The sequence below is a fragment of the Thioclava sp. DLFJ5-1 genome, assembly GCF_002020115.1.
GTDB classification, from domain to species: domain Bacteria; phylum Pseudomonadota; class Alphaproteobacteria; order Rhodobacterales; family Rhodobacteraceae; genus Thioclava; species Thioclava sediminum.
Window position 1 is genome coordinate 1 of sequence record NZ_MPZU01000003.1, and the last position, 55,995, is coordinate 55,995.

The window sequence follows — 55,995 nt, forward strand, 5'->3', positions numbered from 1 at the left end:
GATATGCTCCGGTCCGCATCGATCATCGACCAAACCGCCCGCATATCTCTTCAGATATCTATCAATGTCAAAGAGCGCGGAGACAAAATCAACCGGCCTCGCCTCAATCCCTTGGGGCGCCGCCTGCCAACCGTATCTCCAAAATTTCCTTCGCCTTCAGCCCCTTGCGAGCCCTTCCGGCGCCCCGTTGCGGTGTGTGCCGCTTCGGTGAGGCGGTATTTACGGATCACACCCGGGAGTCGCAAGTGCCTTTTTCGAAAAACTGTCACTTTTCTCGAAAGAACTCACCAAACCACTGAAATCTCTACGTTTTCAACGCCACTGCAAATGCACTCAATTCACACCAAACCACCGCAGGGAAGAATCTTGCGCAAATCACCCGCCCCCGCGAAACCTCCTGAGCACCATGCCCCAAGGGCAGCACCCCAAACCAACCGAGTCACCAGCGAAACGTACGGAATCGAACCGCCATCAACGCAACGAAAACACCGAGCCAAGACTAGGCTCAGGGCCTATTGGTCCGCCTGCACCCCCAGTGGCAGCCTCTTCCTGAGAACAGACCACCTGACCCACGGCGCATGACATTTCCATGCCGCGTGGGCCCTTTGGATCAATCGGCCAGCCTGATCGGCCCGCGCTCGGGATAGAGATCGCCGGGACCGGGGTTTGCCGCGGGGCTGCTGCCCCCGAGATGCGTCATGATCCCCCACACCGCATTGAGCGACGTCTGCACCGCACCTTCGACCCAGGCGGGGGTCCAGCTCACACCGTCCCCGGCGAGGAAAACGCCCTTCTGGCTTGCGGCCATACCTTGCTGCATGAAGTGGCCGTAGATGCGGTGGTTGTAGCGATAGTGACCCGGCAGGGCGCCCTTGAAAGCCCCAAGGAAGTTTTCGTCCGCCTCCCAGCTCACGCAGATCGGCTGGCCGCGGATATGCGAGGCGATGTCGACGCCGGGGTAAATTTTGCCCAGCGCCTGCAGCGAAAGCTCCACCCGGCGCTCCGCACTGAGCGGCAGCACCTTGAGCGCGTCGCTCATCCAGGCGTAGCTGAGACAGATCACCCCCGGCCGGTCGGGCCCATTGTCGAAGAAATAGGTGCCCCGCGTCAGCCGGTCGGTGAGCGTCATCGACATCAGCGGCTCGCCGGTTTCCGGGTCGATGTCGTTCCAGAACGGTCGGTCGGTCATGACGAAGGTTTTCGCGGCCTGCATGTAGCGGGTCCGGTCGAGCGCCATCCACATCTTCTGATCGAACAGATCCTCTTCGGTCTCGATGGCCGTCGTCAGCAGGTGCGTCTGGCAGGTCGCGAGCACCGCGGCATAGTCGTCCTCGTTGCCCCATTGGTCGCGAAGCCGGATCATCTCGCCTGCCCGGCTCAGGGCGGTCGCGCGGCTGCGCGTCGCACCGCCATGCAGGCTCGCGAGCGTCGTGCCCTCCGGCCAATGCGCACAGGCAGGCGCTGCGTTCCACAGGCGATGTAGGACAGTCTCCACCCCGCCCACGATGTAGCGCTGATCGTCGTCGAGCCCGAGCAGGTTCACCCGCAGGATTTCCAGCATCGAGTTCGGGAAGTCCGAGTCCCAGCCGCCGGTTCCGAAGCCGACCTGACCGAAAATCTCCCGGTGCGAGAAATCGAGCTTCTGGAACGCGTCGGAATGGGCCACGAAATCGTAGAAGGTGCGCTCGTCCCAGTCTTGGACGAGCGGATCCCAGATCGCCTTGATGGCCTCAATGTCCTTGGCGCGCACCGCGGCTTGCAGGTCGGGAAAAGCCGCCTGACTGCGCAACGCTTCGTCATAGGCCTCTGCGATCTGATGGTATTGCTCGGGCAGATCCTCGAGGCTGCGGGCGAAATGGCGTTGGCCCTCAAGCTCGATGACAGTCGACCCGGCGGCGGGCGTCAGCGGGTTGGGAAAGGGTCGGCTCTCGCATCCGACGAGATCGACATAGTGGTAGAACCCACGCGAGGAGACGGGGAAGCGCATCCCGCCAAGCTCCGCCACGACCCCATCCGTTCCTTCGAAACTCTGCGAGCGCAACCGCCCGCCGAACTGAGAGGACTCGTAGACAACGGGCCGCAGACCGAGCTTCATCAATTCGTAGGCCGCGATCACCCCGGCCGCTCCGGCACCGATGATGGCGACAGGCGCGCCCAGCATGTCTTTGGGAATCGTGCCGAGACCCGCAGGGTGACTGATCCAGTCCTCGTAGGAAAAGGGAAAGTCCGGTCCAAAGGCTGTCAATTGCTGCATAGCTGTCTCCTGCTGCGCCAGTCGTCACCGCGACCCGATGGATGCGGTAAAGAAGACCTCTACGAGAATATCAGGGTCTGCAAGCAGGCATTCCGCCGACGCTCGGGCCGGCGGGTTGACCAGATCGATCCGGCCTTTTCAAGCTCGGGTCACCGCAGCGAAATCCGCGACGGCCCTTACCCGGGAAGTGCCATCGGGCCCGCAGCCTCCGTCGCGGCGATGTATCCTGGCTGCGCTCGCAGCGCCGTCCAATAGGCCGCGACTTTCGGATGATCCGCGAGCAGATCGAACCGCGCCAACAAGGCGATGACATAGGACATCTGGATATCGGCCAGCATCGCCTTGTCGCCGAACAGCAGAGGCCCCGTACCGATCGCCCGTGCGATGAAATTGAGATGGGCATCAAGCGCCGCCTGCGCCTGAGCGGGGACCGGCTTGTCGCGGAAGGCTGGCAAAATCGCCTGCAGCACGACCTCGGCGAAGGAGCTCTCGACGTAATCGAGGAGCTCCTCGTGCTGCCAGAATTCCGGAGTGCCCCGCGGCGGTGTGTGGCTCTCGTCGCCGTATTTCGCGACGAGGTAGCGAAGGATCGTTGCGGACTCCGCGAGTATCCGATTGCCGTCCTCGATCACCGGGGACTTGCCCAAGGGGTGAACCCGGGACAGGGCCTCCGGCGCGCGAAAATTCTCGGTGCGCTGATAATCCACCCGGTGGCAGGGCTCGCCAAGATCGGCGAGCAGCCAGAGCACACGGGTCGCGCGGGAATAGTGCAGAGCGTGGAGGGTAATCATGGCAGGAACACCGCTTTTGCGTTGACGAATTCCTTCATGCCGAAGCCGCCGTGCTCGCGTCCGTAACCCGAGTCCTTAACCCCGCCGAAAGGCATGTTCGGATCGGCGGTCCCGAAAGAGTTGATCCGGACCATCCCGGTATCGAAGTGATCGCGGGCGAGTTTGAGGGCGCGGTCTTCATCCTTGCTGAAGATCCCGCCGCCAAGGCCATAGCGGCTATCATTGGCGATGCGCATCGCATCCTCGTCATCCTTGGCGCGGATCACCGCAGCGACGGGACCGAAGATTTCGTCGTCATAAGCGGGCATGCCGGGGACCACGTCGACCAGCACCGTCGCGGGGTAATAGGCACCGGTGCCGCCCGGGGCCTCGCCGCCGCAAAGCGCCTTTGCACCCTTGGCGAGGCTCTGCTCGACCTGCTCCTTCACCGTCTCGAACTGATCTTCGCTGGAAAGCGGGCCAAGCTGGGTGTCGTCTTTCGTGGGATCGCCCATCTTCACGCCCTTCATCTGCTCGACGAAGGCCTCGACGAAGGCGTCATAAACCTTGTCCGCCACGACAAAGCGTTTCGCCGAGACGCAGGTCTCGCCGTTGTTATAGAGCCGCCCCATCAGCGAGAATTTCACCGCCGTTGCGATATCGGCATCTTCCAACACGAGATAGGCGTCGTTGGAGCCCAGCTCGAGCACGGTCTTCTTCAGCGCCTTCGACGCCACGCTGCCCACATGCCGACCTGCACCGTCGCTCCCGGTCAGGGTCACACCGCGCACGAGCGGATGCTCGATCAGATTGTCGCTGGTCTCGTGGTCGATCAGGATGACCTGGAACAGATCCTCCGGCAGCCCAGCCTCGATGCAGAGTTCCCGCAGGCGCAGCCCGGAGCCGGTGCAGATGCTCGCATGTTTGAGCACGCAGGCGTTGCCCGCCATCAGGTTCGCCGCCAATACGCGCACCGGCTGATAGAGCGGGAAGTTCCACGGCTGGATCGAGTAGATCACGCCGGTCGGCTGATAGGTCACGACACCACGCGATCCGTTCGCGCCGTGGGTGCGTTCCTCGTCAGCGAGCAAGTCGGGCCCGGTCTTCGCGGTATATTCAAAGATCGCGGCGCAGATCTCGACCTCGGCCTTGCCGTCCTTCAGAAGCTTGCCGGTCTCGCGCGTCATCAGCGCGGCCAGCTCCTCCGCATTCTCGCGGAGCTTCGCGGCGATCTTGGTCAGGTAGGGCGCGCGCTCGGAATGGGACAGCTTGCGCCACTCCAGAAAAGCGGACTGCGCGGCCTCGAGTTTCTCGACGGCCTCCTGCTCGGACATCAGCGGATAGGTCTGGATCGTCTCGCCCGTCGCAGGGTTGGTGGTGGTGATCGTGGACATGAGAACTCCTTCGATTTCACCAGGGAAACTTGCACCGCAGTCGAGGAGTTCCAGCGCCAGCGACGGTAACGCGGCGTCTTTCGGCCCGCGAAACGGTCACTGCTGAGCACGAAAACTTGTCCCTAGCCCGGTCTTGTCGCTCTCACCCGGGGCCAAGCATTTGAAGACCCCGGAAAAGACGCAGCGGAACGTAGCCGCGCGCCTTTTCGCTGCACGCTTTGCGGTCGCCTCGGACGCAGGGCGCTCTATCTGGCAATGCAAGCGCGCCCTCGGAAATCTCTGGGCGTGAACCAACCTCTTCCCGACGACATTCAAATCTGGAGATCGACATGGCGACCACTGGCAAGCAACTGTTCACGACGCTGGAGACAGACGGTACGCTCACCGTCGCGATCGAGGACGTGGACTTCCCCGATCCGACCGGCAATCAGGTCCTCGTGAAGATGGAAGCGGCTCCGATCAATCCGTCGGACCTCGCCATCCTCGTCGGCGCGGCGGATATGGAGAACGCGGAATATTCCCCCGGCAAATTCGTGGCCAAGATGCCCGAGCCGTTCAACGCGGGTTCGAAAGCGCGGCACGGCCTCAAGCTGCCCGCGGGCAACGAGGGCGCGGGCACGGTGGTCGCGACCGGTGACAGCGACGCAGCCAAGGCGCTGATGGGACAACGGGTTTCCTGCGTGCCGGGCAACGCCTACAGCCAATATTGCATCGCCGATGCGCAGATGTGCCTGCCGCTGGGCGATCAATCCTCCGAGGAGGGCGCGAGCGCGTTCGTCAATCCGATGACCGCGCTGGGGTTCGCCGAGAACGCCAAGATGGACGGGCAGGACGCGATCCTGCACACGGTCGGGACGTCGAACCTCGGCCAGATGCTGACCCGCATCTGTCAGGAGGACGGGCTCGGTCTCGTCAATATCGTGCGCAAGGACGATCAGGTCGATCTGCTCCAGAAGATCGGCTCCACCCATGTCGTGAACTCGTCGCAGGATGACTTCATGGAGCAGCTCAGCGCCGCGATCGACGACACCGGCGCCTTCTACGGCTTCGATCCGATCGGCGGCGGCCACGCGGTCGACAACGCCTTCAAGGCGATGGAACAGGTCGCGGTGAGCCGGATGACGGAATATTCGCGCTACGGCTCGAACCAGCCCAAGCGGATGTTCATCTACGGTCGGCTCGACACCGGCCCGACGACGCTTTCCCCGAGCTACGGTTTCGGCTGGACGCTCTCGGGCTGGCTGCTGTTCCCGTTCCTGCAAGCGGCGGGGCAAGAAACCGTCGGCCGCATGCGCAAGCGCGTGCGCGACAATCTCACGACCACCTTCGCCAGCCACTACAAGCAGCGCGTCAATCTCGACGAGATGCTGACGAAGGAAGCCGTGACCGACTACCGGAAGATGAAGACCGGAGAGAAATACCTCGTGACCCCCTGGTCCTGATAATGCGTCGGCGAAGCGGCCCGGATCGGATCCGGACCGCTTCGCCGGAAGTCGCGAGAACGGACCTTGGTCAGCTCACGCTCCGCCCGTGTCGGCGCGGCGGAAAAAGTAGCCTGAGGCAGAACGCAGTCTCTGCGAGGATCGTCACCCCATATGCCGGGGCGAAAGCCACCGAGAGGTCGGGGGCGAGAAACCGTATTCCGCTGCCGATCAGATAGACCAGACCGGCCAGCGCAAGCCCCACCCCGAAGGCTTTTGCGAAAACGCCCGAGCGCCAGACCAGCGCGCCCATCATCAGGCTGTTCACACCGAAGAAGACCAGCCCGAGATCGTAGCCATGGCCATGCAGCTCGAGAAAGATCAGCGCCAGCGACCGGGCGTCGTCCAGATCATGTGCGTTTGACAGAAGCAGCCAAGCCGTCTGCAAGGCCATCAGATTTGCCGCGATTAGGACCGCCTGAACCAGCCGAAACACCATCGCCGACAGGGCAAGACCCGGAGCGACGCTGCGGAAAATCAGATAAAGCAAGACGGCGAGCCCCGCATCGCTCAGCGCCATGACCAGATCGGCGACGATCGCCAGCCGGAACTGGCCCGGTGCCGCCAGTATCGCCGCGGCCGTGCCCGCGGCATCTGAAAGGTCGATCAGGGGAGCGCGCAGCCCAAGCTCGGCACCCAGCCCCATGACGATGATGATGAGGTAAAGCAGCCCGGCGAGGCGCGACTGTCGGATCAGGTCGTCGGTCAGGGAAAGTTGGGCCACGCGGAAGTCCTCCGTTGATTGACGCTCACGCCGCTCTCGATTGCGCCACGACCGAAGGTTGGAAGGTGCCCGGCGCACGCGGACGGTTCGCGCGCTGCCCCGCCCAGACCGAGACGAGAACGATAGTCGCGCCGCTCATCTGGAGCAACGACAGGCCCTGCCCCAGCCAGAGCCAGCCCAGACTAACCGCCGAGACCGGGCTCATCATCCCCAGCATCGAGACCGCGCCGGGTTCGAGACGGGCGATTCCCCGGAACCAGATCGCATAGGTCGCGCCCGCCCCGATCAGGCCGAGCCAGATCAGCCCGGACAGGTTCAGCGCGGTCAGCGGCGGCAGGGACGGCTCGACGATCAAAGCCAGCGGCAAAAGGATCAGCCCGCCCGCCGTCAGTTGCCAGCCGGTGAAACTCAGCGCCGAGACAGGCGGCTGCCATTTGCGGCTGAGCACGGTGCCCGCCGCCATCGACGCGGCCCCGCCAATAACTGCGATGATACCCACGGGATCGAGCGCAGCATCCGGCCCCAGCAGCAGGAGCGCGACACCCAGAACGCCCGTCGCCGCAGCGGCAACCGCCCCGGCGCACACCGGCGTACCAAGCCAGCCGCGCGCCATGAGGATGACCATCATCGCCTGCAGCGAACCGAGCGTCGCCGCGACCCCGCCGGGCAGGCGATAGGCCGCCACGAAGAGAAGGCTCCAGAACAGGGCGAAGTTCAGGCTGCCAAGGAGGAAGGTGCGGCCAAGCCATGCACGCGGCGGCAGCGACCGCGTGAGCGCGACCAGCAACAGCCCCGCAGGCAAGGCGCGCAGGGCCGCAAGCGTGATGGGGTAGCCAGCGGGCAGCGCCTCGGTGGTGACGAGATAGGTGCTCCCCCAGATAGCCGGGGCGAGCGCCGTGAGGAAAATATCGGTGGTACGTGACATTGGGTGACTCGTATTGAGGGAAAAGCGAGAGTGAGAAGACGGGGCTCTCGCGGGCGGTATCGGCGGACCGCGTGAAGGTGCCTTTGGCGCCTTCGGTCGGGTCGCTCAGCGGAAGTGGCGCGGCGAGAGACAGGGGCGCTCAGGCCAAGGCTCGAGCCCGATATCGCGCATCAGATGGGGCGAGAGATCGCGCGGCACGCGTCGCGGATGGAAGCGCCGATGCCGGAGACCACGGAAGACAAAACGGATCGTCATCAGGGGCACTCCTCAGGCGACGAGTTTCAGCGAGCTGCGCAGCTGTGCCGCGAGGTCTTCACGCGTCCCGTTCACGAGCCGCGCGCCGGTTTCCCGAACGATCAGCGCCGGAATGGAGCGCACCTGAAGGGCACGGGCGCGTTGACGATCGGCTTCGACAGCCTCCGCCGTGGCCGGATCGTCGAACGCCTCTGCGAAGGCCGCTGCCTCGAACCCGAGGCTTCGCGCGACATCGCGCACGATGACCGGATCTGCGATGTTCCGGGCCTCGGAGAGATGCGCGCGCTGCAACCGGTCGAACATCTCCCAATGGGCGTCCTGCCCGCCCAGCGCCTCTGCGGCCTTGCATCCGAGCGCGGCGGTCATCCCGTGGGGATAGTCGAAATCAGCGACCCGCATGGCCTCGATATCGACAAGCTCCGGTCGGTCGCTGACCTCTCTGCAGACCGCCCAATGCCCGAGGATGGTCTCGCGGGCGGCTTCGGGGGAGCCCCAGCGCGTGGCCATTTCGGCGCGATCTGCCTGCAGGACGAAGGTGCGGTGCCGGATGTCGAGATCGAACTCGGCGGCGAGGCTGCGCATCCGCGACGAGATGTTGAAACACCAGCAGCAGACGACGTCGTGAAAGAAATCGATGGTGAGCTTGGGCATCACGCGGCCTCCTCGTTCAGAGCGGCCCCTGCCAGCCGCGCCGCAATGCGCGCGACATGAGCGCCTTGGAAGCGGGCGCCCGCGAGATCGGTCTCGGTCGGTCTCCGCGACCCGTCCGCCCCGGCGATCGTGCCGGCGCCGTAGGGCGCTCCGCCGACGATCCCGTCGGCCCGCGTCTGATCGGCGAAAGTGTAGGGCATCCCGGCGATGAGCATTCCGAAATGCTGCAGTGGAATCTGCGTGGAAAGCAGCGTCGCCTCGTGCCCGCCATGCTGCGAGCCGGTCGAGGTGAACACGGCGGCGACCTTGCCGACCAACGCATTGCGCGCCCAGAGCCCGCCCGCCTGATCGAGGAAGGACTTCACTTGCCCGGCCATCATCCCGAACAGCGTGGGCGTGCCGAAGATGATCGCATCATAGGCTTCGAGATCGGCGGGGCTGGCGACGGGCGTATCATCCGCGGCGAAGCCAGCCTTCTGCCGGATGTCGTCAGGCAGTGTTTCGGGAACGCGGCGCAGATCGACATGCGTACCGGGCACGCTGCGCGCCCCCTCCGCCTCTGCTTGGGCGAGCGCACGGACATGGCCGTAGCTGGAATAATAGAGAACGAGAACGCGGGTCATTTGATCCTCTCAGGGCATGGGTTTCGTTGCCTGAGAAGATCGCGGATCGCCCGCGTCGGAATAACCGCTCGAGGCGAAAATCACTCTTTACGCCGGTTGAAGAATGTCAGGCTTCCATCGCCGCCCGCAGGTGATCGAGAAACGCCGTCACTTTCGCATCCATGCCCAGCCGCGAGGCGGTCACGGCGAAAATCTCCGGCGCGGGCAGTTCCCACTCGGGCAGGACGCGCACCAGATCGCCGCGCCTCTCTGGCTCGTTCGAGACGAAATCCGGCAAGGTGCCGATGCCTTGCCCCGCGATCAGCAGGTCGCGCAGCACGAGACTGTTGCCCACGCGAATGGCGGGATCGAGATCTAGCGTGGTGGCCCCGGACGGCCCGTGCAGCGCCCATTTCGTCAGATGGTCGGCCAGCAGGAAGCCGATGACCCTATGCCCCGCGATATCCTCCGGTCGCTCGGGACTGCCAGCCCGCGCGAGATAGGCAGGCGCGGCGAAGATGCGCTGCCGCATCGTGCCGATCTTGCGCGCGACCAGAGCCGAGTCCGGCATCGCCGGTCGGATGCGGATCGAGACATCGAAGCCGCCCTCCACCATGTCGACAACTCGGTCATCGAGCGAGAGCGACAGCCGCAGATCAGGATGCGCCTCCAGAAACTGCGGCAGGATCGGGGAAATCACCGTCTGCCCGAAGGAGCTGGAGGCGTTCACTTTCAGATGCCCGCGCACCGCCCCGGCCCCGTCGCGGATACGCGTCTCGACCGAGGTCACCGCGTCGAGAATGCCGCTCGCCTCGTCATAGTAGAGACGCCCGGCATCGGTCAGAGACATCGAGCGCGTCGTGCGTGTCAGCAGCGAGCTCCCGAGGCTTTCTTCCAGCAGCTTGATCTCGCGGCTCAGAAGCGCGGGCGACACCCCGAGATCCTCCGCCGCGCGCGCGAAACTGCCGCGCTCTACGATGCGGCGGAAGGCTTGCATGACGGAAAGCTTGTCCATTTCGGAAGACACTCGGAGCGGTCAGGTAGCGCTCCGAATAGCACGAATTTCGCGCCACGCGAACGCCTTCGCAGAGAGCGGTCGTAAGTGCCGAAGCCGCAGGGTGCATCGCGGGAGACGAAGGCGACCTTCACGACCGCGGCCCAAGGCTGCGACCAGAGGGCCCGCTCACTCGTCGGGCCGCTCCTCCAGATCCAGCCGCATCGTGGCCATGCCCTGCCGCCGCGACAGCTCCTCATAGCCAGCCGAGAGATAGGCGTTGTGGGCTGGCGCGTTGTCGACTTCCACCTTCAAGGTCAGGGTCAGCGCCCCGAGGTCGCGTGCTGCCTGCTCCACATGGCTCGTAAGCTCCGCAGCGGCACCACCGCGTGCCTCTTCGACGAGATAGACATAGGTAAGGTGCCGCACCTCTGGCCCGACACCCTCACGCAGCGCGAAGAAACCCACATCTCGCCCTGCGGCATCCTGCAGGTAGAAGGAAACATCTTCGCGGTCTCCGAGCCACTTCTGATGCCATTCCATCTCGTCGAACGGGACTTTCGCATTGGGATTGAGCAGCGGGATTTCGGCGTCCGACAGCATCGCTGCCAAGGGTGCCAGATCGCGGTCGCGGTTGCGGCGCAGGGTAAGTGCCATATGTCCTTCCTTCGGCTGGGCCCGGCACGTGCGCCGAGGGTCCTCATGAAAGGTCGCGTGCCTGACACAAAAGTCCAGTCCGGGTCAACCGGAGGGGCCCCGCAACTGCGTCCATGTCCACGGTGCGGGCAGGACGAGCGACCGGCCATCAGATAGCGGCGCTCGAATATTCACCATTTCGGAGCTTTGGAGAATAATCGAGCGAGCTTTGTGAGGGGTGTGGGGACGGCACAACAAAGCTCGCTCGATACCCCGCGGCTCAGGTCAGGCGTGTTTGCGGCCGGTGACCATGGCTCTCGCGAGGTGTTCGGGATGGGAGTGGCCCGCGAGGTGCACGCCTCCCAAATGTAGGACACTCAACTCGAGTGTCAGGTGGGCGGTGGCGAATCTCGCCACCAGCCCGCAGTATCCGAAGCGGACGAAAGGGCCTCAGACCCGACTGGCCGCTCCTTCGCTCATCAGTCCAGCTCGGAGCCGATGATCTCGCCCGACACCGGGTCGAGCTTCAGCTCAAGCCGACGACCGTCGCGATCGCGGACCTTGGCTTCATAGCTGTAGCGCTCCATCTCCATCTTGCTGATCTGGTAGCCCTCGGCACGCAGGTCGCTGGCGACCTCGTCCATCTTCTTCCACTGCTCGCGTGCCTGATTCATGTTGCGAACTTCCTCGCGGTAGTTCGACGGCATGCCATATTCGCCCTCGGACTCGCCATTGCGATACGAGTTGCGATATTCGTTCCGGTATTCGTAGGTCTCGCGGTTCTGGGACTTGGTCTGCGTGGCATTCTTCTGCGGCAGCATGACCTGACCGCCCGACTGCCCGCCGCCACCATTCCCATTGCCACCAGGACCCTGCGCCTGTGCGGCACCGAGGCTGAATGCGCCGACAGCGGCACCGAGGGCGGCGGTGAAGAGAAGAGTGCGTTTCATCTTTAACTCCTGTGATCGGATAGGGGCGAGTTGCCCGGATGAGACGACATTGGCAGAATCACTCTGACGCCGTACTGACGGGCTTTGTCAGCGTTCTGTCAGCTTGTTTGCGCTAGGAAAGCCGTATGAAAACGCTCACGACCCTCCTCCTTCTTTCGCTGGCCACGGCCACGCCCGCCCTCGCTGAGCGTGCGGGCGGCGGCGGCGGCTCGGGCCGAGGCGGCTCGGATCACGACCGGGCGCGCAGCGCGGTCGAGCGCGAGGAGATCCTTCCGCTGTCGAAAATCCTCGGCGGCGTGCGCAACCGTTTCGGCGGCCGCGTCATCAAGCTGGATCTCGAATCGGATGACGGTCACTATGTCTACGAACTCAAGCTGATCACCCCGGAAGGCCGGATCATCGAGCTTGAGGTTGACGCGGCGACCGGTTTGCCGATTGGTGGTCCCGAAGACAGCGAGCGCGACGGGGACAAGTAATGCGCGTATTGGCGGTCGAGGACGACCAGAGGATCGCGGCGGATCTCAAGGCTGCGCTCGAGGCGGCGGGATTTCTCGTCGAGACCTGCGCGGACGGGCTTGATGCGTGGTTTCTGGGCGATACCGAAGATTACGACCTCGTCATTCTCGATCTCGGCCTGCCGAAGATGGACGGGCTGAGCATCCTCAAGAAATGGCGCGCCAATGATCGCGAGATGCCGGTGCTGGTGCTGACCGCGCGCGGCGCCTGGACCGAGCGGGTCGAAGGCATCGACGCAGGCGCCGACGACTACCTGCCCAAACCGTTCCGCATGGAAGAGCTGGTGGCGCGGGCGCGTGCCCTGATCCGGCGGTCGGCAGGGCGAGCCTCGTCGAACCAGAGCGTGGGCGAGTTGACGCTCGACGCGAACCGGATGAGCGTGTCGATCCGCGGCGTGCCGATTGCGGCGACGGCGCTGGAATTCCGGCTGCTCTCCTACCTGATGCTGCATCGCGACCGCGTCGTGCCGCCGACCGAACTGCTCGAACATCTCTACGGCGATGACGACTCGCGCGAGGCCAATGCGCTGGAGGCGCTCGTGGCGCGGCTGCGCCGTAAGCTGGGCCCCGGCGTGATCGGCACGCGGCGCGGCTTTGGCTATTTCCTCGAAGGCGGCGGCGCGTGATGCGGTTGTCGCTGCGCCTCCGGCTCGCGCTTGGCGGCGCGCTCGCGGTGGTGCTGGCGCTGGCGATTGCCTCCGCCGCGCTTACGGCGCTGTTTGCCGCCCATGTTCAGCGCCGGGCCGAGGCCGAACTGTCGGTGCAGCTCGATCAGGTCGTGGCGGCGCTCGGACGCGATGCCGACGGGAGGCTGGCGCTGCAGACGCCGCCCGCCGATCCGCGGTTCGACCAGCCTCTGAGCGGGCTTTATTGGCAGATCGACCTCGGCGACACGCTGCTGCGGTCGCGCTCGCTTTGGGATTACGCGCTGCCCCTGCCGCCCGATGAGCTGCCCGACGGACATATCCACGTGCATCGTCTCCCCGACCAGACAGGCGACACCCTTCTGACGCTCGAGCGCAGTGTGACCCTGCCGCCTTCGCTGGGCGGGAGCCAAGTGCGCGCGGCGGTCGCGCTGACGACGACCGATCTGGATCAGGCGCGCAGCGATTTTCTGAAAGAGCTTCTGCCCTATAATGCGATCCTCGCCGCCGCCCTGATCGTCGCCGGATGGGTTCAGCTCTTCTTCGGCCTGCGCCCCCTGTCGGAAGTCGGGCGACGCGTGCTCGCCGTGCGCTCGGGCGAACAGCGCCGGCTCGGCAGCGATTTCCCGAAAGAGGTGCAGCCGCTCGCCAATGAGGTCGACGCGCTGATCGACGCCCGCGAGGCCGAGCTGGACCGCGCGCGCCACCGCGCAGCCGATCTCGCGCATGGGTTCAAGACCCCGCTGCAGGCGCTGATGGGCGAGGCCGACCGGCTGCGCCAGACCGGCCAGACCGAGCCCGCCGCCGCCATCGAGGAAATTGCCGAAGCGATGCGCCGCCATGTCGACCGCGAATTGACCCGGTCGCGCCTCGCGGGGCGCGTGGTGAAAGACAAAGCCACGGTGGCCCCTGTCGTGCAGCAGATCGTCTCGGTGATCCGGCGCACCCCCACGGGCAGCGCGGTGGAGTGGGATATCGCCGTGCCCGAGGATCTGCAGGTGACGCTCGACGCCAGTGATCTTGCCGAAGCCCTCGGGGCGTTGATCGAGAATGCCAGCCGCCACGCCACATCGCAGGTCACGATCCGCGCCAGCCGACGCGACGCGGCGATCGCAATCGACGTGCAGGACGATGGCCCCGGCATCTCGGCGGACCGCATCGAGCATCTTCAGAAACGCGGCGCGCGCGCCGATGAAAGCGGTCACGGTTTGGGACTGTCGATCAGCGCCGAGATCGCGCAGGCCGTCGGCGGTACGCTGAGCATCGCGAATGCCGAGACCGGGCTGCGCGTGACCCTGATCCTTCCGGACGCCCGCGCAGGCGTCCCCGGCACGCGCCGCTCCTGAACACCTGAAACGGGCGTCATCCTCACGCATCGTTTATGAGCGATGTCCTGCCTACATATTCAACTTTTGGAACATGAATCGATCGCGACGCATTTCTCCGGCAATCCCGAGCTGACGGAAATTCGGAGGCAAATGACATGACCATGCGTTTTGAACAGATCCTTGCGGAAGGGATCGCACAGTGCTCCTACCTCTTGGGCGACACCGGCAGCGGCACCGCCGCGGTCGTCGATCCCCGCCCGGATTGCGATATCTATATCGAGCGCGCCAAGGCGCTCGGCCTGACGATCACCCATGTGTTCGAGACCCATATCCATGCCGACTTCCTGTCGGGCGCGCGCGAATTGGTGGACCGGCTGGATGGCACGCCCAAGCTTTGCGTCAGCGTCGAGGGCGGCGCCGAATATGACTTCGCGCATGAGGGCATCCGCGACGGCGACAAGTTCACCTTCGGCGATCTCACGCTCGAGACGCGGCACACGCCGGGGCACACGCCTGAACACGTCTCCTTCCTGCTCTACGAGAAGGACAATGACGACCCGTGGGGCGTGCTGAGCGGGGATTCCTTCTTCGTGGATTCGGTCGGTCGGCCCGACCTCTTGGGTGACGACAAGACCGAGGAACTGACCGAGGCGCTGTTCCGCACCACGCAGGAATTCTACATGCAACTGCCCGAGGGCGTGCTCGTCTATCCCTGTCACGGCGCGGGCTCGGCCTGCGGGCCGAATATCGGCGACCGGATGTCGACCAGCATCGCCTATGAGAAGGCCCATAACAAATATGTCCAGATCACCGATCTGGAGGCCTTCAAGGACGAGATGACGAAGGACGCCCCGCCGGTGCCGACTCATTACCCCCGCCTCAAGAAGGTGAACGCGGCGGGCCCCGAGGTGATGCACGGATTGCCGCGCTGCATCGGCAAGACGCCGGAGGAGTTCGAGGCGCTCATCGCCAATGATGACGTGCAACTCGTCGACCTCCGCGACATGCTCGCCTTCGGCGGCGGCTTTATCGAAGGGTCGCTCAATATCGGGCTGCAGCCGATCCTGTCGGTCTGGGCGGGCTGGATGCTCGATCCCGACAAGCCCATCGCGCTTGTCAGCGAAAAAGCTAGCGACATCGATGAGGCCGTGCTGCGTCTCTGGCGCGTCGGCTTCACGAAATTCGCGGGCTACCTGAACGGCGGCATCGCCGCGTGGCGCACCTCCGGGCGACCGCTTGTGCATATCCCGCAGGTCACCGTGCAGGAGTTGAAGGGCAGCGATCTGACCCCGCTCGATGTGCGCAAGGACGAGGAGTGGGACGGCGGCCATATCCCCGGCGCGATCCACCGTTTCCTCGGCACGCTCGACGACGAGATGGACAAACTGGACCGGTCCACCGACTACGCCGTCTACTGTCAGGGCGGCTACCGCGCCAGCCTCGCCGCGAGCCTGCTGCACCGCGCCGGGTTCAAGAACGTCTCCGCCGTGCCGGGCAGCTTCGGCGCATGGTCCGCGCTGGACTACCCGGTCGAAACCTGAACCGCTTTCAACTCAAGGAGCCAACACCATGAGCTACACCATCGACAAACGCCTCACCGATACCACGCTCGAAGAGGCCGACACCCGGACCCGCGAGGCCCTGAAGGCGCAGGGCTTCGGCGTGCTCACCGAGATCGACGTGCAGAGCACGATGAAGAAGAAGCTCGACGAGGACATGCCCGGCTACATGATCCTCGGCGCCTGCAATCCGAAGATGGCGCATCAGGCGATCCAGCTGGAACCGAATGTCGGCGCGATGCTGCCCTGCAACGTCATTCTGCGGCAGGACGGTTCGGACATTCTCGTCTGCGCAATCGATCCGCAGGCCTCGATGACGGCGATCGACAATCCGCAGCTCAAGTCGGTCGCGGGCGAAGTGCGCGACATGCTGGAAAAGGCCGTTCAGGCCATTTGAGCCAGAGAGACCCCGGCAGCGGAATCCCCCGCCGCTGCCGGGACACCCGCACGCGTCTCGCGCAGCCCTTGCATTCGAGCGCCGTTTTGCGGGATATCACGGCCCGACGACCTCCCATGCGAGGTCCCGTTAAGCGAAGGCCAGAATGTCCCAGACCGATCGTCTCAAGACCGACTGTTCCCAATGCGCAGCCCTGTGCTGTCTGGTGCTGGCCTTCGACAAGGGCAAGGACTTCGCCTTCAGCAAGAACCCCGGCCAGCCCTGTCGGCACCTCTGTGGGCATGACTGCTCGATCCACGACAAGCTGACGCAGGAAGGCATGGCGGGCTGCGTCGCCTATGACTGCCTCGGCTCGGGCAACCGTGTCGTGCAAGAGGTCTTCGGCGGGCAAACCTGGCAGAGCGAACCGCGCCTGATGCCGGTGATGATGGAAGCCTTCTCCGCCATGCGCGAGGTCCATAAGCGGATCGACCTGCTGCGCGCCGCCGAGACCCTGTCGCTGGACGCGAGCGACGAGCGCAAACGGCGCGACTTCCTCGACCAACTCGAACAGCACGAATGGACCCATCCCGAACTGACTGAATTCGAGTTCGGACTGGCGCTGGAAATCGACCTCTTCTTCCACAGCCTCAGCACCTGACGACGCCTGCGACGCGATGCGTCGGGGTCACGCTGAAGCGCTCAACTCCCCGCCAGAGCCGACAAATTTTGACTGCCTGAAGAAGCTGTGATCTGATCCGGGTTGGGCACTCTGCCCGATCTATCTCAAGAGGCCGAGCGTGCAGCCTGCCTTTCGCACCGAAGCATTGTCGAAGACCTACGGCGAAGGTCCTGCCGCGGTTCACGCGCTCCGAGACGTGACGCTCGAAATTCCGCGCAGCGAGGTCGTCGTGCTGCTGGGCCCCTCGGGCAGCGGCAAATCCACCTTTCTCAACATCATCGGCGGGCTCGACAGGCCAAGCTCGGGTCAGGCGTGGTTCGGCGATCAGAACCTGACCGAGATGTCGGACCGGGCGCTGACGCAGTATCGGCGCAGCCATGTCGGCTTCGTCTTCCAGTTCTACAACCTGATGCCCAGCCTCACCGCGCGCGAGAATGTCGATCTGGTGACCGAGATCTCGCATGACCCGATGGATGCGGGCGAGGCGCTGCGGCTGGTGGGGTTGGAGGAACGGCTCGACCATTTCCCGGCGCAGATGTCGGGCGGCGAGCAGCAGCGCGTCGCCATCGCGCGGGCCATCGCGAAACGCCCGGCGGTGCTGTTTTGCGACGAGCCGACCGGCGCGCTCGACAGCACGACGGGGCGGCGCGTGCTGCAGGTGCTCAACGATGTGAACCGCGAGCTGGGCACCACCGTGCTGATCGTCACCCATGCGGCGGCGACGGCGGCGATGGCGCATCGCGTACTGCATTTCACCGATGGCCAACTGCGCGAGACGATCGTCAACGAGACCCGCGCCGATCCTGCCGAGATCGAATGGTAAGCCGATGGCCCTGACCGTTCTCCATCGCAAGCTGTTCCGCGACCTCTGGCGCATCCGGGCGCAGGCGCTGGCGATCTCGGCGGTCGTCGCTCTGGGCGTGATGGTGCAGGTGATGATGGCGGGGCTGACCGATACGCTCACCGTCACTCGCGACGCCTATTTCGAACGGCACCGGCTGGCGCAGGTTTTCGAGCCGCTGACCCGCGCGCCCAGCTCGATGATGGAACAGGTCAACGCCATTCCCGGCGTGCTGGCCGCCGAGGGCCGGATCAGCGGCTTCGGCCGGATCGACGCAGACGGCGGCGAGCCGGTGCAGGCGCGCATCCTGTCGCTGCCCGGCGCGGCGGGGCTCAACGGCATCCTGATGACGGCGGGACGCAAGCCCATCGCCGGGCGCAGCGACGAGGTCGTGCTGCTCGACACATTCGCAGCCGCACGCGGGATCGCGCTTGGCGACACGCTCGGCGTCACCGTCGAGGGCCGCCACCAAAAACTGCAGGTCGTCGGTTTCGCCCGCGCGCCGGAGTTTCTGTTCATGCCCGCGCCGGGCGAATTCTTCCCGACCGATGGCCGCTTCGCTGTGATCTGGATGGAGCGCAAGGCCGCTGCCGCTGTGCTCGATCTCGATGGCGCGTTCAACGAGGTGCTGGCGCTCACCACGCGCGAGCGGCCCCGCAAGGCGGTGCTCGCCGATCTCGACCGGCTGATGGCGCCCTATGGCGGCGGCGCGGGCTTCGTTCAGGACCAGCAGACCTCGGCGCGCTTCATCGAGGAAGAACTCAAGGGGCTACGCCAGTCGCGGGTGTTTCTACCGCCGATCTTCCTCGCCGTTGCGGCCTTCCTGCTCAACGTCACGATCACCCGGATCGTGCAGGCCGAGCGGCGCGAGATCGGGTTGATGAAAGCCTTCGGCCATAGCGGTGCGGAGATCGCGGGGCACTACCTAGAAATGGCGCTGATGATCGCCTTCGCGGGCGCGCTGCTCGGATCGGCCCTGGGCGTGATGCTCGGGCGGTCGATCACCGGGCTCTACATGGAATTCTACAAATTCCCCTATCTCGTCTTCTCGATGCATCCCGGCCCCTTCGCCGGGGGCCTCGCCTTCTCGCTGATCGCCGCCGCGCTCGGGGCGGCGATTGCGCTGCGCACGGTGTTCCGCCTGACGCCCGCCGAGGCGATGCGTCCCCCGGCCCCGCCCGATTTCACCCATGGCCGCGTCGGCTTCCTCGCGATCGTCACGAGTTTCTTCGACCAGCCGGGACGGATGATCCTGCGCCAGATCACTCGGCAACCGGTGCGCAGCCTTGGCACCGTTGCGGGCGTGGCCGCGGGGCTCGCGCTGAACATGGCGATGTTGATGATCTATTCTGGCTTCGATCACACAATGGATGTCACCTTCGGCTTTGCCGACCGCTCCGACGCGACGGTGAGCTTTATCCACCCCGTCTCGCGCGATGTGACGCATGAGATTGCGCACCTGCCCGGCGTGCTGGAGGCCGAGCCGACGCGCTATGTGCCGGTCCTCTTCCGCAACGGCGTCATCACCCATCGCGGCGAACTGACCGGCCTGTCCGAGGATGCGCAGCTCAACCGCGCGCTGCGGCCCGATCTGGAGCCGATCGCCTTGCCCGCGCAAGGAGTCGTGATCTCGCGGGGGCTCGCGGATGTGCTGAAACTTCAGCCGGGCGAAAACCTCACCGCCGAAGTCACCGAAGGCCGCAAGCGGACCCTCTCGCTGCCGGTCGCGGCGATCTCCGACACCCTGCTGGGCGCTCCGGCCTATATGCGCCTCGACTCGCTGACCCGGGCCGTGGGCGAGGCGGACCGGATCACCTCGGTCTCGATCCGCACCGAGGGCGCCCCATCGCCGGAGCTTCTGCACGAGCTGCGTGAGCGCCCCAAGGTCGCAGGCGTCTCGATCAAATCCGATAGCCTGGCGGCATTCCGGGAAATCGCCGACGAGGGCGCGGGTCAGATGCGTTTCGTCTTCGGCGCGATCGCCTTCGTGCTGAGCTTCGGCATCGTCTACAACGCCGCGCGCAACGCCTTTGCCGAGCGCGCGCATGAACTGGCGAGCCTGCGCGTCCTTGGCTTCACCCGCGGAGAGGTGACGCTGATCCTGGCCGGGGAGATTACCCTGCTGGTCGCCTGCGCGCTCCCGGTCGGCATCTGGTTCGGCTGGACGCTTGCCAAGTTGATCGCACGCGTTTTCTCCAATGAACTCTACCGGGTCAGCGTCAGCTTCGATCTGCCCAGCATCGCGACGGCGGTGCTGGTCGTGGTTTCGGCGACACTGGCCTCGATCCTGATGTTGCGCCGCGCGCTGGATCGGTTGAACATGATTTCGGCGCTCAAGGCGAGGGACTGACCCGTGACACCAAAACCCCGGACCAGATGGCTCATTCTCATCCTGATCGGCCTGATCGCAGCGGGCGCTATCGCCGCGCTGCTTTGGCCCCAGCCGCAGACCGTCGATATGGGCGAGGTCACGCGCGGCCCGATGAAGCTCGTCATCGAGGATGATGGCCGGACCCGCGTCAGCGAAAGCTATACGGTCTCGACCCCGGTGAGCGGTAGGCTGCAGCGGCTCGATATCCATGTCGGCGATCATGTCGTCGCGAATGAGACGGTCGTCGCCCGGATGCGCCCCGCCCTGCCCGCCGTTCTGGATGCGCGCAGCCGGGCGCAGGCAGAGGCCGCGCTGGCCGAGGCTCAAGCCGCGCTGAGTGCCGCCGAGGGCGATTACCGCGCCGCGGTCGCGATGCGCGAACAGGCCGATAGCGATCTCGCGCGGTCGCAGCGGCTCGCGCTTTCCGGCACGATCAGCCAGTCCAAGCTGGACCGCGATCAGATCAATGCCGACTACGCCGCCGCGCAGGAAGCCGCCGCGAAAGCCGCCATCGCGATGCGCGAGGCGGCGCTGGCCTCGGCGAAATCCGTGCTGCAGAACGATGCCGCCGCGAACAACAGCGACGGGGTCGAGTCGATCCCGCTTTATGCGCCCGCGACCGGAACGGTGCTGCAAATCCTGCAGGAAAACGAGACCGTGCTCTCTGCAGGCTCCCCGATCATGGAGATCGGCGACATCTCGGAGGGGTTAGAAGTCGTCGCCGATCTTCTTTCACGCGATGCGGTGCGCGTGCGCCTCGGCGATCCGGTGGAGATCACCGATTGGGGCGGGCCGGACGTGCTGGAGGGCAAGGTGGTCCGCATCGATCCATCGGGCACGACGAAGGTCTCCGCCTTGGGCGTCGAGGAGCAACGCGTCGGCGTGGTCATCGCCTTTACCGGCGACGCCGCGCAGCGGGCCGGTCTGGGCCACGGCTTTCAGGTGACCGCCCGGATCGTGGTCTGGCAGAACCCCGACGCGCTGCGCGTCCCGTCGAGCGCCCTGTTCCGGCGCGGCACCGGCTGGGCCGTCTTCAAGGTCGAGGACGGGCGCGCGCGGGAGGTGAACGTGAAAATCGGGACCGACAATGGCACCTATGCCGAGCTTCAGGACGGTCTGAGCGAGGGCGACAAGGTCGTACTCTATCCGGTCGAGACGCTGGAAGACGGCGCGCCGGTGGAGGCGCGGTCCGGCGGTTAAGTTGCGCCTCACGCCCCGCCCCAACCACCTCGCGAGGAATCACGAAGCCGCACGAAAAGCGCACCAACCGATCAAAAATGCTTGGGGTGGCGCTCAAAAAACCATCACTTGAGAGTTATTTGCGCCCAAATGCCATGCGAGCCGCAATCGAAGCGGCTTTTGCCCCCTCTCCACCTTTGGAAACGCACCAAGGTCATGGCCGAATGAGGGCGCAGGGCGCTTAGGGTTCCGTTGCCGAGAAGGCAGGTCTGGTCCGAGAAGTGCCACCCACGCGGCAAATTCCGTGCGGGCACACGGCGGGCCAAAATCCCGGGAGATTACTGCGCAGGTCTGACCCGCGCCTCATCTCTTGTTCCGCCAGCGGGTCGGCCTCTACGCCATAAAAAGGCGGGACGCATGCCAACGGGGAAGACCATGACCAGAACGAAATTCCTGTCCGCCACGGCCCTCAGCTTGGGCGTTCTCGCCGCCTCTCTCTCGCCCGCGATGGCCGAGCAGAAAACCGATTTCAAACTCGCATGGTCGATCTATGCCGGCTGGATGCCTTGGGGCTATCTGGACAGCTCGGGGATCATGGACAAATGGGCCGAGAAATACGGCATCACCGTCGATATCGTTCAGATCAACGACTACGTGGAATCGATCAACCAATACACCGCGGGCGGCTTCGATGGCGTCTCGGCGACGAACATGGACACGCTCTCGATCCCGTCGGGCGGCGGCGTCGACACGACCGCGCTGATCGTCGGCGACTATTCCGACGGCAATGACGCGATCATCTCGAAGAAAGCGACCTCGATCGAGGAGCTGAAGGACACCAAGGTGAACCTCGTCGAGCTGTCGGTCTCGCATTACCTGCTGGCGCGCGCGCTCGATAAAGCCGGGCTGGCCGAGAAGGATCTGGCTGGTGTCGTGAACACCTCCGACGCCGACATGATCGCCGCTTTCGCGACCCCCGAGATCGAGACCGTCGTGACGTGGAACCCGCTGGTGTCGGAAATCCTCGATTCCAACCCCGATGCGAACAAGCTCTTCGACAGCTCGCAGATCCCGGGCGAGATCCTCGATCTGATGGTGGTGAATACCGAGACGCTCAAGGACAACCCCGATTTCGGCAAAGCCGTGGTCGGCGCCTGGTATGAGGTCATGTCGAAGATGGCCGCAGGCGACGAAGAGGCCCTGACCGCGATGGCCGAGGCCGCCGGCACCGATCTGGAAGGCTACAAGGCCCAGCTCGCCGCGACGGCGATGTTCTACGATCCGGCCAAGGCGGTCGAGCAGGCTTCGAGCGCCGAGATGCCCGAGACCATGACGACTGTCGCGAACTTCCTGTTCGACAAAGGCATCCTTGGCGTCGATGCGCCCTCGGCCGATTTCGTGGGCGTCGAATATCCCGACGGCTCGGTGACGGGCGACGAAGCCAACGTGAAGCTGCGCTTCGACACTACCTACATGCAGATGGCGGCCGACGGCGCGCTTTGATCTGACTTGCCCGGCCTTCGGGCCGGGCCCTTTTCCGACAATTGCCGAAAGCGCCCATGCGTCTGCTCAACCGACATCCGACCCGGCCCACCGGCATCCTGCTGGCCGCGCTGCCTTTCCTGGCGGTGCTGATCGCCTATTGGATCGGCTCGGAAATCCGGCTCGCGGCGAACCCGCAGGACAAGCTGCTGCCCGCGCCCGAAACCATCATGAACACCGCCGGGCGGCTATTCACCGAGCCGAACAAGCGCACCGGCGAGATCCTCCTCTGGGCCGATACTTTCGCGAGCCTGCGGCGTCTGGCCTTCGGTGTCGGCATCGGGGCGCTGATCTCGCTGACGGTCGGCGTCGGGATCGGGCTGCTGCCTTATGTCCGGCGCGGATTGTCGAGCTTCGTCGCGGTGCTCTCGATGGTGCCGCCGCTGGCGCTGCTGCCGATCCTGTTCATCGTGTTCGGACTGGGCGAGACCTCGAAAATCGTGCTGATCGTGATCGGCATCACACCCTTCCTGATCCGCGACCTCTCGCAGCGGGTGCTCGACATTCCACACGAGGAGATCGTGAAGGCGCAGACGCTGGGCGCCTCCACATGGGTCATCGCGCTGCGTGTGGTGCTGCCGCAAATCCTGCCGCGCCTGATCGCGGCCATCCGCCTGTCACTCGGCGCGGCTTGGCTGTTCCTCATTGCCGCAGAAGCCGTCGCGGCCGAGGTCGGCCTTGGCTACCGCATCTTCCTCGTCCGGCGTTACCTCGCGATGGACATCATCCTGACCTACGTCATCTGGATCACGCTGCTCGCCTTCCTGATCGACTTCGCGCTCAAGACGCTGTCGCGCAAAGCCTTCCCGTGGCTGGGAGGTGGGCTATGAGCTTCGTCACCGTCCGCGATGTGTTTCAAGAATACGACGGCCGTCCGATCATCGAGCGCGTCAATCTCGACGTGGCCGAGGGCGAGTTCGTCTCGATCGTCGGCGCGTCCGGCTGCGGCAAATCCACCTTCCTGCGGCTGCTCTTGGCCGATGAGACGCCCACGCGGGGCCGCATCACCGTCGATGGCGGCACGCCTGCGCGCGAACCGGGCCGCGAGCGCGGCGTGGTGTTCCAGAAATACTCGGTCTTCCCGCATATGACCGTGCGCGACAACATCGTCGCCGCCGAGAGTTTCCCGAAAGGCTGGGGCTGGTTTCGCGGCGCGAAACTGCGCGAAGCCCGGGCACGCGCCGATGAAGTTCTCGAGCGGATCGGGCTGGCGCATGTCGCGAAGAACTACCCCTCGACGCTTTCGGGCGGAATGCAGCAACGCCTCGCCATCGGACAGGCGCTGCATGCCCGCCCGCGCATCCTGCTGCTCGACGAGCCCTTCGGCGCGCTCGATCCGGGCACGCGGCTTTCGATGCATGAGTTCCTGACGCAGCTGCGCACCGAGACCAGCATGACCGTCTTCATGGTCACGCATGATCTTGGTGAGGGCTTCAAGCTGGGCGACCGCGTTCTGGTCTTCGACAAGACCCGCTGGGACCCGGATTACCCCGAACGCTACGGCGCGACGATCACCTATGATTTCGACGCCCGCGATCACGGCATTCCGTATCAGCACATCCTCGACAAGATCCCCTCTCTGGCCGCGCAAAGCGACCCCGCGCCCGCGCCGGACTGAGAGGCCCAAGTTTCACCGCGCGCGCCGCTGGGCCCCGCGCGCGGGCCGCCGCCAAGGTCCAGACAGCCTGCCCCGATCCGGGGCTTCGATAGATTGGAGACAGAGATGTTCCATGACCTGCCAGGCGGGCGATCGCGCCCGCACCACCCGCAAGCGGCCATCGCGGCGCATGCCCTGCGCGAGCGCCGCCAGCACCACCCGGACCTGACCAAGCTCGCCGGCTGGAAGGCGATGCGCAAAGAGGCGGAACTCCCCGAGGGACGCTGGGACGAGGAACGCCGCTGGGCGCTGCGCATGGGGCTGACCGGCGCGGACAGCATCGAGGACAAGTCGATCCCGACTTTCGCACGCGGCGAGCTGCCCCATTACGCGGGCATCAACACCTTCCTGAAAGCGCCCTATGCCGAGGACGTGCTGGAGGTCTCGCATTACGACGCGACCGTGCTGGGCATCCCCTTCGATGGCGGCACCACCTACCGCGCCGGCACCCGCTTCGGACCGCAGGGCGTGCGCAAGATCTCCGCGCTCTACACGCCTTACAACTACGAGATCGGCGTCGACCTGCGCGAGCAGATGACGCTCTGCGATGCGGGCGACGTGTTCACCATCCCGGCGAATATCGAGAAGAGCTTCGACCAGATCAGCCGCGCGGTCAGCCACGTCTTCTCCTCGGGCTCGCTCCCGATCATGATCGGCGGCGACCACTCGATCGGCTTTCCCTGCGTGCGCGGCATCGCCGAATGCACCTCGAAGAAGATCGGCATCGTCCATTTCGACCGCCATGCCGACATTCAGGAAAAAGACCTCGACGAGCGGATGCACACCACGCCGTGGTTCCACTCGACCAACCTGCCCAACGTGCCCGCGAAGAACCTCGTGCAGATCGGCATCGGCGGCTGGCAAGTCCCGCGCGAGGCGGTGAAGGTCGCCCGCGAGCGTGAGACCAACATCATCACCATGGGCGACATGGAGAAGATGGGCATCGACAAGACGATCGAGATGGCGCTCGAAATGGCGTGGGACGGGGTCGACATGGTCTACATGTCCTTCGATATCGACTCCATCGATTGCGGCTTCGTGCCCGGCACCGGCTGGCCCGAACCGGGCGGCTTCCTCCCGCGCGAGGCGCTGGCGCTGGCCTCCGGCATCGCCGCCGAAGGCATCTGCGGGATGGAACTGGTCGAGGTCGCGCCGCCCTACGACGTGTCCGACATCACCGCGCTGATGGGCACGCGGGTGATCGTGGACGTGCTGGGCTCGCTGGTCGCCAATGGCAAACTCGGCGCGCATCGCAAGCATATCGACAAGCCCGTCTCGCTTCCCCATGGCGAATTCGAGGGCAAGCGCTGGTCGAACTCCGAACCGCATAAGGTGGGCTGAGCCATGCCGCATGATCACGCCCCTCACGGGCACCATCACCACCACGATCACGGGCACAGTCACGGGCACTCCCATGACCACGCGCATCACGGGCATGGTCACAACCACGCCCATGCCGAGCATCTGCACAGCCACATGCATCACGAGGAAGAGGCCGCGGACCTGCAGGTTCTCGCCACCCAGTTCATCGACGGCTTCATGCAGGCCTCCGACAAGACGAGCTATCTCAAGCTCGCGGGCGTTCCCTTCGAGCGTCCTTCGTCGACGGGGCCGAAATCGCTGAAACTCGTGGATGTGGAGCTCAAGACCGAATGGCAGGTGGGCACCGCCTCGCCCTCCTTCGGTTCGCGCGAACTGTCCTACCTTCCGTTCCCGGGCGAGATGGTCCGCGAACGCACCAACATGTCGCTGATCTACGTGTCGATGGACGAGAAATCCGTCCTCGACATCCGCGACTTCCTGACACAACGCAAGAAAGAGATCGACCAATGAAGACCAGCTTCGCAACGCTTCTGGGCGCAACGCTCGCCAGCCCGGCCCTCGCGCATTCCGGCACGCATTTCCATACCCACGGTGTCGAGCCGATGCTGATCGTCGGCGTCGCCGCCCTCGCGGTCTATGGCATCGTCGAATTCGTCAGATCGCGCCGCTGATTTTTCGAAACGACCTTACAAGGCGCCCCGACGGGCGCCTTGTTTCACTTCGGCTCCCCCAGCCCCGCAAGCTTTCGCATATGCCAAGCCAGCGCCTGATTTGAGCTGAGCACCGGCATCCCGAGCTCCGCTTTCAGCTCCGGCAAAATCCCCCGCGTGCGCAGGTTGGTGCAGGACAGGAAAATCCCGTCCAGCTTGGCCTGCCCCGCAAGGCTCCGCGCGGCGTCGGCGATCGAGGCCGGATCGATCCGCGCCACCCGCGCCTCGACCTCTTCGCCGAAAGACAGCGTCGCGGGAACGGTGATCCCTGCGGCGACGAAGGCCGCCCGCAAAGGCTCCGCGACCGAGGCGACATAGGGCGAGACGATCCCCACCCGCTCCAACCCCAGATCTGAAATCGCCGCCAGCGCGGCGCTCAGCGGATCGGTCACATGCTGGGTCGTCACGCCCGCCATGACATTCGCCCGTACCTCGCCCGGGCCGATCAGCGCCGCGCCAGAGGTGCAGCCATAGCCCACCACATCGAACTTCGCCGCAGGCGGCAGCAGCGCCGCCGCGCCGCTCAAAGCGCGCTCCATCTCGGCGATACTCGACGGTGTCAGATCGTCGCCGGAATGGACGCGCGTGACATGCATCCGCGCGTCGCCCGGCGGGATGTAGCGACGGAATTCGTCCTCGATGGTCTCGTCCACGCGCAGCACGATCAGCCCCATCGTGGGCGTGGCGTCTTCGAGAAGACGATAGGGGAAATCGGCCATCAGCTCAGCTCCGGCAGGGTTTTGGGGGCGCGCGGCGACAGCAGTTCCGCCCCGGTCACGCGCAGGACGATATTTTCCTCATGGACCAACAGGCGGCGCGGACCCTGCGCGGTCTCGATCCAAGCGCCGGGTTCGAGCGTCAGCACCATGCCCTCGCGCAGCTCCGTGTCGTCGCGCGGAGTGAAGGACGGCCATTCCGTCAGCGTGACCCCCAGCCCATGGCCCAGACGCCCGCCGCCCGCCGCGACACCGCGCGCCGCGAGCCCCTCGACCAGCAGACGATGCGCATCACGCGCCCGCATCCCGGGCCGCAGCTGCGCCATCACAGCCTCGGTCACCTCCCAGAGCGCAGCATGGGTGCGCCGCACCGGCTCCGACGCCGGACCGACCGAGAAATTGCGATCGAAGTCGCAGAAATACCCGTCGCGCACCGCGCCGGTATCCAGCATCAGCACGTCGCCCGCCTGCAGCGGCTCGGGCCCAGCAGGCGAGATCACATCGTCATAGCCCGACGGCCCCGCCGCCCCGGCGACATAGCTGACCCAGTCAGCCCCCTCCTCCAGAAGCGCCGATTGGAAGGCGCGGAAAATCCCGTCGAGCGGACGCCCCGGCCCCGCGAATTCCGGCACCCGCGCGAAGGCACGGCCCGCGATGGCGCAGGCCCTACGGATCTTCTCGATCTCCGCCTCGCTCTTGATCTCGCGCACCCGCTGAATCGCGGCGGTGCCGTCGATGAAGCGCCGCGGCGCGATACGCTCCCCGAGCCGCGCGTAATCCGCGAGCGGCATCCGCAGGTGCGTCTCCAACCCCATCGGCACACCGATCTGCGCGCTCTCCGGCAGAAGATCGCAGAACGTCTCGGCGAGCAGGCTCACGCCGTCATCCTCCGGGTCGGGCGCATCCCAAGTGCGGACCTGCGTCATCCAGGTGCGGCCCATCAGTTCCGCCCCGATGGAGGGAATCACCGCGACCGGCGCACCGCTGGCCGGGACAATGACGAACCACGGGCGCGCGGGGCTTTCCCAGAACCGGGTCAAAAAGCCCGTGACGTAGAAGATATCAGCAGCCGAGGTCAGAAACAGCGCATCCAGACCCCGTTCGCTCATCTCGGCCTGAAGGCGGCCGACGCGGGTGCGAAACTCCTCGGCCGGAAAGATGAGCGAGCGCTCAGCCATCTTCCGGGCCTTCGCTGAGGATCGCGAGAACCCGCGCCTCCGGTCCCAGCGACAGCCCGGCAAGCAGAGCCGCCAGCCCTGCCCCGCCCGACGGCGTCGTGGCCAGCCCGTGTGCTGGGAGGATGTCGACGCCGGACTGCGCCTCGGCTTCGGTGATCGTGGCGAAGCGATCCGCATCGCGCGACAGACCCGCCAGCGCCACCATCGAAGGCGTCTTGCAATCGAGCCGCCCCATCGCGGAGACCGGCCCTTCCGTGCTCACCAGATGCCCTGCGCGAATGCTCTCGATCAGCGCAGGCGCCGCATCGGGTTCGACCACGATGATCTCAGGCCCGTCGCCCCAAGCCAGCCGCGCATGGGCGGCCACGGCGGCCGCCAGACCGCCGACCCCCGCCTGCAGCAGGATATGGGTGGGCGGCGCGTCGATCTGCGCGACGGCCTCGGCGGCAAGCTGGGTGTAGCCCTCCATCACTCGCAGCGGCAGTTCGACATAACCCTCCCACGAGCTGTCCGACAAAAGCGTCCAGCCGTTCTCGGCAGCGGCTGTCTCGGCGGCCTCCATGCTCTCTTGATACTCCGCGCCAGCCCGCACGACCTCGGCCCCGCGTGCCTCCAACCGTGCGGCGAAGGCGGCGGGCACGGTCTCGGCCAGATAGATGATCGCGCGAGCGCCGAATATACGCGCACCTGCCGCGACCGAGAGGCCGTGGTTCCCCGCGCTGGCCGCGACATAGGTCTCACCGGCGAGGGCCGTTTGCAGGTCACCACCCTCGGCACGCGACGCCGCCTCCCGGGCAATCGCATGGACCGCGCCCAGCGCCTTGAAGCTGCCGAGCCCCATGCGCTCGCGCTCGTCCTTGATCCAGACCTCGCCGACCCCGGCGCGCTCCGCAATCCCGGGCGCCGCGCGCAGCGGGGTCTCGCGATGTGCCGGACATTGGGCAAGCAGGCTGGCCACGCCCGAGGCATCCGCGATGGGCTGAACACCCTCCGGGTCGAGCCCGTCACCGCGCCAGGGATTGTCTATGATGATCGGCATGTCGGACCCTCGCTGCGATGGAAGCAGGCCCATAAGGCAGCGAGACGTCCGCGCACGCAATCACCTTTTCAGGCAGGCCATTGCGCGACATCGTGAGGCGCGTCAGTCGGCCTCTTTCACCGCCGAGAGGAATTGCTGCGTGCGCTCTTTCTGCGGGTTGCCGAAGAGATCCTCGGGCGCGCCCTGTTCCTCGATCTTGCCGTCGTAGAAGAAGCAGACCCGATCCGAGATGTCCTTTGCGAAGCCCATCTGGTGCGTCACCATCAGCATCGTCAGATTGTATTTATCCACCAGCGACCGGATCACGTTGGTCACCTCGCCGATCACCTCCGGGTCGAGCGCGGAGGTCACCTCGTCAAACAGCATCACCTTGGGACGCATCGCCAGCGCCCGCGCGATCGCCACGCGCTGCTGCTGACCGCCCGAGAGCCGCGACGGGTGCTGGTCGCGCTTGTCGGACATGCCGACCAGCTCCAGCAGTTCCTCGGCCCGTTCGCGCGCCTCGGCCTTCTTCATACCCAGAACCTGCACCGGGCCTTCCATGCAATTCTCAAGCGCGGTCATGTGCGGGAAGAGATTGAAATGCTGGAAACACATGCCGATCTGGCTGCGGGCCTTGCGCAGATATTTGCGATCCGCAGGCACCAGCTTGCCGTTCTTCTCCATATGGGTCAGCGGCTTGCCGTCCACGTAGATCACGCCCTCGTTGATCGTCTCGAGCGTCATCAGCATCCGCAGCACGGTCGTCTTGCCAGAGCCGGACGGGCCGATGATCGTGACCATTTCCCCCTCGGCCACGTCGAGATCGAGCTGGTCAAGCACCACCAGATCGCCATAGCGCTTGGTGACTTTCAGGAACCGCACCATCGGCACGTTGTCGCCCGTCAGTTCGAGCGGATAGTTCGAAAGGTCTTCCATCATTTCAATCCGAGTTTACGCCGCACGCGATCCTCGAAGACGCGGATCAGGGCAGCGGTGGGAAGCGAGATGGCGAGGAAGATGATCCCCACCAGCGTATAGGGTTCGAGATAGCGATAGCTCGACGAGCCGATCGCATTCGCGGTGTGCATCAGTTCGGCCACCCCGATCACCGAGAGCATCGGCGTATCCTTGAAGATCCCCACGAGGTAATTGCCCATCCCCGCCAGCGCGGGCGGAATGGCCTGCGGGATCACGATGCGCCAATAGGTGTCGCGGGTCGACATGTTGAGCGCGGTGCAAGCCTCCCATTGGCCCTTCGGCACCGCGTCGAGACCGCCGCGATAGACCTCCGACAGATAGGCCGAATAGTGCAGACCGATCGCGATCATGCCCGCCGTCCACGGCCCCAGTTTCAGGCCGAATTGCGGGCCGACGTAGTAGACGAAGAAAATCTGCAGGATCAGCGGCGTCGAGCGGATGAACTCGATGAATTCGCGCACGACCTTGGTCAGCACCCAGTAGGGCGTCCGCTGCGCCAGCGCGAAGACCATGCCCAGCACCACCGCAATCGCATAGCCGAAGCCCGCCGCCATCAGCGTGTTGAGCGTCGCATGCATCAGCTTGGGCAAGATTTCCCAGGTGAATTCCCAGTTCCAGTTGAACCCCATGGATCAGGCCCTCCCCAGCTTGCGCCGCATGACCAGCTCCAGCCAGCGCATGAACGGCGTCACGATGAAGCGCGCGAAGACGTAGTAGATGATCAGCGCGGTGCCGAAGGTCTGCGCCGAGAGGAAGGTGGAGCCGTTGATCTGCTTCGCCTCGAACATCAGGTCCGACACGGAGATCAGCGCGACCAGCGCGGTGTTCTTCAGCAGTTCGATCAGAAGGTTGCCCCACGGCGGCAGCATGTTGACGAAAGCCTGCGGCAGGATGATCCGCCACATCCGCTTGATCGGGCTCAGCGACAGCGCATAAGCCGCTTCCCATTGCCCCTTCGGCACGGATTGGATGCCGCCGCGCACCAGCTCGGCGCCATAAGCCCCGAGGTTCATCCCCACCGCGACGAAACCCGCGGTGAATTTCGGCAGCGTCAATCCGAACAGCGGCAGCACGAAGAAGATCCAGTACAGCTGGACCAGAAGCGAAGTGCCGCGGAAAATCTCGATATAGACGACGGCGATGCCCCGGATCAGCCCGTTGCGCGAGAGCTTCATAAGCCCAGCAACAAGCGCGATGGCGATCGCCAGGGCGGACGCTAGGAAAAACTGGCCCGCCGTTGTGAGCGTCCCGTCCCAGAAGCGTGGCCCGTATTCTTTCAAAAAATCTATGTAGCTCATTCCCGTCCCGCCCCGGCGGTGAATGTCAAAAAGGACGGGCCATACGCTGGCCCGTCCATGTCATCAGCAGCTGCGCTTAGCGCATCTCGCAGACTTCTGCGGCGGTCTTGTCGCCCGGCAGGTTGCCTTTCGAGTAGCCGTACTCGCCGACCGCTTTCATCATCGCGTCCGAACCGAGATACTTCTTCTGAGCTTCATTGAACTTCTCGACGAAGTCCTGATCCGCCTTGCGGAAGCCGATGCCCACCCAGTTCTGGGTCCATTCGGGAAGCTGGCTCACGTCCGACACTTCAACCGTACCGTCCGATTGCTTGGCGAGGTTCTGCGCGGTGAAATAGGTCACGCCACCTGCATCCGCGCGGCCCGCTTTCACGGCGGCGAGGATTTCGGTCGGACCCGGCACGGTCATCACGTCGCTATCCGGGATGCCGCCCTTGGCCGCGGATTCCACCTGGTTATAGCCCGCACCCGTCACGAAGGTCGCGCCAGCCTTGGCGATCTGCTCGTAGTTGTTCAGGTTCTTCGGGTTGCCCTTCGGCACGATGAACGCATCGCCCACCTTCGCCATCGGCTCCGAGAACGCGACGTTCTGGCAGCGCGAATTGAGGATGTAGAGACCGCCCGTGACCATGTCGAAGCGGTTCGCGTTGAGGCCCGGGATCAGCCCGCCCCAATCGGTCACGACGGGGGTGATGTTGTCATAGCCCATCTCGTGGAGCACACCCAGAACGTAGGCGTTCACGAAGCCCAGCGGCTTGTTGTCTTCGCCCGGATAGGCCCACGGAACTTCGTTCGCAAAGCCGATGCGGATCGGCTCGCCCGAGTTGATACGGTCCATCAGGGGTCCGGCCAGTGCGGCGGTCGCGCTCATCGCGAGGCCCATACCGGCAGCGGCGACAGATTTCCAAATCGATTTCATGCGTCTCTCCTGTTGGCTCTTGTTAACGGAAAGCCGAAAGCCTTCCGCGCTTGATGTACACAACACCTATGAGATTCCGGAGAGTGTCAAGCAGATCACATTGATTATACAGGGTTGCCAGACAGATATCGTGGGGTTGTGAAGTTCCCTGCGCAGATGTTGTGCACCAATATTGCCCAATATCGCAGCGTTGAACACGGAACGCGCATATCTCGCGCGCCCGTGCGAACGCAGTGGGGGCTCCGTGCGTGCAACGACCTCCACATCAGGCCGATTGCTCCGCCCCCTCAGCCGCAATATGTGAAATCGAAATGCCATTTGGGCCGTCGCCGCGAAGCAGATTGACCTGCGCGCCGCCGCCGCCGATCATGACCTTCGCGCGAAGAGACAACAAAACCCGATGAACGAGATACCCCTGATCCCTCGGCAAACCACACCGGAACGGCTGCGTGGCCGCGACCGCTTGGACCTCATCCATGCCGAAATTCGCAGCCGCATCTGCCTGCTCGACTACCCGCCCGGCATGCGCCTGTCGGAGACCGCGCTGGCCTCCGAATTCGGCATCTCGCGCACACCACTGCGTCGGGTGTTGGCGCGTCTCGAAGATGAAGGGATGCTGCGCTCGATGCATGGGGTCGGCACTTTCGTCACCGATGTCGATTACACCGAACTGGGACAGGTCTTCCGGCTGCGGCGCGAACTCGCGGTGCTGCAGACGACCCTCGACCCGGTGCCGCCAAGCGCCGCACTGATCGCGTCTTTCGTCAGGCTGCAGGAACGCGGCCGCGCCCTTGTCGATGCACCCACCGCCCGCGCTTTCGCCGAGCTGGACCGCGACACCTTCCTCTGCCTGCTGGATCTGACCGCGAATGCGCCGCTGAGGGAAATGTCGGAGGCGCTGTATTTCCGCACGGCCCGGATCTGGCTGCAGCAGGTCACCGCCTCGCAGATCGACCTGATGCAGGAGATCGAGATCTACAATGACGAGCTGCGCGACATCCTGCGCGCTTTGCGGCTCGGCGATCTCGACGCACTCGGCCATATGCGGCGCGGCCATATCTCCATGAGCTTCGCGCGGATGCCCGTCCTGATCAAAGCGCCCTAGCGGACGACTGGAGGCCGCAGCCTCCGCGACCGGGTTTACCCCACGCGCGGCTCTCGAACGCACACGGTTTGTTCAAGGAACTGCGGCGCGGCGGGTCCGTTCGATCACTGAGAGGGATGTGATTGTCTCCGGGGGGCGACGCCCGGAGATGCGACGAAGGACATGCATTCCATGACCGATCTCACCCGCCCTTCCGCCGACCGATCCGCGAAGACCACGCCCGATCCGGACAGCCCGCCGCTGCGCTTTCTGGAAGGGCGGCGCGGCTATCTCCCCATCGGCGATTACGCGGTCATCGGGGACACGCGCACGGCGGCGCTGGTGGCCCGCGACGGCGCGATCGACTGGCTCTGCGGCCCCGATTTCGACGGCGATCCGGTCTTCGGGCGGCTGCTCGACCAGTTTCGCGGCGGGACGTTCTATGTTGGCCCGGTGCCCGAGGCGGGCCGTCCAAGCGCGGCGAAACGCGCCTATGAAAACCACGGCCCGATCCTGACCACGACCAACCCGACCGAGGGCGGCCAACTCAAGGTCACCGACTTCATGAACCTCCCGGACTCGCTCGAAGAAGCGGCGAGCTTCGGGCGCTCCGTCGTGCGGCTGTTAGAGGCTCAGGGGGGCGAAGCCGAGGTCGAAATCTGCATCGCCCCACGCTGCGACTACGCGCTGAACACCCCAGATTTCATCCGACGCGGCCCGGGCAGCTGGCAATTCACGCAAGACGGCGACATTGTCCTGATCGACAGCTCCATCGAGTTGGAAATCGAAGGCTCGGGCCGGCTCAACGGGCGCGGCACGCTCGCCGCCGGAGAGGAAGGCTACGTCACCCTCACGATCACCCAAGGCGGCCACGGCCATGTCGGGGGAATGGACGCGGCCCACAAGGCGCTCGCCGCGACCCGCGAGGCATGGCGCAAGCGACAGTCGAAGACGGATTTCAGCGACGGGCCTTTCTCCGGGTCGCTCAAACGCTCGCTGATGGCGCTGCAGCTGCTGATCCACGCCCCCACCGGCGCCGTGATCGCCGCGCCGACGATGGGCCTGCCGGAGGTGGTCGGCGGTATCCGCAACTATGACTATCGCTACTGCTGGCTGCGCGACGCCTATTTCGTCCTGCACGCCTTTCTCGATCAGGGCCTGACCGGCGAGGCCGACGCCTTCTTCCGCTGGATGATGGCGGCTACGCGCGAAACCGCGCCGGAGCTGGGCACGCTCTACACGGTGCGGGGCGACAGCGACGTCTCGCTGCACCAGCTGCAAACGGTCGAGGGCTATCGCCGCTCGGTCCCGATGCAATTGGGCAACGGCGCTGCGACGCAGCTGCAACTCGACGCCTATGGGTCGATGATCATGGCCGCGCGCGCCTATGTCGAAGCGGGCGGAAAGCTTCATCCGGGCGAAGGCATCCGGCTTGCGAATTTCGCCGATGTCGTGGTCTCGCAATGGACCCGGCCCGACAACGGCATCTGGGAAATGCCCGACCCACGCCGCCATCATACCTATTCCAAGGCGATGTGCTGGGGCGCGCTGAATGCCGTCATCGCGCTGGTCGAACGCGGCGTGATCGATGCCGACACGAAGCTCTGGAAGGCCGAGCGCGCCGCGATCGAGGCGCTGATCCGGGAAGAAGCGTGGAATGAAGAGATCGGCGCGTTCACCGGGGCGATCGGCGAGGACTGGCTTGATGCGAGCGTCCTGCTGATGCCGCGCATCGGGGTGATCGCCGCGGACGATCCGAAGATGGCCGCGACCTACACGGCGATCCGCGAGCGGCTGGGTTCGGGCGTCCATCTGCGGCGCTACGACCTGCGGGAAGACGGGCTGCCTGGCGTCGAGGGGTATTTCAACGCCTGCGGCTTCTGGGCGGCGGATTACCTCGTGCGGGCGGGGCGGCTCGACGATGCCAAAACCCAGATCAAGGGGATGCTGAAAGCCACGACCGATCTTGGCCTGATGGCGGAAGAGCACGACCCGGAGACCGGCGCGCAGCTGGGCAACTTCCCGCAAGGGCTGTCCCATGCCGGGATGATCGCGGCGATCACCGCCTATCGTTCGGCCGTGAAGGGCTGATTGCCTTCACAAAAAGCCGCGCGACCCGCATGTGAAAAAAAGGCAGCCCCGATCCCCGGAGCCGCCTTTTTCATGTGTTTCGCCTGATCCGGCCGTTAGGCCGCAAGCGTCTCCGTGGAGGAGAAGAACATCGCCTGGCTCACCGCCGATTGCACCTGGCTTTCGGTGTAGGGCTTGGTGATCAGGAAGGCGGGTTCCGGCCGCTCGCCGGTCAGCAGACGCTCCGGGAAGGCCGTGATGAAGACCACGGGCAGCTCGTTGCCGAACTGCGCGAGAATGTCGTTCACCGCGTCGATGCCCGAGGAATTATCCGCCAACTGAATGTCGGCAAGGATCAGGTCGGGCTTGTCGGTCGAGGCAAGCTCCACCGCTTCGGTCCGGGTGCGGGCGATACCGGTGATCTGGTGGCCCATATCCTCGACGATGGCACGAATATCCATCGCGATGATCGCCTCGTCCTCGATGATCATGACCTTGCCCGCGACGGAGGTTTCCATCTCGCGGATCGCGATGTCGATCAGTTCCTTCGCCTCGTCGGTCTCGACCTGCATGATCGTGCCGATTTCCTCGACGCGGAACCCTTCGATCGAGTGCAGCAGAAGCGCCTCGCGCGTGTTCGGCGTCAGCGTCGACATGTGATCCTGAGCGCGCGCCGAAAGCCGGTTGTCCGGCTCGCCCAGCGGTGCGCCCGCAGAGGCCCAGACCAGATGGAAGGCGTGGAACAATGCGAGCTTCGGATCGTTGTTCTCGAAAGGCGTCGTATCTTCGAGTATGGCCTCGAGCGTAGCCGCGGCGTATCTGTCGCCACTGTCCTGGCTGCCGGTAAGGGCTCGGGCGTAGCGCCGCAGATACGGCAGGTTGGCTCCGATGGTGCCGGCGATGTCTTCGGACATGAAAACCCCCTTTTGCGTTTTTTCGGGAACCAAACTCTCTGGCCCCGCGTTCGGTTCCGTGCAAAATGAGTGGGATCGAAACCGGATGTATAGTGATATGGCAGACGAAAAGCCTAAGTCCAGTATCAGGGACCAGATCAATCAAAACCTGAAGAAGGTTTATGAGGAGGCGCTTCAGGAAGAAGTGCCAGATCGGTTCAAAGATTTGCTGGCGCAACTCAAGGCGAAGGAGGGCGAAAAATGACTTCGTCCTCCAAAGCCAACTCGTCTACCGAAGCCCGCGATCCGCGTGAGGAACTGCCCGATCATCTCGGGGCCCTGCGCGCCTTCGCCCTGTCGCTGACCCGGAATTCGGCCTCCGCCGACGACCTCGTGCAGGACACGATCGTCAAGGCGTGGTCGAATATCGAGAAATTCGAGCGCGGCACGAATTTGCGTGCGTGGCTCTTCACGATCCTGCGCAATACCTTCTACTCGGACCGCCGAAAGCGTAAGCGCGAGGTTGCAGACCCCGAGGGTATCCACGCGGCTTCGCTCTATGAGAAACCTGCGCATGACGGACGTCTCGCGATGAATGATTTCGTCGTGGCCTTCGATCAGCTCAGCCCCGAACACCGCGAGGTTCTGACCCTCGTCGGCGCCTCGGGCTTCTCCTACGAAGAAGCCGCCGGAATGATGGGCGTGGCAGTCGGCACGGTGAAAAGTCGTGCCAACCGAGCCCGCGCCCGGCTTGCCGAAATGCTCGGGCTCGAAGAAGGTGAGGACATCCTGTCCGGCACGGATCGAAATTCGCTGGCCGTGATGGGCAAATCCGGAGTTGCCGCCGCATGAATTCGGAAGCCGCGAAAGCGGCAGACGACGAGCACTACAGTGACCACGCCCCGTTTCAAGCTCGGAAACGGGGCGTCATTCCCTTTTTTGACGGGCTTGGCGTGCGTCTGGCCTTCATGCTGGCCGTCGCGCTCTTTCCCCTGCTGATCATCGCCGTGCTGCAATCGACCTCGGTCGTTCGCGAAGCGCAGGCGCGCTCCGAGGCTGCCCTGATGGGCGAGACGATGCGCGCCGTCGCAGGCGAGACGCGGGTGATCCAGCACGCGCAGGATGCAGCCCGCGTCCTTGCCAGCACCGTCCAGCCGCTCGTGGGTAGTGACGAGGCCTGCTCGAACTGGATGCGGCAGATTTCGGGCGCTTTCCCAGAGTTCTCGCTGGTCGCCTTCATTCCCGACAGCGGCAAGATGAGCTGCTCGAACTCCGGCAAGAGTTACGATTTCAAAGGTCAGGACATCTTCGAGAGGATGATGACCGCGGATCGCACCAGCTTCTACGTCAATCGCGATGCGCCGGTGTCGGGCACCTCGGTGCTGGGCGTGGCCCATCCCGTCTACAACGCAGCGGGCGATCATATCGGGATCATCGCGATCTCGATGAGCCACTCCTCGCTTTCGCTGGCGAAGGACGGGCCGAAGCTCGCCGACGATCGGCCGCTGGTGATCATGACCTTCGACCGCGAGGGCACGATCCTGACCTCCTCGGACGGGCTGGCGAACACGCAGTCGCACCTCCCCGTCGACCGCTCGCTGAAGCTGCTGGCGGGCAATGGCGCGGTGACCTTCTCGGGAGATTCCAATCGCGGCATAGAGCGGGTCTATTCCGTCGTCGAACTCGTCCCCGACCAACTCTACGCACTCGGCAGCTGGCCCGCACAGGCGGCCTCCGCGCTGAGCCCCTTCGCCGATATCTCGCCGGTGCTGTTCCCCGCGCTGATGTGGATGGCGAGCCTTCTGGTCGCCTATTTCGCGATGCAGAAACTGGTCATCGGCCATGTCCGCAAACTGTCGAGCGCGATCACCAGCTTCGCCACCGGCAGCCGGATCGTGGGCAATCTCAACCTGTCGACCGCCCCTTCGGAAATCCGCGACCTCGCCGAAGCCTACGACCGGATGACCGAGACCATCCTGCATGACGAGGCCGAACTGGAAGACATGGTGCACCACAAGGAAGTGCTACTCCGCGAGGTCCACCACCGGGTGAAGAACAACCTCCAGCTCATCGCCTCGATCATCAACATGCAGATGCGGCAGGCGCGCACGCCGGAGGCCAAGGGGCTGATGAAATCGCTGCAGGAGCGGGTCATCTCGCTCGCGACGATCCACCGCGGCCTCTACCAGACCTCCGGCCTCACCGATATTCAGGCGCAGGAATTGCTGCCCGATATCGTGCGCCAGATCACCCGTCTCGCGACCGGGCCGGGCCGCCATATCTCGGTCGACTGCCATATCGACGACATTCACCTGACGCCCGATCAGGCCGTGCCGCTCTCGCTTCTGCTGACCGAAGCGATGACCAACGCGATGAAATACGCCTCCGCCCGTGACGGAAAACCGAAGCTCGACATCTCGCTGAGCAAGCTCGAAGGGATGCAGGCGCGTCTCAGCGTGCGCAACACCGTCGACACGGACGCCCCGCCGCTGGAGGCTGTGGACGGCACCGGGCTGGGGTCGCAACTGGTCAACGCCTTCGTGCAACAGCTCTCCGGCACGATCGAGATCGAGACCACAGACGACGAGTACCTGCTCAATGCAGACTTCACATTGCGCCCCCTCGTCGAGAGCGAATTGCGTCACGAAGAGCGCTTGAAATCTCGGAAACACGAAACAGTTTCTGAAGAGAGCAATTGAGTGAGATACCCGCCGCGGCGACCTCTGGTCACCTTCGCGGCCGTTCAGAAAAAACGAGCCGCATGGAACGTCTTAAACAAGCCGGAGTTCACGCCGAGAGCCGCGTAAGACTGCTTTTGACAGCAGCCGAGGCTTACCCTGTGCTCGAGGATGCCTTCCTCGACTCGCGTCATTCTATCCACGGCTCCTTCCGCGTCTTCGACCTCAACACGAAGCTGAAATCGGATCGCGGGCGCGCCATCGGTGCGACCTGGTTCGACCTGATCATCCACCTGCTGAAACGTGGCGTGGCGATGCAGATCGACCTGACCGACTTCGACCCCTGCGCCAAGCCTGAGTTGCATCGCATGACGTGGTCGTCGATCCGCATGTTCTGCGCCGCGCGCGAGCTGGCCGGGCCCAACGCCAATCTGCGGCTGCGCGCGCTGATGCACCCGGCGCAATCGGGCATCCTGCCGCGCACGATCTTCTGGCCCTATGTCTATTACAAGCTCGGCAACCATGCGAGCTGGCTCAACGAGATGGACGAGGCCAAGCGGCTGACGGCGATGCGCGACATGCCGGGGCTGCGGGAATATCTCAAGGCCGGATCGGACAACAAAATCCACCGCAAGTTCCGCGGCGCGCCGCCGAAACTATTCCCGGCAACGCATCACCAGAAGCTTGCCGTTTTCGACGAAAAGAAGCTCTATATCGGTGGGCTGGATCTCGACAACCGTCGCTTCGACACGCCCGTGCACGAGCGCGACGGCGAGATGACCTGGCACGATGTGCAGCTGATGATGACCGGCCCCGTGGTCGCCGAGGCGAAGGCCCATCTGGAGACCTTCCACGAAAGCTGCGCCGGCGAAAAGCTGGCAAAGCCGCCGCGCCGCCTGCTCCGCACGATCTCGCAGCGGCGCAAATTCGCGACCTTCCGGATTGGACCGAAGCTCTATCGGACCGAGATCGAGAACGCGCACGAGATGCTGATCGCGCGCGCGCAGAAGCTGATCTATCTCGAGAGCCAGTTCTTCCGCTCGCGCAACCTCGCAAATCATCTGGCCCGCGCCGCGCGCGAGAACCCCAATCTCAACCTGATCCTGATACTGCCCGCCGCGCCCGAGACGCTGATGATGGCCGACCGCCCGACCAGCGACGTGCGCTATGGCGAGTATCTTCAGGTCCGCGCGCTGGACATCATCAAGGAAGCCTTCGGCAGCCGCCTGTTCATCGGCTGCCCGGCGGAGCCGCGCATCGCCGATCCCGATGATGACGGGGCGATGCGCACCGGCGGCGCGCCGCTGATTTACGTCCACGCGAAAGTGTCGATCTTCGACGAGGATGCGGCGCTTATCACCTCCGCCAACCTCAACGGGCGGTCGCTGCACTGGGACAGCGAGGCGGGCGTCTATTTGCGCCGCAATGATGGCATCCCGGCGATGCGACGTCGCCTGATGCGCCATTGGCTGCCGCCCGCGCCGGAAGAGGCGTTCTTCGATCCGACGCGCGCGGTCTCGGCCTGGACCGAACTCGCACGCGAGAACGGCACCAAAGCCCCCGAGGACCGGGAAGGCTTCGTGCTCCCCTACGACATCGAAGCCGCGCGCAAAATTGCGCGCAAGCTGCCGTTCATTCCCGAAGAGATGGTCTGATCGCACTGGCTGATCGCGGGCCACGTCGCCTCGTCTGGGGCGGGCCGCGTCTGCTCAGTTGGTTTCGAGCTTCTGCTCGGCCTCGGATTTCGGATCCGGCAGGCTGTCGGTCAGCACCAACGCCCAGAGCAGCAGCGGAATCGCCACGATCCCGCCCAGCGGCCCCCAGAGCCAGATCCCGAAGGTCAGCGACAGGAAGACCAGAAGCGGATTGAGCCGCATCTGCCGCCCGATCGCGGCCGGGGTCACGAATTGCGCCTCGGTCGCGTTGAGCATCACGTAGATCAGCGGCGGCAGGATCACCCGGATCCCGTCGAACGTCGCCACGCCCGCAAAGCCCAGCGCGATGATCAGCGCCGCGGGGCCGAGATAGAGAATGTAGTTGATGAGGAAGGCCACCAGCCCCCAGAGCGGCGCATTCGGCAACCCGATCAGCTGCATCGCGACGCCCACCGCCAGCCCCAGCCCGCCATTCACCACCGTGATCGTGAGGAAGTAGCGCGACACCCGGGTCTCCGCCTTGCGCAGCCGCGCAGCGGTGGCGCCGCGGCTCGCCGGTTCGGCAAGGTGCTTTGCGATCCAGTTGTAGATCTCGGTCCGCGAGAGCTGGAAGAAGAACAGCGCCCCGATATAGATCAGCCCCTGCGCAATGATGGCCGGGGCGAGCATGACGAGATCCTTGGCGTCCGGCACGGCGCTCTTGTCGCCATTGCCACCGCCATCCTGCGCGGCATCCTTTGCCGGCGTGATCGCATCGCTCACCTCCTTTGAGGCGTCCTGAATACCTTGGAACATGTGACGCATATGGATGATGGTGGACCGCATGTCGTCCATCACCTTCGGCGCCTGACGCATCAGCTCCGCGATCACCGGCTGGATCACGAGAACCAGCAGCACGGCGATCATCAGAGAGATAACGAGCGAGGTAAGTGCCCCCCAGACAGGCGACAGACCTCTTTTCTCCCATGCATCGGAAATCGGTGAAAGCACGATCCCAACGACGAGCGCGAGCACGACGGGGGCAAGCAAGCTTTCCACCTGGCTAAGCGCAGCCACGACAGCGATTACAGCGATCGCGATCATGGCGATGCGCGACAGGGTCTCCAGGCGATGCATTTCGAGAATTACTTCCCTCTTGGGTTTCGCGAGCTAACGCCGCTGGAGCCCCCGCAGTTCCCGAGTTTTTGCGCCCTCACCCACAGGAACATCGCCCCCGGCGAAACGTTGATCGACGACGCCGAGACCCGCGTCTTCATCTTGAAAGGAGCGACGCCATGAATTGGGATCAGATTAAAGGCAGCTGGAAAGAAATGAAGGGCAAAGCCCGCGAGAACTGGGGCGAGTTGACCGACGACGAGCTTGAGGAGGCGGCAGGCCATCGCGAGCAGATGGTCGGCCTGATCCAGAAGAAATACGGCAAGACGAAAGAGGACGCCGAGCGCGAAGTCGACACCTGGTCGAGCTCGGTCTGATCTTCAGAATTAGACCCTATTCCAGCGTAAAACAGCATAAACCGGCGTCGCAGAGATTGCGGCGCCGGTTCTCTTTTGCGGGTAGGTCACGCGCAGCGAGCGCCATGAGCCGCCAAGCAAAAAGGCCGGGCACGAGGCCCGGCCTTTTCCAATCAGGTCCACCGATCAGATCAGTGGGTGGTTTTCGGCGCCGACGAGGACGTCGGGTTGGTCGAGGACGCGCTCGACGTGGACGAGGAGGACGACGACGAATGGTTCGCCTTCACCTTCTCGGCCGCCTCATGGGTCTTCGCCTCAGCCTTGGACGCGACCTCTTCGGCCTTGGACTTCGCGGCATCCTTGGCCTCTTCGGCCCCGGCGCGCACTTCCTCTTCGCCTTTCTGCAGCGACTGGCCGACATCGCGCAGCGCGCGGTTGGCTTCCTGAGCAAGCTGGCGCGAGAGGCGGTCAATCAGTTGCTCTCCTGCGGCCATCGCCTGATCGCCGAAGTCACGTGCAGCACTGCGCGCCTCGTCACCGGCCGAGCTCATCACCGAGCGGGCGGTCCGCTTCAGCTCGTCGGTGAACTGGTCGGCAACCTTGCCCGCGCGGCGCTTCTCGTCGCGGTAGAGGCGCTCGGCCTCGTCGAACAGACGGTTCGCCCGCGGGCCGAAGCTGCGGCGGCTGACATTGACGTCCGGCTTGGGCACCGCGTTGAAGATCGCGGCACCGATGGCGAAGCCGATAGCGGCGGCGATCAGCGGGTGATCCTTGACCATCTGCTTGCTCGTCGACCCGGCTTGGGTCGCACCGTCCTGCAGGCGAATCCGGGCGGAATAGGCTCTTTCACGGGCCCGCACCACGCGGTCGCGCGCATCCTCATTGAGGTCGCTCAGACCCGAGGACAGCGAGTTGCGCAGGTCGCTCGCGAATTTCTGCATCACCTCGGAGCGCTCCTTCACGAAGTCGCGCGCCTTGTCGGTCGAGCTGCGCTGCTCGGCCTCGAGATCTTCGAGACGCACCGAAGCATCGTGGCGCAGCGTGTCGATCTCGTCGATCCAGCCATCCGCGCCCGCTTCGCTCGGCATCACGAGCGGATCGGCATCGGCGACAAGATCCTCTTGCTCAACGGTGTCCGAATTGCGCTGGCGCAGCAGGAACCATGCGATACCGGCACCCGCGAGGGCGAAGGCCACGGGGTTCTTGCGTACGGCCTGTTCGGCACTGCGCGCAGCCGGCGCGGCGTAGTCGCGCACGACTTGCGACACTTGATCGGAGAGATAGTCCGGCGCGATGCGGCCGGTCAGATCGCCGAGCGTCGATGCGAGATCGGCACGGTCCTGGCGCAGACGGTTCTCGATTTCCTCAATGGTTTTCTTCTCGGTCATTTGAAGCTCTCCTTAAGCGCCTGCGCGTCAGCAGACAGGTTTTCCTTGAGACGGGTGGGTGGGCTCGACACTTTGCGCAGCTTCGACGCGGCAATCAGCGCCGCGATGATGCCGAGGATCAGAAGCACCACGCCGACGATCAGCGTCGCGGGGCCCCGGTCGAGGCCGGCCCATTCCAGCCCGTAGATGGCGGATTGCGTCAGGGGGAAGATCGCACCGAGCGCGAAAACCAGGGCGACCGCGCCGAGAATGACGGCATTGCGCGCAAGACCCGCCCGATGGGCAGCTTCGGCGCGCACCAATTCCGCCTCGGTCCGTGCGATCTCGCGCGTCTGCTCGATCACCCGGTTCAGCAAATCGGTCACCGTTCCTCGGCCCTCGTGGCCGTCAGGTTCTTCGGTCTCGTGGTAACTCATCGACCTCTCCCAAACATGTCACGGCCTGTTGCCGCGATTTCTGTGGTTCCAACGCGGGTTGGGGAATGCGGTTCCTTGAGGCTCTCCGCAGCCGCCCCCTTTGATTTCGTCACTTCGAGGCGCGCGGCCCGGCCACCAGCCAGATCAGGAAACCGATCAGCGGCAGGAAGAAGACGAGAAGCGCCCAGAGCACTTTCTTGCCGGTGCTGGAATTCGACCCGACGATCGAGACCAGCGCCCAGATATCAAGTGCGAGAAGCAAGATACCCCAAAAGCCGCCGAGGCCCGTCATATTCATTTCCATGTCCCCATCTCCCTTTTTCGTGAGGTTGTGAATCGCCGCCCAAACGCCGGAAAGCGTTCGATGTTCCGCGGATTTACTGACTCAGGGTAATGGAACTTTCGGGAAAACGGCACGTTTGGATGTCATGAAAGCGCAGCACTCAGCGCTAATGTACGCAACATCCGAAGGAGAATACCCATGCTTGGTTGGGCTCTGACCTTTCTCGTTATCGCGCTGATTGCCGCGGCGCTCGGTTTTGGCGGCATCGCAGGCGCATCTGCCGGGATCGCACAGATCCTCTTCGTGGTCTTCCTGATCCTGTTCGTGGTGGCCATGGTCGCCCGTGCGGTAAAAGGCAAACCGCCGGTATAACTGCGAAGACGCTAGGAATTTTTGAGGCCGCTCCCGCCGGGGCGGCCTTTTTCATGTGTCGGGGGTGGCCCCCGCGCGCGCCTGCACCAGCATCGCATCCAGATTGTCTGCGACGACCCGGGAAATCTGCGAAGCCTCCGCCGCGCCGATTTCCGACCAGCCCATCTTCCGGCGCACGACCTCCGCGCCGAGCCGGAAATAGAGCACCTGCCCGATCATCGCAAAAACCCGCAGCGCGCTCTCCGGATCGTCCTCCGACGTCCCGCTCGCCCGGGCCCACAGCGCCAGCAGTCGCCCATGCACAATCGAGATCAGGCGGTCATAAAGAATATCGAGCGTCTCGCCGCCTTCGGTCACTTCGCGCATCACGAAGCCGATCATCGAGGCCGCATCCGGTTGCGTAAGGATGCGCGAGATCATCGCCTCCATCAGCGCCTTGAGCTCCGCTTCCGCCGCCTCGGGCGACAGCGCCTCCGGGGGTCCAAGAGGCCGCATCACCTCTTCCATGCGCCGCACGAATTCAAACGCGCAGGCGCGGCGTAGCCCTTCCTTGCCTTGGAAATGGTAGGAAATCGCGGCGACATTCGCGCCCGCCGCCTCGGCCAGTTCCCGCGTCGAGGTGGCCGCGAAGCCTTTCGTCCCGAACAGGCGCATCCCGGCTTCGATCAGGGCGCGCGCGGTGCGATCACGGGCGGGCGGCTGTGTCTGGGTCATCGGCGCATCACGTCTGGAGAGGAAATCTGCCGCCAACATGCGCGGCGCGGCGCGAAAAAAGCAAGCCGCACGGGCGACCCATGCGGCTTGGCTTTACGTGTCTCTTAGGAAGCTTTGTCCCGATCAGAACGGGAAGCTCACCCGGCGGGTCAGCATCAGCGAGACCGAGCTTTGCTCGCGCGAGCCTTGCTGCACGATCGGGCTGTCCGCCGCATCGCCCTGCAGGCGATCGTAGTTCAGCTTGCCTTCGACCGCCCAGTCATTGCCCAGCTGATAGGTCGCGGACAGTTCCAGACCGGTCGAGACGAGGCCGCCATCGGGCGAATAGGCCGCCAGACCGCTCGCCGTGGATTCCGACGGGCTGATGCCGAAATAGGTGCGGTTGTAGAGGCCCGAGCCATAGAAGACGCGCGGCCCGATGCTCAGCTTGAAATTGTCGGTCTTGATCGGCTTCCAATCGGCGCCGATTTCAGCGACCACGGCGTTATGCCCGACCACGCCATAGCGCATATCGGCAAAAGCACCCCATTGCGGCGCCTGATAGCCAAGCCCGAGACCCAGTTCGAGCGACGTGGTGACGTCGTCGAGACCCGCGATCTCGGAATAATCGCTCGAATTACGACCGCCGACGAGACGGAAGGAGCCATGCACGTTCGGGCCCAGCTTTTCGTAATTCGGATCGTCCGAACCGAAGCGCATCCCCTGCAGCGAGAAGCTGTTGAGCTTCACCTTCGCGGTGGGGCTGGTGTCGTAATGATCCGCGCCGAAATAGGACGGGGCATAGCGCGCACCTGCGCCGATGGTGAAGGTCACGCCACTTTCTGCCTGCGCGCTCGCGGCGGTGCAGACAGCAGCGACCGCGATTGCGGCGCTTGCGGAAAGTTGGCGGATGACTTTTGCCATGATGGCGCTCCCGAAAAAATGTACCGATTTGCGCAAACACTGCCAATTGACGGCGAAAAACGCAATCGGCTGGCGCAGATTGGTTCGGATTAGCGGCGCTTATACCACGGCTGGGCGATTTCCTCGATCCCTGTTGGCTGATCCTGCTCCACCTCACGCCAGACCGAGCCGTCCACCGGGGCCACCGTCGCATCGCGTCCTTGGGTGAAACTCTGGTCGCGCACGATCATCCGGTAGGCCGCGTTGAGCGCGTCGGCGCGCTCCGGCGAGGGCAGGATCAGCGGGCCGATATCCTCGGCCAGAGCGGCCTCTTTCCCGGGCGGCAGCTTGCCCGCCTCCAGCCAATCCTCGATGAGCTCGGCATTGGCGCGAAACTCGTCCCCGGCCCCGTTGGTGCGCAGGTAATGGGCGTAATCGCCGCTCCCATCCGCGCGGACCCGGTCGGGCGTGCCGGCCAGCCCCTTCTGCGTCCAGTGATACCAGCCGCTGCGATAGGCCTCCTTGCCCAGCTTGCGCGCGAAGGCGAAGGTGGAATCGTCGTTCACACCCAACGTGCCGTGACAGCCGACGCAGAACACGGTCTCCTCGAAGCTCTGCGGGCGCAGATCGCCCGTCGCATCCTCTATGAAGCCCTGCAGCCGCCAGCCGAACGTGTTGGGCACGCCGGTCTCGGAACTGCCGAAGAACTGCTTGGTGCGGTCAGGAAAGGCGCTGTCTTCCTTCAGCTCGGCCAGCGCGGTCTCTTCCAGATCGGCATAGCTCTCCCAATCCGTCTTGACCATGTAGCGCAGCTCTTTCAGCCGCGCGGCCAGTTCGATGCCCTCGAGCATCGGGTTGATATAGCGCACGGAATGGACGAATTCCGTGCCCTTGGGATACAGCCCGGCGGCAAGCTGAGCGTCTTCGGCACCCGCGCGCCCGGCCCAATGCATCGTGATCCCGTCGAGCGGCGCGAAGGCGAATTTCACCACCTCCGCCTGCCCCATCACCCCGTCGCGGTCCAGATCGACGCCCATCGCGGCCTCATCGGTGGGCTCGATCGCGACATCGGCACGGGTGATCAGCGCCTGCACGATCGCGAGGTTGGTCTTGTAGGTGACGACATCCTCGACCCCGTCGGCACTCTGACGGAACGCCTCCGGCAGACGGATCATCACGTCATCGGTCGAGCCATTCGTCGGCCAGAACGTACCGGGCAGCGGCTGATAGGCAAAGGCGCGCCAGCCGGTCAGGCCTCCATCGGGCCTACGGTCGAAGCCTTCATCGTCGAAGGCGAATTGCACGTCAGGGATATAGCCGTCCCATTCGCCATTGCCGTTCGCGTCCCACGCCGCCGGCGGATCGGCGAGCTTCGCGGCCAGGGCGATCCCGCCCTCGGCGTCGTGGTAATTGTCCTGCCGCACATAGGCGCGAATCTCGGCGCTGTCGGTCGCGGCCACCTCGGCGCGGCGATCCACGAAGAGGTTGCGCCACGGGTTCTCGAGCGCCGGGCCCGGAAACGCATATTCGGTCTGCAGATCGGCATCGCGCACGTAATTGGGGTGGCGCGGATAGGTGTGACAGGTCTGACAGGGGTTATGCACCTCGCCTGCCGCATCTTCCGTCTTGGTATAGCATTGCGGAGGAATATAGGCCGTCGGATTGTCCAGCACCGTGGTCTTCAGATCGACCGCCCCCGCCATCGTGGTCATGCTCAGCAGCGCCAAAATCGAAATCCGCAGCATCCGTCAGTCCTCAGTCTTGAAAGAAAAGGCGAGGCCCGGGTCTCCGCCGGGCCTCGCCAGAAATGTCTCGCGAGCGCCCGTTACTGGGTCTTCGCGGTGGCATCCATCTGCGGGAACGGACCGACGTAACCCACATAGGCGCGCGCCTGCGCCGGGTCGGTCAGCTTGTCTTCGTCGCTCTCGCCATAGGGGTGCTGGATGACCGCCATCAGGTAGCCGTGGCCGTTGACGTTCGGGTACCAGTAGGTCGAGGTGGTTTCCGAACCGTAGGGCGTCGACAGGATGCGGGTCAGTTCCTTGGTGTCGGTGTTCATCGCCCAGATCGCGTCGTTCTGGTGGCCCGAACCGGTGTCTTCACCGATGATCAGCGTGTTGTAGCCCGGGATGTAGGTGATGTTGTCCGGGTTCGCGATGCCGTTGATATCGCAGCTGTTCAGCTCGGCCGTGTCGCCGCACATGTCATGCGCCGGGTCGCAGCTTGCGTCCTGCGCCTTGACCTTGTGCTCTTCGGTGAGCGGCTTGCCCGAGATCAGACCCATCATCTTCGTCGCGGTGAACTTGTCGTCCAGCGAGAGCGAATAGACCGTGCCGCACTTGTTCTTGGGCAGTTTGATCGCGTTCATCCCGCCCAGATCCTGCTTGGCACCGTCTTCCATGCCCTTCTCGACAGCCGACATCGACAGATACATCTGATGCTTGTCGGCGTCGTAGGTGATGCCTTCCATCTTGCGGAACTCGGTCGTGGCGCCCTTCATCGAGGCGTAGCGACGGGTTTCCAGACGCGAGGCGATCGCATCCATGCCGTCCTTGACCTTCAGACACTCGGGGTTGCCTTCGGCGTTCGAGGCCGAGAAGCCGTCGGCGCAGGAACCGTCCTCGCCCATCTCGGCGGTCTCGAAGAGATCCGAGAACTGGGTGCCGGCTTCGATCGCCTTCTGGATCGTCGCGTCGTCGGCATGGCCCAGATCGACCCATTCCAGATCGGCCGCGCCGCCATTTTCTGCCGAGGTCTGGTTCCACTTGGCCGCGTAAAGCGTCCCGGCGCTCAGGTCGCCTGCATTGTCGGCTTCAAAGCGGAACAGGCCGACATTGGTGCCGTCATCCGAGATATAGGCGGTTTTCTGGTCGGGCATGACATAGGCCAGCTCGACAGCCACACGGCCCATCGCGAAATGCTTGTCAGCCTTGGCCGAGCCGTCTTCCGAGACGGTGATCTCGGTCGGGTAGCCATAGCGGTAGGGCTTATACGCGTCGCGGAACTGCTCGAGGCTCATGCCCTCGGGGTTCACGCCCGCATAGCGCACCATCGGGAAATCGTAATCGTCGATCTCGTCGAGCGAGGTCGCCGCTTCGATCGCGCGCGCATCTGCCGGATATTCTTCCGAACCCAGATGGGTCTCCCACGGCGTCACGGACCCCGCGCAGGGCACCCAGAGACCGTGATATTCGGAGAAGTCGATCGGCTTGGTGGAGACCAGCTTCAGGTTGCCGTCCGCATCCTGGCTGACTTCGCTGAGATACATCGCACCGGGGCGCGATTCAAAATGCGTCACCGAATAGAGCTTGTCGCCCTGACGGAGGAGCGAGGTGAAATCGGCGGAGTCCGAGATATGCTCGGAGCCGTCGGCCGACTTGACCGGGTTGCCGTCCTTGTCGGTCAGCAGGGCGAAGGTGTTGTCACCGATCTTGTCGCCCGAGCGCGCCATCACGTGATAGCCGATCTTGTAATCCTTGCCGTCGATGGTGACGGTGTCGGAAGCGATGGCCTGACGTTTGGCGGCGTCGTCCTTGGCGAAAGGAACGGGCGAGAAAGAGATGTCACCGGCATGCGCCGCAAGCGGCAGCACAGCGATAGCGGTGGCTTGGAGGAGGGTCGTACGAAGCGACATGGCTGATCCCTTGGCTAGTTGCGTTCACGACGCTCCTAACGGCGAAGTGATTCCCTTTTGTGACAATCTGGCGCTTTCGTGATCCTGGCCTCGACCATGGGCGGAGGCCGCGCGTGGCTCGGCCCGCACTGACCTGCGCCTCGAGCGAAAATAGACCCTATTCCAGCATGATTTTGTGTTTTCGGCCCTGTCTGGCACAGGCACGGTTCGGCCCGCGCGACGCCAAGCGCCTGAGACGCAACAGCTTTCAGCAAAGCGCGCAGCCCGCGTTGCGATCACGCAGGGCTTGAGCAATGGTGAATGAAACGAGGAGTAGCGCGTGAGAGAAACGGCGAAATTCGCGGTCAGCCTGTTCGGGCGGCTGTTCCAATCGAATATCACCCTCGTGTCGGCGGGGGTCGCCTTCTATTCCATGCTCGCGATCTTCCCCGGCATCTCCGCGACCATCGCGCTGTGGAGCGCGTTTGCCGATCCGACCGTGATCCGCACCTATCTCAACGTGGCGGATGATTTCATCCCGCCCGAAGCCTATGCGCTGATCAACGACCAGATTCAGAACTGGCTGATCGGGCCGCGCGCGACAATCGGGCTCGGCGTCGTGATCTCCGCCGCCGTGACCCTGTTCTCGGCCCGCGCGGGCGTCGCGGCGCTGGTGCTCAGCCTCAACGTGATCCACGGCACCCGGCCCCGCGCGACGATCTGGAGCTTCATCATGGGCTACCTGATGACCATCGCGCTGGTCGGCGTGATGCTGGCCGCGATGGCCACGGTGGTCGTCGTGCCCGTCGTCATCAACTTCCTGCCTTTCCACGAATATTCCAAGATCCTGCTCTCGGGCCTGCCATGGGCGGCGATGCTTTTGCTGATGCTGACCGCGCTCGGCATTCTCTATCGCTATGGCCCGAACACCGAGGGCAAGCGCGATCCGATCCTGACGCTCGGCGCGGTTCTGGCGACGGCGCTCTGGGGGCTCAGCTCGATCGGGCTGACCTTCTACCTGTCGAATTTCGGCAATTACAACAAGATCTACGGCTCGATCGGGGCGGTGATCGCGCTTCTCGTCTGGCTCTATCTCAGCGCCTTCTCGGTGCTGATGGGGGCGGCGCTGAACGCCGAACTCGCCGCCTTCCGCAAGCGTCGCGCGCAAGAGAAACTGCGCGACGCAATCGAGGGCGACGACGAGGCTAAGGGCGAGAAAGCCTCATCCTCATAAGTTTCACTTATTTCCAGACGCGGAAATGAAGTGAAACTTATGGATCAGTAGTTCTTCTCGAAATAGAGGCCGATGCCGCTCTTGCCGTCGGAGCCGACGGTCCCGCGCGCGGTGAGGCTCTTGGTCACATCGAGATTGAGGTTGATCTGGGAGGTGCCGTCGCCGCCCACCGTGACATCGGTATAGATATTGTCCGACAGGTATTTCCCGACCTTGAGCTGGGTGTTGCCCTGCGCATCGGTCGAGACGTCGAAATCATCCAGCCCGAAATTCTTCCGCAGATTGCCGATGATCCCCTCACCGCCCTTGCCCGCGAGCGTCGCGACCGCCGAGGCCAGCTGCGCCGCCTGCGAGGGCGAGAGATTGTCGATGGACCGCCCGAAGATCAGCCGCGCCAGAACCTCGTCCTGCGGCAGCTCGGGCGAGGAGGTGAAGGTCACCTGCGGCGCATCCGCCTGCCCCTGAATGTTGATCGAGATCGTGTAATCGTCCTGCGTCGTCGTCGCGGTGAAGTCGATATAGGGCACCAGCGCGCCTTGCAGCGCGATCCGGCCCTGATCGAGCGTGAAGCGCTGCCCCAGAATGTCGAGCCGCCCGCGCACGAGCGAGAACTGCCCGATCGGGATCACGTTCGCCGTGGTGCCGGTGATCCGCAGCGAGCCGCCAAGCTCTGCATCGAGCCCCCGGCCGCGCACGAAGATGCCGCGCTCGGAGGCGATGGTGACATCGAGCGGGAAGGACGGACCGGAGGCCTTCGCACCACCGCTCGCATCGCTCTGGCCATTGTTCAGCAGGCTCGCACGCTTCAGCGTCTCGCGCACCGCCGCGCTTTCGCCGACATGCTCGATCCCGTCGGGCACCGAAGCCCCGCCGCCGACGCCCGAGGAGGGCACCCGCAATTCGGTATCGCTCAGCGTGATGCGCCCGGCGATTTTCGCACCGCCGGTCAGCGGGCCGTCCATCGTGATCGTGCCCGACGCGCGCGTGTCATACAGCTCGGGATCCTTCAGCCGCGCGCGGTCGAAACGGATCGTCAGATTGCCGTTATAGGGCGCGGAGAGGTTGATCGGGCCGTTGACGGTGATTTGCCCGCCCGTGCCCAGCCGCCCGGTCACGCCAAGCTGCGCGCTGCCATTCGAAAGCTGCACGCGCGTGTCGACGTTTTCCAGAACCATGCCGAGATTGGGCGCGACAACCTTCGCGCCATTCGACGTCACCGTGCCCGACAGTGCCGCGAGCCCCGGTTTGCCGTTCATCCGCAGATCGAAGCTGAGCGGGCCCTGGACCGAGCGCGGCTCGATGAAGCTGTTGGCGAGCGCGGTCTGCGCCTGCCCGGTGATCGAGAGATCGGCATCGGCGAAATTCGTCGCCATGCGCCCCGAGACCTTCGCGTCCAAGCCGCCCGGCCCGGTGCCCGAGAGGTTCAGATTATACCCAGAGCCATCCTCGGTGACCGTGCCCGACACCGTCACCGGTCCCGGGAAGCCCGGCGCGAGCAGCGCGGCATTGGCGAGGCGCGCGTTCAGGTCGACCTTGCGCGAGGTCTCGCCCGCGGTCCCCTTGGCGGAGACGTCGAGCTGCGGGTTCTTCAGGTCGAGGTTCTGCACTTCGACCGCGCCGTTCGCATATTTGGCCTGCAGCGAGAGGTTCGTCGTGCCCGCCAGCAACTTGTCCGCCTCGGGCTGACCGATTGCGAGGGATTTGCCGGTGCCGTCGAGCGTCAGCCCATAGGTCGCGCCATCCATCGTCGCCGTCGCATCAGCCACGAGCGTACCGCCATATTTCGCGCCCAGCACCGACAGATCCTTGGTGTCGAGATGCGCGGTCACCTTGCCCTTGTCGCCGTCGAGATTGCCCTGCGCCTGCAGCTCTCCCGCTGCGGTTTTCACGTCGAGCGAGTCGAGCGTCATGCTGGCATCGCTGCGCGAGCCCGAGACCGAAATCTCCGACCGTCCGGCCAGTGCGCGGTCCACCTCGGGGATACCGATCGCGAGGGAATTGCCGGTGCCTTTGAGCGTCACGCCATAGGTGCCGCCATTCAGCGTCACAGTCGCATCGGCGGCCAACTTGCCGCCATATTGATCGCCCAGCAGCGAAAGGTCATTGGTATCGAGCGTGGCGGTCAGTTTGCCGTTCTCGCTCGCCAGATCGCCCTGCGCCTGAAGCGTGCCGGCGCTTGTCTGCACGTTGAGCGAATCCAGCGTCAGCCCGGTCTCATCCCGCTTGGCCGAGATCGCGATTTCCGACCGGCCCGCCAGCGCACGATCCGCCTGCGGCTGGTCGATCGAGATGTCCTGACCGACGAGGTTGAGATTGGCGTCGAAGGCACCGCTGAGAACGGTGTATTTCCCCGCGACCGTCATCCGTGCCGCGCCGCCGAGATCACGCCCCGCCAGACCCGAGAGCATCGAGAGGTTCGAATGGTCGATCTGCGCCGCGCCCTCGATGGTGACGCCCTCGCTGATATTGTCGATCGTGAGGTTCGAATTCAGGCTGTAGCCGGTGCCCTTCAGCGCCAATTGCGACAAGCGCAGCGGCTTGTCCTGCTGCCACGAGAACACGGTGCGCAGGGTGACGGCGCTGCCCGCGGCGGCGCTCAGCTTCGGATCGGACAGCTCCAGCCCGTTGATGCCCAAGAGCACCGTGCCACCCGCAGAGGGCGGCGAAGCCTGCCGGATGCGGCCCGAACCCGAGAGGTTCGCGGTCAGCATCTTGGTGCCATCCTCGCGGCGCAGCTGGTTCAGACGGCCCGTCAGTTTCCAGCCATCGCCTTCGGCCTTGTCATAAGAGAGATCGAGCGTGCCCGATTGCACATAGGTTTTCGGCCCCGAGATCGGCAGCAGCACCTCTTGGCCATCGCCGAGGCCGAGCTTGGCGGTGAGGTCGAATTTCACCGGCATGTTGTTGGCGCCAGTCTGCGCCGAGCCGTTCAGCTGCAGCGCGCGCGATTTCAGATCGAGCGTATTGAGCGTCGTCTGTCCCGAGGCCGTGCGCGTGCCATCCGCGACCAGCGCGACCTCGTTGCCGAAGAATTCATGGTAATCGGGCGGCAGGAGCGGGCGGATATCGCCGCCCAGCGCGACGGAGAAGGTCGTAACCTTGTCGCTCCCTTCGGGTGCGCCGTCGGGCAGTTTGCTGCCCACCGAGACCTGCCCCGCCAGACGCTGCTGACCTTCGGTGCTCAGCACGATATCGGCGGTAAAATCGTCAAGCGGGCCCTTGCCCGAAACGGCGAGCGTCATCGCCGGATTGCCCGGAAGGCCGACTTTCTGGACGATGATCCCGTTCTTGCCCTCGTCCACCAGCAGGTCGAGGCCCAGTTCACGCGTGGCGTTTTCGTAGGATGCGGTAAGGGAGAACTGGCCCTTCTTGTTGTCGATCCGGGTGATGTCGAGCTTGGCATTGCCCTCGCCCCCTGCGAGCGACATCGAGCCAGAGACTTTGACCGTCGCCTCTTGTCCGAGGATTGGCTCGCCGAGGATCACCTTCTTCGCGTCGATCTTGCCGATCTGCACCGAGACGGGCAGGTCGGGAAGCTGGAACGGCTTGGCCTCGGGGCTGGGAGCGGTCGAGCTGCTCTCGGAGGTCGGCAGGCGCGGCAGGTCGATCTCGGCGGCGGAGAGCTCGTCAATCTCGATCTTGCCGGTCAGCAGCGCCGTGCGGTTCCACTGGAGTGCGCCATCCTTGATCGTGATCCACGCGCCGTCCTTGTCGGAGATCGTGAGCTGATCGAAGGTCGCCCGCGAACTGAGCGCCCCCGAGAACCCGTCGAGCCGCACGGTGCGCCCGGCGCCCGAGAGGTTATCCTCGATCAGACCGGTCAGATAGGAGCGGTCGCGCTGCGTTTGCTCGTCGGTCGCGGCCCCTGCCCCGTCCGCGGTCTGCGGCGTGCTGTCCTGCGCGGTGGCGACCAGCGGCGTGAGGCAGAAGGCGAGAAGGATAGCGAAACGTTTCATCAGAAGGCCTGCCCGATACCGATATAGAGTTGCGCCCCCGATCCGGTGCCGCCCGAGACCGGGAAGCCGACGTCGAGGCGGATCGGGCCGATGCCCGTCTTGTAGCGCAGGCCGAGACCCGCGCCCGCCTGCGAGCCCGAGTCGCCGCCGCCCGCGATATAGCCGTAATCGTAGAAGGCGACCGCGCCGATCTTGTCGGTGATCCCGATGCGGGCTTCGCCCTGGAAGCCCACGAATTCAGTGCCGCCGGTTTTCAGCGTGCCGCCGTCGAGCACTTCGACGCCAAGCGACTGGTAAGGCTGGCCGCGCACGGTGCCACCGCCGCCCGAATAGAACAGATAGTCGCGCGGGGTTTCCTCGAGATCGGACCCATAGACCCCGCCAAGCTGCACGCGGCCCGCGAGCACGAAGCGATCGTTCTGTCCGAAGCCCCGATAGGCGCGCAGATCGCCCGTGACCTGCGCCCCGGTCCCGGTATCGCCGCCGATCCCGACGAAGGGCGTCACGCCCGCCTGAATGAAATAGCCCTTGGTCGGATCGAGCTTGTTGTCGCGATCGTCCCAGGTGAGTTTCGTCGGCAGATAGACCTGACGGAAATAGGTTTGCCCCGAGTCGTCGGTCACCTTGGACCAGCCGTAATTGATCGAGACGTCGCCGGTCAGCTTGTCGTTGAAGATCCGCGTCAGACCGAAGCCGATATCGAAGGCGTTCTCGGTGTAATCCTCTTCGTTCTTCTGGCTGATCTCGGTGGTGATATAGGCGCTGGTTTCCGGGTTGAAGGTCGCCGGGCGGTCGATCCGCGCGCCGATCGAGTAATCCGTGCCCCCCGTCGC

The 55,995-nt window shown here is 64.5% G+C and carries 55 protein-coding genes and 1 riboswitch (1 of these 56 only partly in view); of the genes, 26 read left to right on the plus strand and 29 right to left on the minus strand.

Annotated elements, in window-relative coordinates:
• Positions 1–610 precede the first annotated feature (610 nt).
• The 3 genes from BMI86_RS10630 to BMI86_RS10640 all read right to left on the minus strand — a co-directional run bounded on the left by BMI86_RS10630 (position 611) and on the right by BMI86_RS10640 (position 4,418).
• Positions 611–2,254: an NAD(P)/FAD-dependent oxidoreductase gene (locus BMI86_RS10630; RefSeq protein ID WP_078541395.1), complete on the minus strand. Its 1,644-nt coding sequence runs from the start codon at positions 2,252–2,254 to the stop codon at positions 611–613.
• Positions 2,255–2,430: 176 nt separating this feature from the next.
• Positions 2,431–3,045: a glutathione S-transferase gene (locus BMI86_RS10635; RefSeq protein ID WP_078541396.1), complete on the minus strand. Its 615-nt coding sequence runs from the start codon at positions 3,043–3,045 to the stop codon at positions 2,431–2,433.
• Entirely contained in the window at positions 3,042–4,418 is a 1,377-nt protein-coding gene (locus tag BMI86_RS10640; RefSeq protein WP_078541397.1) for an NAD-dependent succinate-semialdehyde dehydrogenase, read from the minus strand. The genes BMI86_RS10635 and BMI86_RS10640 overlap by 4 nt, the downstream gene beginning before the upstream one ends.
• 329 nt (positions 4,419–4,747) lie before the next feature.
• Between BMI86_RS10640 and BMI86_RS10645 the strand changes: the two genes are divergently transcribed.
• Positions 4,748–5,860 carry a zinc-binding dehydrogenase gene (locus BMI86_RS10645; RefSeq protein ID WP_078541398.1) on the plus strand — a complete coding sequence of 371 codons (1,113 nt, stop codon included), beginning with the start codon at positions 4,748–4,750 and terminating at the stop codon, positions 5,858–5,860.
• 70 nt (positions 5,861–5,930) lie between these two features.
• Here the strand turns inward: BMI86_RS10645 and BMI86_RS10650 are convergent, their stop codons facing one another.
• The 8 genes from BMI86_RS10650 to BMI86_RS10680 all read right to left on the minus strand — a co-directional run bounded on the left by BMI86_RS10650 (position 5,931) and on the right by BMI86_RS10680 (position 11,636).
• Positions 5,931–6,623 (minus strand): DUF4386 domain-containing protein, encoded by a 693-nt coding sequence (locus tag BMI86_RS10650; RefSeq protein WP_143594769.1) that lies wholly within the window; start codon positions 6,621–6,623, stop codon positions 5,931–5,933.
• Between the two features lie 25 nt (positions 6,624–6,648).
• Positions 6,649–7,548 (minus strand): EamA family transporter, encoded by a 900-nt coding sequence (locus tag BMI86_RS10655; RefSeq protein WP_078541399.1) that lies wholly within the window; start codon positions 7,546–7,548, stop codon positions 6,649–6,651.
• 105 nt (positions 7,549–7,653) lie between these two features.
• Positions 7,654–7,803 (minus strand): hypothetical protein, encoded by a 150-nt coding sequence (locus tag BMI86_RS21250; protein WP_168173842.1) that lies wholly within the window; start codon positions 7,801–7,803, stop codon positions 7,654–7,656.
• Positions 7,804–7,815: 12 nt separating this feature from the next.
• On the minus strand, positions 7,816–8,454 hold the full coding sequence (locus tag BMI86_RS10660) for a DsbA family protein (RefSeq protein WP_078541400.1): 639 nt from the start codon (positions 8,452–8,454) through the stop codon (positions 7,816–7,818).
• Positions 8,454–9,077, minus strand: a complete 624-nt coding sequence (wrbA, locus tag BMI86_RS10665) for an NAD(P)H:quinone oxidoreductase (RefSeq protein WP_078541401.1) — start codon at positions 9,075–9,077, stop codon at positions 8,454–8,456. Before wrbA ends, BMI86_RS10660 begins: the two co-directional genes overlap by 1 nt.
• Before the next feature lie 106 nt (positions 9,078–9,183).
• Positions 9,184–10,071, minus strand: a complete 888-nt coding sequence (locus BMI86_RS10670; protein ID WP_078541402.1) for a LysR family transcriptional regulator — start codon at positions 10,069–10,071, stop codon at positions 9,184–9,186.
• A gap of 168 nt (positions 10,072–10,239) precedes the next feature.
• The gene (locus tag BMI86_RS10675) at positions 10,240–10,707 is read right to left on the minus strand and encodes a GNAT family N-acetyltransferase (protein WP_078541403.1); all 468 of its coding nucleotides are present in this window, start codon (positions 10,705–10,707) and stop codon (positions 10,240–10,242) included.
• Between the two features lie 458 nt (positions 10,708–11,165).
• Positions 11,166–11,636, minus strand: a complete 471-nt coding sequence (locus tag BMI86_RS10680; protein ID WP_078522774.1) for a PepSY domain-containing protein — start codon at positions 11,634–11,636, stop codon at positions 11,166–11,168.
• A 125-nt stretch (positions 11,637–11,761) separates the two neighbouring features.
• Here BMI86_RS10680 and BMI86_RS10685 point away from each other — a divergent pair, with 125 nt between their 5' ends.
• The 15 genes from BMI86_RS10685 to BMI86_RS20985 all read left to right on the plus strand — a co-directional run bounded on the left by BMI86_RS10685 (position 11,762) and on the right by BMI86_RS20985 (position 26,324).
• Entirely contained in the window at positions 11,762–12,112 is a 351-nt protein-coding gene (locus BMI86_RS10685) for a PepSY domain-containing protein (protein ID WP_078541404.1), read from the plus strand.
• Positions 12,112–12,777 (plus strand): response regulator transcription factor, encoded by a 666-nt coding sequence (locus tag BMI86_RS10690; RefSeq protein ID WP_078541405.1) that lies wholly within the window; start codon positions 12,112–12,114, stop codon positions 12,775–12,777. Before BMI86_RS10685 ends, BMI86_RS10690 begins: the two co-directional genes overlap by 1 nt.
• Positions 12,777–14,141: a HAMP domain-containing sensor histidine kinase gene (locus tag BMI86_RS10695; RefSeq protein WP_078541406.1), complete on the plus strand. Its 1,365-nt coding sequence runs from the start codon at positions 12,777–12,779 to the stop codon at positions 14,139–14,141. The genes BMI86_RS10690 and BMI86_RS10695 overlap by 1 nt, the downstream gene beginning before the upstream one ends.
• A gap of 137 nt (positions 14,142–14,278) precedes the next feature.
• Positions 14,279–15,664, plus strand: coding sequence for an MBL fold metallo-hydrolase (locus BMI86_RS10700; RefSeq protein ID WP_078541407.1), 1,386 nt, complete (start codon positions 14,279–14,281; stop codon positions 15,662–15,664).
• 28 nt (positions 15,665–15,692) lie between these two features.
• Entirely contained in the window at positions 15,693–16,079 is a 387-nt protein-coding gene (locus BMI86_RS10705) for a DUF302 domain-containing protein (protein ID WP_078541408.1), read from the plus strand.
• A gap of 145 nt (positions 16,080–16,224) precedes the next feature.
• The gene (locus tag BMI86_RS10710; protein WP_078541409.1) at positions 16,225–16,719 is read left to right on the plus strand and encodes a hypothetical protein; all 495 of its coding nucleotides are present in this window, start codon (positions 16,225–16,227) and stop codon (positions 16,717–16,719) included.
• Positions 16,720–16,858: 139 nt separating this feature from the next.
• Positions 16,859–17,563 (plus strand): ABC transporter ATP-binding protein, encoded by a 705-nt coding sequence (locus BMI86_RS10715; protein WP_078541410.1) that lies wholly within the window; start codon positions 16,859–16,861, stop codon positions 17,561–17,563.
• A gap of 4 nt (positions 17,564–17,567) precedes the next feature.
• The gene (locus BMI86_RS10720; RefSeq protein WP_078541411.1) at positions 17,568–19,931 is read left to right on the plus strand and encodes an ABC transporter permease; all 2,364 of its coding nucleotides are present in this window, start codon (positions 17,568–17,570) and stop codon (positions 19,929–19,931) included.
• A 3-nt stretch (positions 19,932–19,934) separates the two neighbouring features.
• Positions 19,935–21,152, plus strand: a complete 1,218-nt coding sequence (locus BMI86_RS10725; protein ID WP_078541412.1) for an HlyD family efflux transporter periplasmic adaptor subunit — start codon at positions 19,935–19,937, stop codon at positions 21,150–21,152.
• A 209-nt stretch (positions 21,153–21,361) separates the two neighbouring features.
• Positions 21,362–21,470: riboswitch (guanidine-I (ykkC/yxkD leader) on the plus strand.
• Positions 21,471–21,566: 96 nt separating this feature from the next.
• Positions 21,567–22,634 (plus strand): putative urea ABC transporter substrate-binding protein, encoded by a 1,068-nt coding sequence (locus BMI86_RS10730; RefSeq protein ID WP_078541744.1) that lies wholly within the window; start codon positions 21,567–21,569, stop codon positions 22,632–22,634.
• Between the two features lie 56 nt (positions 22,635–22,690).
• Positions 22,691–23,503 (plus strand): ABC transporter permease subunit, encoded by an 813-nt coding sequence (locus BMI86_RS10735; protein WP_078541413.1) that lies wholly within the window; start codon positions 22,691–22,693, stop codon positions 23,501–23,503.
• On the plus strand, positions 23,500–24,291 hold the full coding sequence (locus BMI86_RS10740) for an ABC transporter ATP-binding protein (protein WP_078522762.1): 792 nt from the start codon (positions 23,500–23,502) through the stop codon (positions 24,289–24,291). Before BMI86_RS10735 ends, BMI86_RS10740 begins: the two co-directional genes overlap by 4 nt.
• Positions 24,292–24,396: 105 nt before the next feature.
• A complete protein-coding gene (locus BMI86_RS10745) occupies positions 24,397–25,671 on the plus strand; it encodes an agmatinase family protein (protein WP_146673635.1) in 1,275 nt (424 codons plus the stop codon).
• Between the two features lie 3 nt (positions 25,672–25,674).
• Complete coding sequence (locus BMI86_RS10750) at positions 25,675–26,163, plus strand: hypothetical protein (RefSeq protein WP_078541414.1); 489 nt, start codon at positions 25,675–25,677, stop codon at positions 26,161–26,163.
• The gene (locus BMI86_RS20985) at positions 26,160–26,324 is read left to right on the plus strand and encodes a peptidase M23 (RefSeq protein WP_143593862.1); all 165 of its coding nucleotides are present in this window, start codon (positions 26,160–26,162) and stop codon (positions 26,322–26,324) included. The genes BMI86_RS10750 and BMI86_RS20985 overlap by 4 nt, the downstream gene beginning before the upstream one ends.
• 44 nt (positions 26,325–26,368) lie before the next feature.
• Here BMI86_RS20985 and BMI86_RS10755 read toward each other — a convergent pair whose 3' ends face one another.
• The 7 genes from BMI86_RS10755 to ehuB form a co-directional block, all read right to left on the minus strand.
• Positions 26,369–27,082, minus strand: coding sequence for an aspartate/glutamate racemase family protein (locus BMI86_RS10755; protein WP_078541415.1), 714 nt, complete (start codon positions 27,080–27,082; stop codon positions 26,369–26,371).
• The gene (locus BMI86_RS10760; protein ID WP_078541416.1) at positions 27,082–28,257 is read right to left on the minus strand and encodes a Xaa-Pro peptidase family protein; all 1,176 of its coding nucleotides are present in this window, start codon (positions 28,255–28,257) and stop codon (positions 27,082–27,084) included. Before BMI86_RS10760 ends, BMI86_RS10755 begins: the two co-directional genes overlap by 1 nt.
• Positions 28,250–29,296 carry a pyridoxal-phosphate dependent enzyme gene (locus BMI86_RS10765; RefSeq protein ID WP_078541417.1) on the minus strand — a complete coding sequence of 349 codons (1,047 nt, stop codon included), beginning with the start codon at positions 29,294–29,296 and terminating at the stop codon, positions 28,250–28,252. The genes BMI86_RS10760 and BMI86_RS10765 overlap by 8 nt, the downstream gene beginning before the upstream one ends.
• A 102-nt stretch (positions 29,297–29,398) precedes the next feature.
• Positions 29,399–30,214 (minus strand): ectoine/hydroxyectoine ABC transporter ATP-binding protein EhuA, encoded by an 816-nt coding sequence (gene ehuA, locus BMI86_RS10770; protein ID WP_078541418.1) that lies wholly within the window; start codon positions 30,212–30,214, stop codon positions 29,399–29,401.
• Complete coding sequence (ehuD, locus tag BMI86_RS10775) at positions 30,214–30,885, minus strand: ectoine/hydroxyectoine ABC transporter permease subunit EhuD (RefSeq protein ID WP_078541419.1); 672 nt, start codon at positions 30,883–30,885, stop codon at positions 30,214–30,216. The genes ehuA and ehuD overlap by 1 nt, the downstream gene beginning before the upstream one ends.
• 3 nt (positions 30,886–30,888) lie before the next feature.
• The gene (ehuC, locus tag BMI86_RS10780; RefSeq protein WP_078541420.1) at positions 30,889–31,554 is read right to left on the minus strand and encodes an ectoine/hydroxyectoine ABC transporter permease subunit EhuC; all 666 of its coding nucleotides are present in this window, start codon (positions 31,552–31,554) and stop codon (positions 30,889–30,891) included.
• A 76-nt stretch (positions 31,555–31,630) separates the two neighbouring features.
• On the minus strand, positions 31,631–32,473 hold the full coding sequence (gene ehuB / locus BMI86_RS10785) for an ectoine/hydroxyectoine ABC transporter substrate-binding protein EhuB (RefSeq protein ID WP_078541421.1): 843 nt from the start codon (positions 32,471–32,473) through the stop codon (positions 31,631–31,633).
• Between the two features lie 400 nt (positions 32,474–32,873).
• Between ehuB and BMI86_RS10790 the strand changes: the two genes are divergently transcribed.
• Both BMI86_RS10790 and BMI86_RS10795 read left to right on the plus strand, forming a co-directional pair.
• Entirely contained in the window at positions 32,874–33,578 is a 705-nt protein-coding gene (locus tag BMI86_RS10790) for a GntR family transcriptional regulator (RefSeq protein ID WP_078541422.1), read from the plus strand.
• Positions 33,579–33,749: 171 nt separating this feature from the next.
• On the plus strand, positions 33,750–35,648 hold the full coding sequence (locus tag BMI86_RS10795) for a glycoside hydrolase family 15 protein (protein ID WP_168173843.1): 1,899 nt from the start codon (positions 33,750–33,752) through the stop codon (positions 35,646–35,648).
• A gap of 95 nt (positions 35,649–35,743) precedes the next feature.
• On the opposite strand, the gene BMI86_RS10800 is transcribed toward BMI86_RS10795, so the two are convergent.
• Positions 35,744–36,541 (minus strand): response regulator, encoded by a 798-nt coding sequence (locus BMI86_RS10800; protein ID WP_078541424.1) that lies wholly within the window; start codon positions 36,539–36,541, stop codon positions 35,744–35,746.
• Between the two features lie 97 nt (positions 36,542–36,638).
• On the opposite strand from BMI86_RS10800, the gene BMI86_RS10805 reads away from it, so the two are divergent.
• The 4 genes from BMI86_RS10805 to BMI86_RS10820 all read left to right on the plus strand — a co-directional run bounded on the left by BMI86_RS10805 (position 36,639) and on the right by BMI86_RS10820 (position 40,853).
• Entirely contained in the window at positions 36,639–36,785 is a 147-nt protein-coding gene (locus tag BMI86_RS10805) for a NepR family anti-sigma factor (RefSeq protein WP_078522790.1), read from the plus strand.
• On the plus strand, positions 36,782–37,372 hold the full coding sequence (locus BMI86_RS10810) for an RNA polymerase sigma factor (RefSeq protein ID WP_078541425.1): 591 nt from the start codon (positions 36,782–36,784) through the stop codon (positions 37,370–37,372). The genes BMI86_RS10805 and BMI86_RS10810 overlap by 4 nt, the downstream gene beginning before the upstream one ends.
• The gene (locus BMI86_RS10815; protein WP_078541426.1) at positions 37,369–39,219 is read left to right on the plus strand and encodes a histidine kinase dimerization/phosphoacceptor domain -containing protein; all 1,851 of its coding nucleotides are present in this window, start codon (positions 37,369–37,371) and stop codon (positions 39,217–39,219) included. Before BMI86_RS10810 ends, BMI86_RS10815 begins: the two co-directional genes overlap by 4 nt.
• Positions 39,220–39,281: 62 nt before the next feature.
• Positions 39,282–40,853, plus strand: coding sequence for a phospholipase D-like domain-containing protein (locus tag BMI86_RS10820; RefSeq protein ID WP_143594771.1), 1,572 nt, complete (start codon positions 39,282–39,284; stop codon positions 40,851–40,853).
• 54 nt (positions 40,854–40,907) lie between these two features.
• On the opposite strand, the gene BMI86_RS10825 is transcribed toward BMI86_RS10820, so the two are convergent.
• Entirely contained in the window at positions 40,908–41,969 is a 1,062-nt protein-coding gene (locus BMI86_RS10825) for an AI-2E family transporter (RefSeq protein ID WP_078522746.1), read from the minus strand.
• Here BMI86_RS10825 and BMI86_RS21255 point away from each other — a divergent pair.
• A complete protein-coding gene (locus tag BMI86_RS21255; RefSeq protein ID WP_168173844.1) occupies positions 41,964–42,131 on the plus strand; it encodes a hypothetical protein in 168 nt (55 codons plus the stop codon). The genes BMI86_RS10825 and BMI86_RS21255 overlap by 6 nt on opposite strands.
• Positions 42,128–42,325, plus strand: a complete 198-nt coding sequence (locus BMI86_RS10830) for a CsbD family protein (RefSeq protein WP_078522745.1) — start codon at positions 42,128–42,130, stop codon at positions 42,323–42,325. The genes BMI86_RS21255 and BMI86_RS10830 overlap by 4 nt, the downstream gene beginning before the upstream one ends.
• A gap of 170 nt (positions 42,326–42,495) precedes the next feature.
• Here the strand turns inward: BMI86_RS10830 and BMI86_RS21260 are convergent, their stop codons facing one another.
• From BMI86_RS21260 to BMI86_RS10845, 3 genes are all read right to left on the minus strand, one after another.
• Positions 42,496–43,692, minus strand: a complete 1,197-nt coding sequence (locus BMI86_RS21260) for a hypothetical protein (protein WP_078541428.1) — start codon at positions 43,690–43,692, stop codon at positions 42,496–42,498.
• Positions 43,689–44,108 (minus strand): phage holin family protein, encoded by a 420-nt coding sequence (locus tag BMI86_RS10840; RefSeq protein ID WP_078541429.1) that lies wholly within the window; start codon positions 44,106–44,108, stop codon positions 43,689–43,691. The genes BMI86_RS21260 and BMI86_RS10840 overlap by 4 nt, the downstream gene beginning before the upstream one ends.
• Positions 44,109–44,217: 109 nt before the next feature.
• A complete protein-coding gene (locus tag BMI86_RS10845) occupies positions 44,218–44,412 on the minus strand; it encodes a PLD nuclease N-terminal domain-containing protein (RefSeq protein ID WP_093477206.1) in 195 nt (64 codons plus the stop codon).
• A 177-nt stretch (positions 44,413–44,589) separates the two neighbouring features.
• On the opposite strand from BMI86_RS10845, the gene BMI86_RS10850 reads away from it, so the two are divergent.
• Positions 44,590–44,763 carry a DUF1328 domain-containing protein gene (locus BMI86_RS10850; RefSeq protein ID WP_075776656.1) on the plus strand — a complete coding sequence of 58 codons (174 nt, stop codon included), beginning with the start codon at positions 44,590–44,592 and terminating at the stop codon, positions 44,761–44,763.
• A gap of 51 nt (positions 44,764–44,814) precedes the next feature.
• Here BMI86_RS10850 and BMI86_RS10855 read toward each other — a convergent pair whose 3' ends face one another.
• From BMI86_RS10855 to BMI86_RS10870, 4 genes are all read right to left on the minus strand, one after another.
• The gene (locus BMI86_RS10855; protein ID WP_168173845.1) at positions 44,815–45,477 is read right to left on the minus strand and encodes a CerR family C-terminal domain-containing protein; all 663 of its coding nucleotides are present in this window, start codon (positions 45,475–45,477) and stop codon (positions 44,815–44,817) included.
• Between the two features lie 123 nt (positions 45,478–45,600).
• The gene (locus BMI86_RS10860; RefSeq protein WP_078541431.1) at positions 45,601–46,380 is read right to left on the minus strand and encodes a MipA/OmpV family protein; all 780 of its coding nucleotides are present in this window, start codon (positions 46,378–46,380) and stop codon (positions 45,601–45,603) included.
• Between the two features lie 89 nt (positions 46,381–46,469).
• Positions 46,470–48,104 (minus strand): hypothetical protein, encoded by a 1,635-nt coding sequence (locus BMI86_RS10865; protein ID WP_078541432.1) that lies wholly within the window; start codon positions 48,102–48,104, stop codon positions 46,470–46,472.
• A gap of 80 nt (positions 48,105–48,184) precedes the next feature.
• A complete protein-coding gene (locus BMI86_RS10870; RefSeq protein WP_078541433.1) occupies positions 48,185–49,993 on the minus strand; it encodes an alkaline phosphatase PhoX in 1,809 nt (602 codons plus the stop codon).
• Between the two features lie 319 nt (positions 49,994–50,312).
• Between BMI86_RS10870 and BMI86_RS10875 the strand changes: the two genes are divergently transcribed.
• Positions 50,313–51,206, plus strand: coding sequence for a YihY/virulence factor BrkB family protein (locus tag BMI86_RS10875; RefSeq protein WP_078541434.1), 894 nt, complete (start codon positions 50,313–50,315; stop codon positions 51,204–51,206).
• A 44-nt stretch (positions 51,207–51,250) separates the two neighbouring features.
• Here BMI86_RS10875 and BMI86_RS10880 read toward each other — a convergent pair whose 3' ends face one another.
• Positions 51,251–55,162, minus strand: a complete 3,912-nt coding sequence (locus tag BMI86_RS10880) for a translocation/assembly module TamB domain-containing protein (RefSeq protein WP_078541435.1) — start codon at positions 55,160–55,162, stop codon at positions 51,251–51,253.
• Positions 55,162–55,995 carry the final stretch of an autotransporter assembly complex family protein gene (locus BMI86_RS10885; protein WP_078541436.1) on the minus strand. It continues 960 nt past the right edge of the window, so the window shows 834 of its 1,794 coding nt (coding positions 961–1,794); its start codon lies off the right edge, out of view; its stop codon occupies positions 55,162–55,164. The genes BMI86_RS10880 and BMI86_RS10885 overlap by 1 nt, the downstream gene beginning before the upstream one ends.

Bases quoted from the DNA above. Each gene is read 5' to 3' on its own strand.
- BMI86_RS10640 (WP_078541397.1), bottom strand. From the start codon at position 4,418: ATGTCCACGATCACCACCACCAACCCTGCGACGGGCGAGACGATCCAG.
- BMI86_RS10820 (WP_143594771.1), top strand. From the start codon at position 39,282: ATGGAACGTCTTAAACAAGCCGGAGTTCACGCCGAGAGCCGCGTAAGA.
- BMI86_RS10810 (WP_078541425.1), top strand. From the start codon at position 36,782: ATGACTTCGTCCTCCAAAGCCAACTCGTCTACCGAAGCCCGCGATCCG.
- BMI86_RS10670 (WP_078541402.1), bottom strand. From the start codon at position 10,071: ATGGACAAGCTTTCCGTCATGCAAGCCTTCCGCCGCATCGTAGAGCGC.
- BMI86_RS10630 (WP_078541395.1), bottom strand. From the start codon at position 2,254: ATGCAGCAATTGACAGCCTTTGGACCGGACTTTCCCTTTTCCTACGAG.
- BMI86_RS10660 (WP_078541400.1), bottom strand. From the start codon at position 8,454: ATGCCCAAGCTCACCATCGATTTCTTTCACGACGTCGTCTGCTGCTGG.
- BMI86_RS10645 (WP_078541398.1), top strand. From the start codon at position 4,748: ATGGCGACCACTGGCAAGCAACTGTTCACGACGCTGGAGACAGACGGT.
- BMI86_RS10710 (WP_078541409.1), top strand. From the start codon at position 16,225: ATGTCCCAGACCGATCGTCTCAAGACCGACTGTTCCCAATGCGCAGCC.
- BMI86_RS10870 (WP_078541433.1), bottom strand. From the start codon at position 49,993: ATGTCGCTTCGTACGACCCTCCTCCAAGCCACCGCTATCGCTGTGCTG.
- BMI86_RS10790 (WP_078541422.1), top strand. From the start codon at position 32,874: ATGAACGAGATACCCCTGATCCCTCGGCAAACCACACCGGAACGGCTG.
- BMI86_RS10735 (WP_078541413.1), top strand. From the start codon at position 22,691: ATGCGTCTGCTCAACCGACATCCGACCCGGCCCACCGGCATCCTGCTG.
- BMI86_RS10705 (WP_078541408.1), top strand. From the start codon at position 15,693: ATGAGCTACACCATCGACAAACGCCTCACCGATACCACGCTCGAAGAG.
- BMI86_RS10655 (WP_078541399.1), bottom strand. From the start codon at position 7,548: ATGTCACGTACCACCGATATTTTCCTCACGGCGCTCGCCCCGGCTATC.
- BMI86_RS10755 (WP_078541415.1), bottom strand. From the start codon at position 27,082: ATGGCCGATTTCCCCTATCGTCTTCTCGAAGACGCCACGCCCACGATG.
- BMI86_RS10635 (WP_078541396.1), bottom strand. From the start codon at position 3,045: ATGATTACCCTCCACGCTCTGCACTATTCCCGCGCGACCCGTGTGCTC.
- BMI86_RS10855 (WP_168173845.1), bottom strand. From the start codon at position 45,477: ATGACCCAGACACAGCCGCCCGCCCGTGATCGCACCGCGCGCGCCCTG.
- BMI86_RS10865 (WP_078541432.1), bottom strand. From the start codon at position 48,104: ATGCTGCGGATTTCGATTTTGGCGCTGCTGAGCATGACCACGATGGCG.
- BMI86_RS10690 (WP_078541405.1), top strand. From the start codon at position 12,112: ATGCGCGTATTGGCGGTCGAGGACGACCAGAGGATCGCGGCGGATCTC.
- BMI86_RS10830 (WP_078522745.1), top strand. From the start codon at position 42,128: ATGAATTGGGATCAGATTAAAGGCAGCTGGAAAGAAATGAAGGGCAAA.
- BMI86_RS10700 (WP_078541407.1), top strand. From the start codon at position 14,279: ATGACCATGCGTTTTGAACAGATCCTTGCGGAAGGGATCGCACAGTGC.
- wrbA (WP_078541401.1), bottom strand. From the start codon at position 9,077: ATGACCCGCGTTCTCGTTCTCTATTATTCCAGCTACGGCCATGTCCGT.
- BMI86_RS10730 (WP_078541744.1), top strand. From the start codon at position 21,567: ATGACCAGAACGAAATTCCTGTCCGCCACGGCCCTCAGCTTGGGCGTT.
- BMI86_RS10880 (WP_078541435.1), bottom strand. From the start codon at position 55,162: ATGAAACGTTTCGCTATCCTTCTCGCCTTCTGCCTCACGCCGCTGGTC.
- BMI86_RS10840 (WP_078541429.1), bottom strand. From the start codon at position 44,108: ATGAGTTACCACGAGACCGAAGAACCTGACGGCCACGAGGGCCGAGGA.
- ehuC (WP_078541420.1), bottom strand. From the start codon at position 31,554: ATGAGCTACATAGATTTTTTGAAAGAATACGGGCCACGCTTCTGGGAC.
- BMI86_RS21260 (WP_078541428.1), bottom strand. From the start codon at position 43,692: ATGACCGAGAAGAAAACCATTGAGGAAATCGAGAACCGTCTGCGCCAG.
- BMI86_RS10765 (WP_078541417.1), bottom strand. From the start codon at position 29,296: ATGCCGATCATCATAGACAATCCCTGGCGCGGTGACGGGCTCGACCCG.
- BMI86_RS21250 (WP_168173842.1), bottom strand. From the start codon at position 7,803: ATGACGATCCGTTTTGTCTTCCGTGGTCTCCGGCATCGGCGCTTCCAT.
- BMI86_RS10740 (WP_078522762.1), top strand. From the start codon at position 23,500: ATGAGCTTCGTCACCGTCCGCGATGTGTTTCAAGAATACGACGGCCGT.
- BMI86_RS10695 (WP_078541406.1), top strand. From the start codon at position 12,777: ATGCGGTTGTCGCTGCGCCTCCGGCTCGCGCTTGGCGGCGCGCTCGCG.
- BMI86_RS10675 (WP_078541403.1), bottom strand. From the start codon at position 10,707: ATGGCACTTACCCTGCGCCGCAACCGCGACCGCGATCTGGCACCCTTG.
- BMI86_RS10750 (WP_078541414.1), top strand. From the start codon at position 25,675: ATGCCGCATGATCACGCCCCTCACGGGCACCATCACCACCACGATCAC.
- BMI86_RS10720 (WP_078541411.1), top strand. From the start codon at position 17,568: ATGGCCCTGACCGTTCTCCATCGCAAGCTGTTCCGCGACCTCTGGCGC.
- BMI86_RS20985 (WP_143593862.1), top strand. From the start codon at position 26,160: ATGAAGACCAGCTTCGCAACGCTTCTGGGCGCAACGCTCGCCAGCCCG.
- BMI86_RS10850 (WP_075776656.1), top strand. From the start codon at position 44,590: ATGCTTGGTTGGGCTCTGACCTTTCTCGTTATCGCGCTGATTGCCGCG.
- BMI86_RS10845 (WP_093477206.1), bottom strand. From the start codon at position 44,412: ATGGAAATGAATATGACGGGCCTCGGCGGCTTTTGGGGTATCTTGCTT.
- BMI86_RS10825 (WP_078522746.1), bottom strand. From the start codon at position 41,969: ATGCATCGCCTGGAGACCCTGTCGCGCATCGCCATGATCGCGATCGCT.
- BMI86_RS10805 (WP_078522790.1), top strand. From the start codon at position 36,639: ATGGCAGACGAAAAGCCTAAGTCCAGTATCAGGGACCAGATCAATCAA.
- BMI86_RS10815 (WP_078541426.1), top strand. From the start codon at position 37,369: ATGAATTCGGAAGCCGCGAAAGCGGCAGACGACGAGCACTACAGTGAC.
- ehuA (WP_078541418.1), bottom strand. From the start codon at position 30,214: ATGGAAGACCTTTCGAACTATCCGCTCGAACTGACGGGCGACAACGTG.
- BMI86_RS10860 (WP_078541431.1), bottom strand. From the start codon at position 46,380: ATGGCAAAAGTCATCCGCCAACTTTCCGCAAGCGCCGCAATCGCGGTC.
- BMI86_RS10800 (WP_078541424.1), bottom strand. From the start codon at position 36,541: ATGTCCGAAGACATCGCCGGCACCATCGGAGCCAACCTGCCGTATCTG.
- BMI86_RS10760 (WP_078541416.1), bottom strand. From the start codon at position 28,257: ATGGCTGAGCGCTCGCTCATCTTTCCGGCCGAGGAGTTTCGCACCCGC.
- ehuD (WP_078541419.1), bottom strand. From the start codon at position 30,885: ATGGGGTTCAACTGGAACTGGGAATTCACCTGGGAAATCTTGCCCAAG.
- BMI86_RS10680 (WP_078522774.1), bottom strand. From the start codon at position 11,636: ATGAAACGCACTCTTCTCTTCACCGCCGCCCTCGGTGCCGCTGTCGGC.
- BMI86_RS10795 (WP_168173843.1), top strand. From the start codon at position 33,750: ATGACCGATCTCACCCGCCCTTCCGCCGACCGATCCGCGAAGACCACG.
- BMI86_RS10685 (WP_078541404.1), top strand. From the start codon at position 11,762: ATGAAAACGCTCACGACCCTCCTCCTTCTTTCGCTGGCCACGGCCACG.
- ehuB (WP_078541421.1), bottom strand. From the start codon at position 32,473: ATGAAATCGATTTGGAAATCTGTCGCCGCTGCCGGTATGGGCCTCGCG.
- BMI86_RS10745 (WP_146673635.1), top strand. From the start codon at position 24,397: ATGTTCCATGACCTGCCAGGCGGGCGATCGCGCCCGCACCACCCGCAA.
- BMI86_RS21255 (WP_168173844.1), top strand. From the start codon at position 41,964: ATGCATTTCGAGAATTACTTCCCTCTTGGGTTTCGCGAGCTAACGCCG.